This window comes from Idiomarina sp. T82-3 (genome assembly GCF_001577655.1).
In the GTDB taxonomy this organism is placed as follows: Bacteria; Pseudomonadota; Gammaproteobacteria; order Enterobacterales; family Alteromonadaceae; genus Idiomarina; species Idiomarina baltica.
In genome coordinates this window covers 1-57,671 of the sequence record NZ_LSBQ01000007.1, presented here as the reverse complement: position 1 = coordinate 57,671, position 57,671 = coordinate 1, and the positions used below count along the sequence as shown (strand labels likewise).

Sequence of the window (57,671 nt, the reverse complement as noted above, 5' to 3'; positions counted from 1 at the left end):
TTGGCAACATCCTGCTTCTTACCGTTATCGGCCGATCCTATTAATTGTTCAAGGAAAAATTCGAGATGCCCGCCAGGCTGCGCCGGCACTGGCCAGTCGAGCGCACGCTGCGCAAGGGCTTTAATTGCTAATGACGCGGGAGACCGAGGCTGCATTAAGACCAACGGTTTTTGTTTGCGTACCGCCAGACGAATATTGTCATCGAACGGAATTATGGCGGCCAATTCTATCGCGACATCTAAAAACCGATCTGTGACTTTAGTCAACTTATTGAATAGCAGTTGCCCTTCGCGCAAATTACGCACCATATTGGCAACCACTTTAAATTTGAATACGTCCTGCTCTTTACTAAGCACTTTCATCAATGCATACGCATCGGTGATTGAAGTCGGTTCATCACACACCACAAGTAATACATCTTGCGCGGCGCGTGCGAAGCGTACGACCGTGTTACCGATACCGGCGGCGGTATCGACAACCAAGACATCAAAATCACCTTGTAGGTCGCTAAAAGCGCGGATAAGTTCGGCGTGCTGAGTCTCGTTCAGCTCTATCATTGAGCGCGTTCCGGAGGTGGCGGGCACGATTTTGATACCGGCGGGGCCTTCAATCAAAATATCTCTCAGTTCGGCTTGTCCACTGAGCACATGTGAAAGATTTTTTTGCACGCGCAGCCCAAGCATCACGTCGACATTGGCGAGACCTAAATCGGCATCCAATACCAATACGCGTTTGCCTTGTTCGGCCATCGCAATCGCCATGTTTAAAGAGATGTTGGTTTTACCCACACCGCCCTTACCACCGGTTACTGCAATGACTTTGACTTTGCTCTGTTTCATCTTTCTTAAGCCACTTGCTTGATCCATGCGCTCTAACTCTTACTGCTGGTTGATGCTTGATTCGTTAAGGCCCATCACTGGACCGCCTGCCAACTTGATTTTGGCATGTCTGACACATTCGAACAAATGCTTTTATCATACAAGCGCTCAGCCTCGGTCACCATATAATGTTCATCAGCTACACGGATGTCCTCGGGTACTTGTTGACCATGAGTCAAGTAACCGACGGCGAGACCTTGTTCGATAGCAACACTGATACTCTCACCTAAGCTTAAGCACTCATCTAGCTTAGTAAAGATACACCCTGCTAGCGGCAGTGTTTTGAATTGCTTGACGGTATCGTTTAGCACTTGTGTCTGCGCTGTAGCAGATAATACCAAATAAGGACGAATTCTGAGACGTTTATTCTGCAGAATTTGTCCAAGCTGTTCGCTCAAGCGCTTATCGCGTTGGCCCATACCCGCCGTATCGATAAGAATCAGACGCTTATCACGCAGGCTCAGCATGGCATCAGCAAGTTCTTTTGCATCGTTTGCGATCTTGACTGGGCAGCCGATGATACGACCATAAACTTTTAATTGTTCACTGGCGCCGATACGGAACGTGTCAGTAGTGATTAAAGCGACCGAGTCAGATCCATGACGCTGGGCATAACGTGCAGCGAGCTTGGCGATGGTGGTGGTTTTACCAACACCCGTTGGCCCGACTAAAGCGACCGCACCGCCACGAGTCAAAATATCGTCATGGGTGGTATTGAGCTGACCTTCAAGAAGCTGTAGCGCTTGCTCCCAACTATCCTCGATATCATCGCCTTCGGGAATAAAGCATGCGATTTGATCGGCAATACGCTCACTGATCCCCATTGTCATTAGGCGCTTAACGAGTAATGCTCGCATCGGTTCTTCGCGTTCGATTTCCTGCTTCATCAAACCGCTCAACTGATGTTGCAACAGATTTTGAATACCTTTGATTTGCGATTTTAGTTCAGCGATTTCACTTGCACTGCCGCCGCCCACATAATCTGGAATATGATTGTCGAGCTCGGGTTCTTGCCAACTTGGTTCATCATTCGCTGAGGTGGTCATTTGAGGCTCCGGCTCGCTATATGTCTGCTGGGGCTGTGATGGCGCAGCTTGCGACTCCGCCTGGCGCGCTAAAATTTCGGCAAGCGAATTGGCTGGCGTGGACTCTGTCTCAGGTGCAGGCGTCGGTGCAGATTGTGGCGCCGCAGGTGACTCGGCATCACCATCGATTGCCGCGACGATCTCAACGCCGCCGTTGACCTTTTTATTCGACATGATAACGGCATCGGGTCCGAGCGTTTCCTTTACTTGCAATAACGCACGACGCATATCCTCAGCAAAAAAGCGCTTCATTTTCACAGGTCAATCCCCCTATCATTGAGCTGCTGGTTGTTGTTGTCCACCAATCGAGCTCACAATTCGAATCTGTTTATCATCTGGAATTTCTTGGTAACTCAGTACCCGCATTCCGTCTGTTGCGTGTCGCGCAAAACGCGCCATCGTTGAACGAAGGAGCCCAGATGTCAGTAAAACGGATGGCTCGCCGTTCATCTCTTGCTGTTGATGAACATCTTTCAACGACTGCTGCAGGCGTTCTGCTAGGCCAGGTTCAATGCCTGCGCCTTGTTGTTCGGCTTCATTGCCTGCTGCCTGTAAAGACTGATGCAACATTTGTTCCAACTCTGGCGCCAAAGTAATGACAGGGAGTTCTTGTTGGCCTTCGGAGATATCTTGAACGATCAGTCGGCGTAACGAAATACGCACTGCCGCAGTTAACACATCGGTGTCTTGAGTGCGTCCGGCGTACTCGACTAATGTTTGTACAATGGTACGCATATCGCGAATAGCGATGCCCTCATCCAGCAAGTTTTGTAGCACTTTGACAAAATTGCCCAGTGACAATAAATCGGGTACCAGACCTTCGACTAATTTCGGATGACTGCGACCGAGGCGATCGAGTAACTCTTGTGCTTCTTCATGACCGAGTAGCTGGGATGCGTGATTGGTTACGATTTGGCTGAGGTGCGTTGCCACAACGGTTGCCGCATCGACCACGGTGTAGCCCATGGTTTGCGCATTATCGCGTTGTTCAGGTCGGATCCATACCGCTTCGAGCCCAAACGCAGGATCGGTGGTTTTTTCGCCTTCCAGCTCGCCAAAAACTTGACCCGGATTAATCGCGAGTTCGCAATCATGACGGATCTCGGCTTCGCCCATGGTCACCCCCATCAGCGTGATGCGATAACTGTTAGGACCGAGATCGAGGTTGTCGCGAATATGGACGGCAGGCACAAGGAAGCCAAATTCTTGCGACTGCTTTTTACGGACCCCTTTGATGCGCGATAATAATTCGCCACCCTGACTTCGATCGACCAACGGAATTAAGCGATATCCGACTTCTAAACCGAGCGTATCCACGTGACGCACGTCGTCCCAACTGAGTTCCTTTTGCGCCAGCTGCTGTTGTTGCTCTTGCTGCTGTTGCTCAACCTGTTCAGTTTCTTGGCTCTCGGCATGACGCATTTTGTAATAAGCCGCGCCGGCCAATACAGCCGACATGGATAAAAAAGCAAAGTGCGGCATACCTGGAATGACGCCCATCGCAAAGAGCACCGCACTTGAGATGACCAACACTTTAGGGTTGTTGATGAGCTGGAACACCACCGCATCGCCCATATCTTTGGTGTCGTTCTCGCGCGTGATAATGATTGCTGTAGCCACAGAGAGTAAAAGTGCGGGGATCTGTGCCACCAAACCATCACCGATGGTGAGCAAGGTGTAAACCTCAATCGCCTGACCAAACGACAGGTTGTGCTGGATCATGCCAATTAAGAAACCACCCACCACGTTGATGAGCAATATTAAGATACCGGCAATGGCATCGCCCTTAACAAATTTACTGGCACCATCCATGGAGCCATAGAAGTCGGCTTCACGAGTAACATCACTTCGGCGCGCTTTGGCTTCCTCTTGATTGATTAATCCGGCATTGAGGTCAGCATCAATCGCCATTTGCTTGCCGGGCATCGCGTCCAAAGTAAAGCGCGCTGTCACCTCTGAGATACGCCCTGCGCCTTTAGTGATAACGATAAAGTTGATAATGACCAAAATCGCAAACACCACCAAACCGACAGTATAGTTACCACCGATAACCACACTACCGAACGCCTCAATGACACTACCGGCGGCACCGGGGCCTTCGTGACCATTCAGCAACACCACACGGGTGGAGGCGACGTTCAGTGACAAGCGCAATACCGTGGCGATGAGCAGCACCGTAGGAAACGCGGCAAAATCGAGCGGGCGTTGGGTATAAACGGCGACCAACATCACCACGAGGGAGAGCGTGATAGAAAACGAAAACAACACGTCGAGCAAGAATGGTGGAATCGGTAGTACCACCATCGCCAATATTGCCATGACCGCGAGCGGGGTACCGAACCCTTTAATTAAGTGCGAGTTTGCCTGTGCTAACCCTTTAAAATTGTTCAGTTTTGCAGCACCACTTGCCATACTTCGTTTCCTGCGCGTCAAAAAAATGATTCTCTGCCGAACAGATACAAGTTTTATGCCAACACAATCAGCTTATCGCTTACGCTCGTATCGGATGACTCGGCTAGGTATTTCGGGTGTTTAGATTTAGCTTTGTGCGAGGTGTGATGTAAGAGGAACGAAGTGATGCCGAGTAGCTTGCTCGAATGGTCTGTGTGCTCTTTGTTGAGTTTAGTATTAATGGGCGCAGGCGTGCCCGCGATGCAAAATACCACCTCACAACTTGAGGCACGAGCGCTGGCGTTGCGCGGACTCAACTTGTTGCAAGCGTATCAAGCGCGCGCACAAGCGCAAAAACGTCATATTAAAGTGCCCCTGACATTTATTAAGCATGCGTTAGATACACGAGGGTGGCAGTTTTCGAGTAATTATGATGACGAGACGCGGCCGTTGACTTTTTATGCGCCGCAAGGATACGCCCGCGCCGGTCGTTTGAATATGCACAAAGGTGAGCTTCATTTACGCTGGGTGATTAGTGCCTTAGGTCGCGTACGCTATTGCAATGCGGGCACTGCCGAACTTCCGGGGGTTGCGACATGCGTTTAGCCCGATGTGCGGTAACTCACTATTGTCGTGGCGTGGCACTGATAGAGTTAATGGTGGCTTGCCTGCTAATGGCGCTGCTCGCTAGCTCATCGGTGCAAGTTATTCTTTGGCAGTTGACGACGGTAACATCGGCGCTAAAGCAAGCCCATACGCCACTTGAAATACACAGTCTGGCGTTGCAATTGGGCCGCGATATATTCGGCAGCCAGTCGATTACTTTACACTCGGGTTCCAACGGTCAGTCGTGCTATATCATCTTAACCGCAGCCGAAGATCAGGTGGGTTACCGGCTTAACGACGGTGTTTTGCAGTATCACGGTAATGCAGTTAATTGTGATGGGCGTGGTTGGCAGGGACTCTCTGTGGCACAGAGCGTGCCCCTCACTCAGTTTGAGGTTATTTCAATGAATGCCGGTTATATTATCCGTCTCGCCAGTCCCGACTACGCCGTCGAATTACCCTTGAGTCATTTTAATGGGATAGATAGGAGTGCCGCCCATGAGCAGCTTTATGACTCCCCTAGTGTCGTTGATTGGCATACATGCGTTGATCATGCTCTTTGCAACCAACCAGCTGAGTCTGCTTTCACAACGCTTCATTTGGCAATGGCAACAGTATCAAAGCCTACAACAACGCGCCTATGAGCAAACCAAGGCACAGAGGCTCGGCACTTATGGAGGCGATGGTCATGACCTTGATCATGAGTATCGCACTCGCCAGCGGACTCACGACAGTACAACTTACACAGATGGAGCTCGCTCAATTGGCACAGCGTCAGCGCGCGCTTTTAGCGTTGCAACGCGCGCAACAGTCACTGATGAACATCGTCAACAAAGATGATTTAGCACGTTGGCATGCAGAGGCTGCTGAAATTAGGGTAGAGAAAGTATGGCATTCAGCACGGCAAGCCACATGTTGGCTTACCCATACTGAACTCGATGGGGCAATACCCGTGTTTATTGATCTGACTAGCGAAGATCCGGCGGAATACTAAACGTAATGTTTTCCTCGCGCCCTTCGCGCTCACTGACGGTTTTACCGCCCCATGCTTTTAATTGCTCGATCACTTCACGTACTAAGACTTCGGGCGCCGAGGCTCCCGCGGTCACCGCAACACGGTCAATATCGTTAAGCCATTCGCGTTGGATACCATTGGCATCATCAATCAAATAAGCCGGTGTGCTCATTTTTTCTGACAATTCGCGCAGCCGGTTGGAGTTTGAGCTGTTTTTTGCACCCACCACCAACATTAATTGCGCTTCCTCAGCTAATTGACGTACCGCATCCTGACGATTTTGTGTGGCATAGCAGATATCATCTTTGCGCGGTCCGTTAATGTTTGGAAACCGTTGACGCAAAGCATCAATCACATCCGCCGTATCATCCACCGACAGCGTCGTTTGACTCATGTAATGTAAATTATTTGGATCTTTTATCTCGAGCGTACCAACATCCTCGGGTGACTCCACCAAGTAGATGCCGCCCTTCGGGCTCGCGTATTGCCCCATCGTACCTTCGACTTCTGGGTGCCCTGCATGGCCTATCAAAACACACTCATGACCTTTTCGACTCGCTCGAGTGACTTCCATGTGCACTTTGGTCACCAACGGGCACGTCGCATCAAAGACTTTTAGTCCCCGATCCTTGGCATTTTGACGTACCGCTTGTGATACGCCGTGCGCGCTAAAAATGACAATCGCTTCATCGGGAACTTCATCGAGCTCTTCGACAAAGACGGCTCCCGCATCACGTAGCTTATTGACCACATATTTGTTGTGTACGACTTCATGCCGCACATAAATGGGTGGTTCAAATATCTCAAGCGCTCGCTCGACGATGGTAATGGCGCGATCGACGCCGGCACAAAAGCCTCGTGGGTTAGCGAGTAGTATTTGCATAATTCCTCCGTGTGCCCGTTACGGCTCCACGCTAATAATTTCAACTTCAAAAATCACCGTTTGGCCTGCCAAAGGGTGATTAAAATCGATGGTCACGGTGGGTCCTTCGATTTTTCTCACGATACCTGGTAATTCTGTACCGTCCGGCTGGGTAAAAGCGAGAATAGCGCCCACTTCGGGTTTGGTCTCGTCGCTGAATTTAGACGAATCAACATAATAGTAATTGTCGGGATTAGGTTCACCAAACGCATCTTCAGGTGGCAAGGTAAACTCTCGTTCACTGCCTGGACGCAAGCCAATTAAACACGCTTCGAAGTTTTCGGTTAAGCTACCGTCGCCCATCCGAAACTTAGCCGGTTTGCCCGACATCCGCGTACTATCAGCCACTGAGCCATCGCTTAGCTTGATAGTGAAATGCATGACCACTTCGCGGCCATCTTCAATAGGTAAACGTCCCACGACTACTCCTTACCTTGGGTCTCTTCTGGATCTCGGCGATTATCAATAAACGCTTCTAGTAGCATAAGTATGGCGCCTAATGTAATTGCACAATCTGCCACATTGAATGCTGGCCAGTGCCAGCCTTGATAATGGACGTCGAGAAAATCAATAACATAGCCAAATAGAAAGCGATCCGTCACATTGCCAATGGCGCCTGCCAAAATCAACGAGAATGACAAATTTTGACGCCAAAAGCTCACATCATTGCGACGCAACCAGATCAGCAATACCACACTGACGGCGACCGCTATCAGGGTAAAGAACCAACGTTGCCAGCCGCCACCGTCGCTTAAGAAGCTAAATGCCGCACCATAGTTATGCACGTATGTGAGGTTAAAAAGACCATCAATAATAATGCGACTTTCGTATAGCTCGAAATCGCTCGCCACCCACCATTTGGTGAGTTGATCGATGATGAAAATCGCCACCGTGACCCACAGATACTGCAGGCCCGATGCACGTTTGTTAGGCTTTACTGATTGAGCTTTAGGCAAAGTGACGCTCCTCCCCTGCTCCGTCAATATTGCTTACGCAACGCTGACATAGATCGGGGTGCTCGCTGATTTGACCGACTTCTTCACGGTGATGCCAGCAACGCTCACATTTTTTGTGAGCACTTGCAACCACAGCCACGGCGAGCGGTAATTGCTCGGCTTTGACCGCGCTCTCTGGTGCATCCGCAAGGTTCGCGACTGACGCTTCTGAGGTCAGTAGCGCAAAACGTAACTCCGCACCTAAGCGCTTCAGTTTTTCGGCGAGTGCCGTATCCGCATATAAGGTCACTTCAGCTTGCAGCGAGCCACCAATGACATCATCACGACGCGCTTGTTCAAGCGCTTGGTTAACCGCATCACGTACATTCAGTAGCTCAATCCAGAAGGTATTTTCCTCGCTACTCACGCCGGCAAACTGTTCAAAGCCTTCATACCATGCTTGAGTAAATACGTATTGCTCGCGTTCACCCGGCAACAGATCCCAGATTTCTTGCGCGGTAAAGCTACAAATCGGCGCCATCCAACGTACTAGTGCTTCGGCAATATGATGCAATGCGGTCTGACACGAACGGCGCGCCAAGCTATCCGCTTTAGCGGTATACTGGCGGTCTTTAATAATATCCAGATAGAAACTACCCAGTTCAATCGAGCAGAAGTGCATCAATTTTTGCACCACAGACAAGAACTGATAGTTGTCGTAGGCATCCACCAGTTGTTTCTGTAAGTCAGCTGCACGGCCAACAATCCAACGGTCCAACTCGACCATCTCGTCCATCGGCACTTGGTGCTGCTTAGGATCGTAACCGCTCAAGTTCGCTAACAAGAAACGTGAGGTGTTACGAATACGGCGATAGGCATCCGCTGAACGCTTGAGGATCTCATCTGATACCGTCATCTCGCCTGAATAATCTGCCGAAGCGACCCACAAACGTAAGATATCGCCGCCGAGTTTATTCATTACATCCTGCGGCGCAACCACGTTACCGATTGATTTCGACATCTTGCGACCTTGTGCGTCTACGGTAAAGCCGTGCGTCAGCACTTGACGGTATGGCGCTTGCTCATACATCGCGACACCCGTTACCAGTGAACTTTGGAACCAGCCGCGGTGTTGGTCAGAACCTTCAAGGTATAAATCTGCTGGCCAGCTTAACCCTGGGAATTCACGTAATACACAATGGTGAGTTACACCCGAATCGAACCAGACATCCAAGGTGTCGGTCACTTTACGATATTTGTCCGCTTCATCACCCAGTAAGGTCGCCGGATCAAGATCGAACCATGCCTGAACACCGTCTTTCTCGATAAGCTGAGCCACTTGTTCCATCAGCTCAAGGGTGTTGGGATGCAGCTCTTCGGTTTCTCGATTGACGAAAATCGCAATCGGGTTACCCCACGTCCGTTGACGCGAGATACACCAGTCTGGACGGCCTTCGACCATCGATTCGATGCGGCTTTGACCCCACTCGGGTACCCAACGTACTTGCTTGATTTGCTCAAGCGCTTGGCTACGTAAGCCTTTTTGATCCATGCTGATAAACCACTGCGGTGTAGCACGGAAAATAATCGGCGTTTTATGGCGCCAGCAATGCGGATACGAGTGCTTATAACGCTCAGCGTGCATCAAGTTGCCTGCATCACGTAAGGCATCGATGATAGGCTCATTCGCCTTAAATACGTGCTGGCCAGCAAAGCGCGGCGTGTCTTCTTTGTAAACACCGTTGTCGCCCACCGGATTGTAGACTTCTAGATCATATTTTTGACCCACCAAGAAGTCATCCACACCGTGGCCCGGTGCGGTATGCACACAACCTGTACCGCTTTCGGTGGTAACATGGTCGCCCATGATCACCGGCACTTTGATATCAAATAATGGGTGGTCGAGCTGCAACAGCTCAAGCGCTTTACCTTTGCAGAAGCCTAACTTGTGATAGTGATTGATGCCCCAACGGTCCATACAATCATTTACCAAGTCACTCGCAAGAATGACACGCTCAGCCTGTTGGTCGTCAGTTGCTTCGATTTGCACTAACGCGTATTCAAGCCCTTCGGCAAGCGTTACTGCACGGTTAGCCGGCATGGTCCATGGCGTGGTGGTCCAGATCACCATGCTCAGTTTACCTTGACCTTGATGCCCTTCTGGCGTTGTGAACGCCGCCAGTGCTTTGTCGCTATCCGTGAGCGGCATGCGCACATCGATAGCGGGTGATTCTTTATCTTTGTACTCGACTTCTGCTTCGGCGAGTGCTGAACCACAATCTGTACACCAATGCACAGGCTTAAAGCCTTGATGCAAATGACCTTTATCGATGATTTTAGCAAGCGCGCGCACACTATCCGCTTCTTGCTTAAAGTTCATCGTTAAATAAGGATTATCCCAGTCACCCAATACACCCAACCGTTTAAAGTCTTCGCGCTGCTGGTCAATTTGCGTCTGCGCGTAGTCACGACAATGTTTACGGAACTCCGCCAAGTCGAGCTTTTGGCCCGGTTTGCCGTGCTTTTTCTCGACTTGCAGTTCGATAGGCAAGCCGTGACAGTCCCAGCCTGGGGTGTAAGGTGCATCAAAGTCGCTTAGGGTTTTCGACTTAATGATAATGTCTTTGAGAATTTTATTGACCGCATGACCAATGTGGATCTGACCGTTTGCGTACGGAGGTCCATCGTGCAAAATAAAACTTGGCTTGCCCTGTTTGGCTTTACGGATCTCGCCATAGAGATCGTCTTGATACCATTGTTTGAGCATGCCCGGCTCGCGTTTAGCGAGGTTTCCGCGCATTGGGAACGCCGTTTCCGGCAAGTTTAATGTGTGCTTATAATCACTCATGGGTCACTGTTTCCATTTTCCGCATATTTACTGACTATCGTGGCCGTTCAACTTAAAAGTGCTCGGGCACGAGCGGCATCTTTCTCTATTTGCTGTTTTAAATGTTCGAGCGAAGCAAAGCGCTGCTCGGATCTTAATTTGGCGACCGGTGTCACGGTTGCGTGCTGACCGTACAGGTTGCCTGAAAAATCAAATAAATGCACTTCTAATTGGACTTCATCGCCGTTAAGCGTAGGTCGCGTACCTAGGTTGGCGACACCGTGGTATGTGCCTTCGGCGCGGCTGTTTGTCGTCGCGCCCAAGGCGCGACCTACATTGATTTTAACCGCGAATACGCCGTGCAGCGGGCTTTTTAACCGCTTCAATGGAATATTAGCCGTTGGGAAGCCAATGGTACGGCCATTTTTACGACCATGCACGATCTTGCCCATCATTTGATACGGACGCCCCAGCATACTTTCGGCACGCTCAAAGTCGCCTTCGGCAAGTGCCGCGCGAATCGCAGTACTGCTGACCCGCAGTTGTTGCTGACGGTAGCTGCGCGTATCGACGACTTCAAAACCAAGCCGTTTACCCTCGCGTTGTAATAGCGCGAAATCGCCTTCGCGTTTGTAACCAAAGCGAAAATCGTCACCCACCACTAAAAATTTAACACCGAGTTTTTCGACCAATACATTCTCAATAAATTCGATCGGCGGTTGGCTGGCAAATTTACGATTAAACTCAATCACTAAATGGCGGTCAATCTGCTGATCGCGCAGCGCTAAATATTTTTCTCGCCAATTAGTGAGTCGCGCCGGTGCTTTTTCGGGCTGGAAGATTTCTTGCGGCTGCGGTTCGAATGTCATCACCGCGGCTGCCACACCCAGTGCGCGCGCCTGCGCTTTTACTTGCGCCAGCACGGCTTGATGACCAAGATGTACGCCATCAAAGTTACCAATGGTAAGCACGCATCCATGATGTTCTGAGCGCAAGTTGTGTATGCCGCGAATGAGTTCCATAGCCGAACAAAGTACCACTAATTAAATGTATAAAAATAACTCGGGTGAGATTATAACCGATGCTGCGTTCAGAATCAGTATTCTTGCGCACGCAAATGGCGTGGTCTTAATCCACTCAGCATCAACACCAACAAATAGACCCCCGCACCTACGCCAATAATTTGCGCTAATTGCCAAGGCCGCGCAACGAGCGACATTTCACGCCATTGCTGGGTTGATGGGGTCAACCATAATACCACCCCGACCATCACCGCTACAGCAGCCACTACGCGGATGATGAAAGGCCAAGTTCCCGGCTGTGCTACAAGGACACGTTCTCGATAGAGTGTTATGCCAAGCAACAAGGCATTGAGTGCCGCCGATGCTGCCGTTGCCATGGCTAAGCCAACATAGCTAAACGGGATGGCAAAAGCGATATTCAGCCCCATGTTTGCGACCATCGCAATGATGCCAAATTTAACGGGTCGTTTGGTATCTTGACGCGAATAAAACCCAGTCGCTAAGACTTTGACCAACATAAAGCTCAACAGCCCCGCCGAATAAGCCATCAGGCTGTAGGATGCCATCTCGGCATCGTTTGGCGTAAATGCGCCGTGCATAAATAACACCATTAGCATGGGTTCGGCGAGAAAAAAAAGGCCCGCCATCGCCGGTAAACCGAGCAAGAGTACCATCCGGATCCCCCAGTCAAGTGTCGCCGAGAAATTTTGCGTTGATTGGTCGACATGGCGCGAGGACAACGCGGGCAGAATAACGGTGGCAATCGCAATGCCGAATAGTCCGAGCGGAAACTCAAGCAAGCGATCGGAGTAATAAAGCCAACTAATTGAGCCGGTCATTAAAAAGCTGGCGATCAGCGTATCGAGTAACAGGTTAATTTGACTGACGGAAACACCAAATATCGCCGGTAACATTAACTTACGAATGCGCGTGACACCACTATCGTGCCAGCTCCAACGCGGTCGAGTGAGCAGCCCTGCGCGTTTTAGAAAGGGAAGTTGAAATAGAAACTGGATTAAACCACCAAAAAATACCCCCCAGGCTAGACCAAACTCAGGCTGCTCAAGGTTAGGCGCCAGCCAAATCGCGGCTGCAATAATCGCAATATTCAAGAAAACAGGCGTAAATGCGGCCACAGCAAACTTACCCAGCGTATTGAGTATAGCGCCCGCCATCGCGGTGAAGGTGATAAACCATAAATAGGGAAAGGTGATACGGAGTAGATCGCTCGCCAGTACAAACTTCTCACTTTGTGGACCATCGTTCCACCAATCTAAAAACCAACCGGTGCCAAACAGCGCAGTCACAACCGGGGATGCGATCATGCCGACGAGTGTCACGATGGTAACAATGGTTCCGAGTGTTCCCGAAACCCGTGCGATCAGAAGTCGCTGTTGGTCAAGGGGTTGCCCTTGTTTGTACTCGGTCAGCACTGGCACGAAGGCTTGTGCAAAGGCACCTTCGGCAAATAACCGACGTAAAAAATTAGGAATTTTATTGGCGAAAAAAAACACGTCCGCGGCGGCACCTGCACCCATGAGATTCGCAATCACTACATCACGTACGAGGCCAAGCACTCGTGAAATCAGAGTCATTGCGCTGACGATGAATCCTGAACGTAGCAAGGCTTTAGACACGACTTCTCCTGATCGGACGATGAAAAGCGTCAGTGTATCAGATTATTCACCCCAAACTATTTTATTTCGGCCGGTCTTTTTAGCCTCGTACAAGGCTTTATCCGCGTGATCGAGTACCGCTTGTTCCAAATCCTCGTACGCAGCCGTTTCATTGTCGATGAACAAAGCCCCGATACTAATGGTGAAGTTGATCGCATGGTCATCGACACGTACTACTGACTGCTGAATATCTTGCCTAATCTGCTCAAGTATTGCCGCGGCAGCCGCTTGCGTCCCGCCGTTTAAAATCAAGGCAAACTCTTCACCGCCTAAACGAGCAACCATATCGTCCGATCGAATATGACGCATCAGCGTCTCAGCATCCATGCGCGCTTTATCTAGTTGAACCGCATAAAAGAGCGCGCCGCGCGCATCGAGTAGTTCGGCCTCTTTCTTTTCGGTAATGTCCCGATGCGTCCCCGTCAAACGTATTGCCTCACCGGATTCACTTCGCTCAACAACACGGCCATAGGTTTCTATCCATACCCAGTATCCGTTTTTATGACGCATGCGGTAAATAGTCGAAAACGCCGGCGTCTCGCCCGCCATGTGCTGCTGCAGTTCACGCTCAACACTCTTCAAGTCCGCCGGATGAACAAGGCTCTCCCAAAAGTAGAGCGACGGGTCAAAGTTAGCGTAATCGATCCCTAATAATTCACACCAGCGTTGATTGACCTTGTTGGTGTCTGATGGCACATTCCAATCCCAGGTACCGAGTCCTGAGGCCTCCAGGACCAAACGCATCTGCTGATTGGCTTCGTTCAAGCGCTTCTCAAAATAGCGATTAGCCGTGTTATCAATCAGCATGGCATGGATGTTCTCGAGCCGACCCTCGGGATCATAAAAGCTTTTTGATAATAACTTCACCCAGCGCTCCGGACCTTTAGGCGGTAAAATGCGGAATTGCGCTTCACTACTCGCGACCCCTGCTAAATGATTACTGAGCAAGAAGTTAAGTTCTTTGCGACCGCGTTCGTCGAGAAAATCCTCAAAGGCTCTACTTCCCTCACGCAAGGCATCCGTTGGGATGTGGAATAAGGATTGTATATTAGCGGACACGTACTGTAATTCGAGCGCCATGTTGTAACGCCACTTTATGAGTGCAGCAGGCGTGTCATCGATAAATGAGTGTTCCTGCATCAGCTGTTGATGTTTAAGCGACAACGCTAAATATTCACTGACATGTTCACTGACATAGGCAAGGCTTTGAAGTTCGCGCTCGGACAATTGGTGCGGTTCAGTGTCCAAAATACATACGGTGCCGACTGTGACGTCATCCAGTCGTAACGGGACCCCGGCATAAAAACGGATATGTGGCGCATCAACCACATACGGGTTATCCTTAAACAAAGCGTCGGTCAGGGCATCGTTAATCAAGAGGCGTTTATCGTGATTCACTACGTAATTGCAAAAGGACGGTTCTGGGTCAATTTGGTCGCCTTCGAATCCTGTTTTTGCTTTAAAAAATTGCGTTTGATCGTCAACAATGCTGACAAATGCCATGGGAACGTTTAGCCAACTAGCGAGCGCGTTCATCAGCCCGTTAAGTTGCCGGTCTTCTTGGCCTATGTAAAGACCAAACTCTCTGATTTTTCTTTCACGTAACGATTCAGACATAACGTTCCTTATTTAGCTACATCACACACAATACGCAACCAACCAATTTTTTATACCCCAATTTGTGCGCGACATCCACACAATAAGTGTTGACATTTCCGCCAGATTAGGCATAATCCACGACCTTTATAAAGAAGCGTTCTGTTAACGAATTTTAGGAGTTCACCTTGGCTAACATTAAGTCTGCTAAAAAGCGTGCGATTCAAGCCGAGAAAAATCGCCGCCATAATGCAAGCCGCCGTTCAATGATGCGTACTTACCTTAAACGTGTAAACGCAGCCATTGAGAGCAAAGATAAAGAAGCTGCTAGCTCAGCTTTACAAACTGTAACCCCATTATTGGACCGTTACGCAACTAAAGGCTTGATCAGCAAAAACAAAGCGGCACGTCATAAGAGCCGTTTGAACGCTAAGATCCAAGCGCTTTAATCGACACGTTTTCAACGTGTTCAAAAAACCGGCTTTAATGCCGGTTTTTTTGTGTCCAAATTCCTTCCTTAATCTCTACACGATCAAATTTTGTAACAATTAAATGTAATTATTGTCTCACTTTGTTTTCATTTTAATATGATATCACTTATAGTCAATGCGCATATTTTCGACAAAAAGGGGAATTTTATGCGCAGTTTTAACCTTGCAAAAGGCGTGATAGCGGCGGCGGTTGTTTTGGGCAGCACAGCATGTAGCAGCCCCCCACCGGGAGACAATCAGTTCAAGCTACGTAATTACAAAGACACATCAATTCAACGTAGCCATGTCATTTACAACTATTGTTATTATGGTCGTGAAGCAGACTATGTCGCCGCTCGGGACTTTGATGCAGGCGAACATACCATCATCGCGCGGTATGCATTTATCAAAAAATACGTTCCCGGCGGTCCGTTAGAAAACTATTTCAAACTCAACGGTACCTTTGAACCGGGTAAGATCTATGAGTTTAAATACAATCGTGATCAAGAGAACGGCACTGCTGAGGTTTGGATCGTTGATGCCGAGACACAAAAAGCGGTAACGAATAAGGTCACCAAAAAACTCATCACGCAAGAAGTTGTCAATACGCCATCGCGTCAAAAGACACGGTGTGAGGCAAGTACTTTGTAAGCCTTTTCCTCGCTTGGCAAACGAGGACGTCAACCTCGCATGCCAGCGTTGGATAGCAAACTGTGCTCGTTCATTGGCTACTTATTTGATAAGATCAAATTTTTAACAAAATAGATGTATTTATTCATGAATAAAATAATAAAAACGATTATCGCCTCTGCGCTATTGTCGATCTCGACCCCCAGTTTGGCACAGAGTGAAACACTTCCAAGTTCTGCATTCAGTCAACTGAACATCGTTGAACAACCTACCATTTCGCCCAATGGTGAACTCATTGCTGCCGTCTATAATACCGATGGCGCAACTCAACAAGTGGTGATTTCTCCGTTCGGGAAAGTGGATTTAACGACTATCCTTAAGTTACGCAATCAGTCTGAACGTATCGTTAAACTACGCTGGGTGAATAACGAGCGGTTACTTGTCAGCGCCGATTATCCTGAACATATGTACGGTAGTTCTCGTCGCGTTGGACAATTGTTTGCGGTCAACAAAGATGGTAGCGAGTTAAAAGAGATAAAACTACGCAAGCTCACCGATACTAAAGATTGGTCTTGGTTAGTTAGCGGTGACCAAATTGTCTCTATGCTTCCTCACGATCCAGAACATATTTTGTTGCAACAGGTCAGCGAGCGCGATAATTACTTCCCATCGGTTTATAAGATTAATGTCTATAGCGGTTCCTCAGAGAAGTTCGCACCGAGCTTGCAAAAACCGAGTTACTTTATTGGCGACTCGACCGGTCGCTCGGTTGTCGCGGTGGCGATTGAGGACTTAACCCGTACTTTCTATTTGTGGCAGGAAGATGCCGATCAATGGAAAGAAATTGGCTCTTATGAAGCATTTGAAGAGGATGGTTTTACGCCGGTCTTGTATGAGCCTGCCAACAATACTTTAATTGTTAAGACGTATCAGAAGAGTGATAAACAAGAAGTTTGGCGCTATTCGCTCGATACTGACGAATGGGTCGAGCCGTTGTTCCAGAACGAGACTTATGACGTGGCGAGAGTAATGGAGCACAACGGTCAAGTGATTGGCTTTGGTTACACGGCTGATATGCCCGAAGTGGAATTCATTGCTCCGGCATTTAAACAGCGCCAAGCGCTTGTCGAGAATACCTTCAAAGGCATGAATCCTATCGTGGTAGACTTTGACGAAAGCGTCAATAAATTGCTTGTTAAGACCTACTCAGCGTCGGGCCCTTCTCGCTTTTACTTTATTGATCTCGCCAATAAAGCTGGCGGTTTATGGATGGCGCTACAACCAGCACTTGAAAACAAGCAGTTTCCCGCCAAGCAACCTATCGAATTCGAGGCCAGTGACGGCCTGGTGCTGAATGGTTATTTGATCAACGGCGGTGATGCCGATCGCCCGTTAGTTGTGATGCCACACGGCGGACCTTGGCAACGCGATACCCAAGTATTCCATCCGCTAGAGCACATGTTCGTTAATGCAGGCTATGCTGTCTTGCAAGTTAACTTTCGCGGCTCGTCGGGCTTTGGTTCTTCTTACGAAGCGCGTGGTTACGGTGAATGGGGACAGCGTATGCAGCAAGACGTGCTTGATGGCGTCGCTTGGGTAAAAGAACAGCAACTCGCCGATGTTGATGATAGTTGTGTCGTGGGCTGGTCGTACGGCGGCTATGTTTCTCTATTCGCGGCGACCAATACGCCGACACAGTTTAACTGTTATGTATCAATTGCTGGCGTCAGCGATATTAACGCTATTTTAGAGGACACCCGAGCCAGCGAAACGGCTCAAATGGTTGACAATATCATGGTCGGTGATCGTGATAGCGAGAAAGGCAAAGCGCATTTAGAGGCTATTTCACCTATCGCTAGCTTTGGTAAACTCAAACGCCCTACTTTGCTTGTTCATGGCACAGGCGATGTCGTAGTTCCAGACGACCAGTCGGAGGCATTTTACAAGGCAGCTAAGGAGTATAATCTCCCGGTAGAGCTGTTGTTGCTTGAAAATGGTACCCACTCATTAGACAGCAACCCTAATCGCAAACAAGCTTTTGACCGAGTAATTAACTTTGTTAAAGCAAATATTGAATAACAAAAAGCCGCCAGATAATGCATCTGGCGGCTTTTTTATCCACATTTCAATCATTATTTGGTGTAGGCTTTAACGCCCTTTTTGCTTTTTCCTAACCTGCTAATGTCATCCTTCGCTGTATCTTTCGCTTGCTGTAAAGCTTGACGATAAGTGGTCAGGGTCTCTTGTACCCGCAACAGCTCAGTTTTAATCGCATCGTCATTTTGCCATCCATCCGGTAACTGGGTGAAATGCTTTTCAAGTTGTAGAAGCGCCAATTCAGCGGCCGCATAATCCTCCGCGGCTACCGTCTGTTCGAAATGCTGCGTAAGTGTTTGTAGCTGTTTCAATGCCTCTTTCATAGCTTACGCACTGCTCGCAATGCGTTGCACCTCTTGCTCATGTGCAGCGTCTTCTTCAGCATGTAGTTTACTGAGCACTTCATGAGCTTCTTGACGTGCATCCGCTGGAATTTGATCCCAAGCGCCTTTAATTTGCAACATTAAGCCCATCACTTCATCAATGATTTCGACATTACGCTCGACCGATGCCGTCATTAAGCGGTCACTCATGTAGCCATACAAACCGATTAGATTATCGGTTGCGTCTGCGCCTGCTTCTGGGTTTAAGCTCACAATCAGTGACTCAAGAATCGCCTGCGCGCGACCAATATGATGCGCTTTTTTCTCGATGTTGTTATTTTGAATCGCGCCTTTGGCATAGCTACAATTCTCGAGTACACCCTGCATTAACATCTGAATAATGGTATACGGATCCGCGTCTTCTAAACGGTTACGCACATTATCGCGGGTGTAATTCTTGAGCTTATTATTCATAACGAACCTCTATCGTTGTCGATTACTCTTTATTACGCGAGAACCCTGGCAGATTGCTCAGCTGCTGATCCAACCGATTACTGGTGGATTGCAGTTGTCCAAGCAATGAGTCAAGTCCTGCGTATTTCTGCCGTAGCGACGTCTCAAGCCTATCAAGCCGTTGACCTAATTGTTCGCGTTGGTCATCAATACGATCTAAGCGGTTATTTAATGAATCTGTTCGAGTTTGCAGTGACCCACCAAAACTGGTGTACGTGTTTACATAGTCTTCAATGCGCGACGCTAATCCGTTTTCGCCAGCAAACAGCTTTTCAAAATCGCCAAAACGTTCCTTCGCGACTTCACTGACACTGGTTAACGTGTTTTCCTGCTGCAACTTATTTTCGTCATCGATACCAAAGCCGGCGTTGAACATACTCAAGCCACCCGCTTCTTCACTGAGGAAGCGACGCATTTGATTCTCGATGCTACGTACGGTCGCATCACCTTGGAACTGCGCACCTTCGGCACCGGCTTGACCTAGTAATCCCATGACATTGTTATACGCCTTAACAAACCCGTCGATGTTTTTCCGCACCGCACTGTTGTCTTCGGCAATACGCATAGTCGCAGTCTCGCCATTTTGTGACTCTCCCTCAACAGTAATCGTTGAGCCTTGAATCACGTCCTCAAAGGTATTGTCAGCACTGGTCGCGTCGATACCATCGACACGAATTAACGCATCCGTAGCCTGGTCTTCAGCCGCAATACTCATGCCACCCGCGCCGCCAGCGTTGGCGACGGTCGATAATGCATCAAAGTCTGCATTGGTATTGGTAATTTCAATATCGTTGCCCGCGCCCGTTTCTGATGACGTTGCCACCAAACGCGCCTCTGAGCCGGTATTGATAATATTGAAAGTAACACCAAAGTTATCATCCGCGTCATTCACCTGTTTGCGAATGTCATCCAACGTTGCGTCGGCCGCGATATCCACCGTAAAGCTTTTATCGCCGGCACTGAATGTTAAGCTGCCAGATTGCGAACTGATCACTTGTTCGGCATCCGTAAATGCACCTGCCGAAGAGGTCGCACGACTGCCCTTTGCCATATTGACCACTTCAACTTCAAAACTACCCGGTGCCGCATCGCCATCACTCGATACCGAGATGATATCGCCCGACTCGGGTTGCGTTACCGTGGTTTTGTTTTTGTTGTACTGGTCGACATCAGCCAGTTTAGCCGCAGCATCTTTAAAGTCAGACATGACGGATTTCAGCTCCCCAATAAATGAGAGCTCAACCGACAAGTTGCTTTCTTGTCGATTCAGACGATTGACTTTAGGCACGCGCTCCGCTTCAATCGTCGCGTTTACGATGCCTTCTAAGTCTAATCCTGATTGTGCCCCGAGGGATGAAATACCTGCCATGTTAGGCCTCCTTAAATACTGCTGTCGAACAGATAACCGCTACGACTATCTTCGTTATCGACCAGTTCATCAATAGCTTTAGCGATCTTCACCGCCACTTCCGACGGAATTTGTCGAATCACATCGCCGCTGTCTTTATCGACCACCTGTACCACTGGCGGTTCATTATTTTCCTGCATGACAAATTGCAAACTGGTGTTACGAATTGCCTCAGACTTATTAAGCTGTGCAATACGTTCAGCCATTTCGGCCACACTCGCGGGCGTACTGATTGCCGCTTGCTCTTCCTTTACTGCATCGCTTGGCATTGCCGCATTATTTTGTTGCTGCATTGCCTTTACAGCGCCCATCACCTGTTCACGCAGTTGCCCACGGCCTGTTACGGGATCCGCGGCATTACTGCTGTTGGCGCGAGTGATGTCTCTGGAACTGATGGTAAATTCACCCATAACCGTGTCCTCTCTGTAGTATGGTTATGATAGCGTGTCAGCGCAAAAATTACACTGGTACGTGTTGGTTATCGGCAAGGGGTGGATGAACTTTAGTGATTTTTTTGAATGTTTTTTGAGCTTGGATGGCGGCTGCGCCGCCAGGCTGGGATGCGGCTCGCTGCGCTTGCCGCAGGCTGTGCGCATGTGCGCTTCGCGCCATGCGGCTGTGCACAAGCGGGTTGTGCATGGCCACGTGGAGCGTAGCGACACGTGCACAGCCTGTTACGAGCGGAGCGAGTAACATCACAGCCTGCGGGCGTAGCTCGCATCCCGGCTTTGCTCCAGTTTCCCGCGAAGTCGGTGAAGTCCAACATAAATCTGTCGTAGCGCCCGACGCCATTGTTCTCGCTGCTCTGTCTCAATCCACTTTAATCGTAAAGCTATCTGCAATTGTGTATCGAGTTCTGCGCATGAACCGATGGCGTAATAGAGGATTCTTCGCCGGTCAGCGGGTGTGTCTCGTGTCATAGCTTCGGCAATATTGCTGGGTATCGAAATGGCGCTGCGGAATATCTGGTCTTTGAAACTGAAATTTTTGCTGTGCTGGAAGGCTTCCATGATTTCAATGGCGATATCGAGTGAGTATTGCCAAAGCCAGAGTTTTTGATAATTCATTATTTTTGATGGGTGATGAGGGGTTATTGCAGTTTAGGTGATGCTTTTTGAGTTTGTGGATGATTGTGGTGTGAGACTTCTGAGTGTGGATGGCGGCTTTGCCGCCAGGCGAGGATGCGGCTCGCTTCGCTTGCCGCAGGCTGTGTGCATGTGCGCTTCGCGCCATGCGGCTGTGCACAAGCTGCTCGTGCACAGCCTTGCCGTGCGAAGCACAGGCAAGCAAAGCCTGTTACGAGCGGAGCGAGTAACATCACAGCCTGCGGGCGCAGCCCGCATCCAAGCTCAAAACAAAAAACGGCCCCCGAAGGAGCCCTCTGAATTCCAGTAGACTGTTTAAGTCGTCGCGGGTTCTCCAATAAAGGATTAACCCAACAGTGACAATGCAGCCTGTGGACGCTGGTTCGCCTGCGCCAAGATAGTCGTTGACGCCTGCTGAGTGATCTGCGCCTGAGTCAGCTTAGCTGTCTCTGCCGCGAAATCCGCGTCACGAACACGTGAACGTGCCGCCGATACGTTTTCAGAGATATTGCTCAAGTTCGAAATCGTGCTTTGGAAACGGTTTTGAATCGCACCCAAATCCGCGCGTTGACCATCAATATCTGCAATCGCACCGTCGATCACAGCAATTGCCTTCTGTGCGCCTGATACAGACGAAATATTAATATCTTCGACAAAATTCTTTGACGTTGTTTGACTCACATCCCCAGTGGTCTCAGAGCCACCTGTAACATCAAATGAATTCTCAGAACTGAATTTCAACGTTGAAGTTACTGCCGACTGCAAACCATTAGTTGTATTCACAGTTACTGCGCCTGCCGCTTCATCAGCATTATCGAAAGTTAACTCACCACCAGTCAACGCAACTTTAACACCATCGACGCCACTTGCAGAAAGAGACACGGTCGAGCCATCCGATGAGGCATCAAGCCCTGCGGCAGATAGCTTTTCAGCTAGGGTATCTGCTGTATCAGCCGTTCCAATTTTAAATTCTTGCTCGCCAACAAAGATCGAGCCTTGAGCTGACGATAACCCACCAATTTCAACATTTGCAGTAGCATCAGCTCTAACTCCTAGTCCGGCATCGTTAATAGCTTGTGCAGCCTCAGTTACACTACTACCGCTTGCGACCACTACACTGCCAGCAGAACCACCAGAAGTTATAGACAAGGTTTCAGAGGCAGTTGTTTCAGCATAAGATACTGCCGCACCGGGACCTTGCGTCGCTTGACCAAAAACGGAACCCGCCGTTGAACCTTCTGCGAATAACCCTCCGATAGAATCAGACGCTGTACTCGAGAGGCTTAATGAAATAGTTTCGTTGGCGTTAGCTCCAACTTGGAACTGCTTTGACCCAAACGAGCCGTCAATCAGTTTTTGACCACCGAAAGAAGTTGTTTCAGAAATCCGATCCAGCTCTGATTGCAGTGATGATACTTCTTTCTGCAATGCTGCGCGGTCTTCTGAGCTGTTTGAACCGTTAGCTGATTGCAGTGCTAGCTCACGCATGCGCTGAAGGATGTTGGTTGATTCTGACATTGCGCCTTCAGCGGTTTGTGCTACTGATACGCCGTCGTTTGCGTTACGGGTTGCTACGTTTAAGCCGTTAATCTGTGAGGTTAGACGGTTTGAAATTTGTAGACCAGCTGCGTCGTCTGCCGCGCTGTTAATACGGAGGCCTGACGACAAACGTTGGAAAGCTTGGTCAAGCGAGTTGCCTGATTTAGTCAACTGGTTCTGTGCGTTCAACGAGCTGACGTTAGTATTTACGTATAAAGCCATTTTTCATGCTCCCTTAGTTTGATACAAAAGCTTGGTGTTACCAATATTGTGTCGCCAAGCTGGAGGAAGGGTAGGCTTGTTTTTTGCCTGGTTAAAATTTCCTCTCACAAGGGGTATCGGCGGGTAGTTGGGATCCTTTAGAAAAAATTTTAATTTTTTTAGCAGGGGGGTCTTTAGTGGGGATGGCGGCTTCGCCGCCAGGTTTGGATGCGGCTCGCTGCGCTTGCCGCAGGCTTTGTTCGCGTCCGCTTCGCGGCGCGAGGCTGTGTACAAGCGAGGGTCTGCTCTTACACAGCCTTGCCGTGCGAAGCACAGGCAAGCAAGGCCTGGCGCAAGCGCAGCGAGCGCCATCACAGCCTGCGGGCGCAGCCCGCATCCAGGCTCAAAGTTTATTGGACGTAATCAAACAAGCTCAGTTGATTGATACGCGAAAACACTTGTTGTGATGCTTGGTATAGGGTTTCGTTCTTGACTAGTTCGGTGACGGCTTCGTTGTAGTCGACGTCGGCGAGTTCGGCGCGGGCGGTTTGGTTCACGACGTCGGCATCGCGGAGTTGGGTGCGCGCGGACTCCATGACGTTCATGCGGGCGCCGATGTCGGCTTGGGTGCCGACGACGTTGTCCATGGCTTTGTTGAGATCGTCGAGCGCCCAGCTGGCTTCGTCTTCCCATTGGCCGTTGGTGCCTTTACCCTCGAGTGCGGCGGCGAGGTCGCTCACTAGCGTGATGGGGTTACGGCCGATGGGTTCTCCATTACTGATTTGGATGGTATCGCTTGCGCTGGGGCTTGCGTCTTCAGCGAGGGTGATGTCCATGCCGTTAAAGCTGATTTTGCCATCGGTAATGGCGCCACTGGCGAGGTTATTACCGCTGGTGTCGTCGATACTGTAGTTGCCGGCGCCGTCAAAGCTGATGTTAAAGTCGCGTGGGTTACCGTTACTTTGTTGTTGCTCGGTAAAGTCGGTGAATTGCTCGCGGTTGCTTACGCGCAGTTCGCCGACGAGGTTTTGGCCGCTTTCGACGTTGATGTCGACGCGTTGTGATACGTTGGCAAACGGTTTGCTACCGGGTTCGTTGGCGGCGAGTTTGAGGTTGGGGGTGAGCTGTATGTTACGCGCCCCTTGGTCGCTTACGTATTGGTAGCTTTGGGTGCTCGCGTCGTATTGCATGGGCTCTTTGCGGCTTTGAAAGCCGGCGAACATGTATTCGCCTTGTGCATCGCGGGCGTTGGCTTGGTCAACCAATTGCTTTTCGATAGCGCGTAGCTCTTTTGCGACGGCTTTGCGATCGTCGGCGCTATAACTGCCATTCACGACGCCAACGGCGAGTTCGCGCGCGCGTTGCAGGCCACTGTTTACGCCATCGAGGTTGGCCTCTGATTGGCGTAAGTTGGCCTCGAGGCTGGTACTGTTGCGCATGAATTGCTCGTTCTGCGCCAGCGCATTGTTGAGGTTCATGACTTGCGAGTTAGCAATCGGGTCATCTGATGGTGACAGTATTTTGGTCTGACGAGTGAGCTGTTGCTGCACTTTATACAGCGCGCTCTCGGAGCGCTGTAGTGAGTCGAGTCCACGTTGAAACATTAAGTTAGTACTAATACGCATCGTTTATTACCCCACTGCGTTTAACAGGCTGTCAAACGTACGTTGTGCGACGGTGATGATTCGAGCGGCGGCGTTATACGCGCGTTCGAACTGAATCAAGTTGGCGGCTTCTTCTTCTAGATTGACGCCCGACTTTGCTTCGTACATCGCTTGTGTTTGTGCTTCGATGGCTTGCGCTGCATCGCGGCGCGAGCGTGTTTGTTGAACGTAGCTACCAATATCAGATACCACGCGCGAGTAGCCTTCTGCAAAGGTCATGTTGGCATCGTCGCTGTCGGCTGACGAACGCCGTAGCTGCGCGTTTTGTTGTAGCTCGGTAAAGGCTTCGCCATTGCGATTGTCATCAAAGCCATCGGTGTTGTATTCGATTGAATAGCTGTCGCCCGCCGCAGGCTGACCATTGATACTGATATCGTAGTCAAGCGGTGACCCTGCAAAGGGTGCCGGGTTGCCGTTGGCCGCCGCTTGGTCGTTGGCTTGCTGCGCTAGGTTTTTAAGGTCACTTAAACCCGTTAATGTGATGTCACTGCCATTTTTGCGACTCAGCGTTACATCGAACGTGCCATCACTGTTGACCGCATCGACCGCGACGCCGGTTGGGGCACCGTCGGCGAGTGTTTTGCCAGCGGCATCGAAGAAGTTACTGGTGCCATTGATAGACTCCAATTCAATGTTAGCCGAGCCTTGGTTTTCAAGGTCATCGCTGACACGTACCGGCTTTGCAAGTGCTAGGTCTTCTGGACGGCTAATTGCCACGCCAATATCGCCCGCGATGTCTTCGACCGGTTTGGCGAGGAATTTATCGCCGTCGCTTGCGGCGCTAAAATTCGCCGAGGTCAGCTCAACGCCATATTCTTCAACAGCGATGGCGCTGGGGTTGCCGGCGGTACTGATGGTCACTTCAGGTGCATTTTTGATGGCACGCCCTTGGTTATCGGCGGCTTGCACCGTAAAGGTGTCGGCACCGGTTTTTGTGATCAGCAGGTTGTCTGATGTCAGTTTGGCACTGTTACCTTCTAACAGGCCCACATTAATATTGGCATTGCCGGTGTTTTCTTCAAAATCCAGAGCGCGCACGGGGGTGCTACTGAGGTCAAACAGTTTTTGCCCGAGTTGGTTGTCGAGATCCATGCCCTTTTGGTTTTGCGAATTCATGGTGTCGGCGATACGTAACGCCATTTGACCGATGCGACGTTGCGCGGGAAGCAGCTGATTATCGCGGTAATCCATGTAACCACCAAGCGCAGAACCTAGCTGATCTGGCTTGAGATAAAACTTGGTGGGATCGGAGCTATTCGTCGACTCAATTTGAATTTCAACGCGACCGGTATCCGGCTGGCTGTTCGCCGTGATCATGTTATAACGACCATCTTTTAATACCAATGGTACGCCATTCTTTAAGTTGACTTGCACCGCGTCAGAATCGCTTTTGACTACGTCAAACGATACTAACTTAGACAGCTCTTCTAGCTGTTGGTCGCGTTGGTTTCGCAGTGAGTTGGCATCAAAGCCTTTGACGTTAGATGAGCCGAACTTGAGCTCATTATTGAGCTCGGCAATATTCTTCGACAAGGTGTTAATCTGCTGAACAGAGTCACGCACACGCTCGTTCACAATGTTCTCTTGATCATTTAAGTAACGAGAAAAGTCGCTCATGCGTGTCATTAACCCCTCGGCTTCGCTGATCACGACTTGGCGATTGGTCAATGAGCTGGGATCGTTATTGGCATCTTGCACACTGTTAAAGAAGCTGGTCACTGCACTATTGATACTGCTTTCAGTGTTTCCTAACAGTGAATCGAGTGGCTCGGCTTGATCGAGTTTACCGTTTTGAAAGGCGACATCCATATGGGAGCGGTTCAATTGACCAACAATGTATTCGTCGATCATGCGGCGCGATTCGACACCCCGTAAGCCCCCAAAGGGATTACTGACATACTCTGCTCGCTCACGCACGTAGTCCGGGTTATTGATGTTGTTGATGTTCTGCCCGGTGATCGCGAGTGCGCGTTGATGCGCTAAAACCGCAGTTTGTCCTTTGGTCAATAAATCAAATGACGCCATAAATGGTCGCTCCTAATACTTCGTCTATTACGGTTATCGACAAAAACAGCAAAAAGTTAAGTGTAAAATTACGTAAAGCGGCAATGAGTTGCCGCTTATAACCGTTGCATAATGGACTTAACCTTGTTGGCGTAGTTAGGATCCGTTGCATAGCCCGCGCTCTGTAATTGCTCGATATATTGGGCGGGATCCTCGGCCGCTGCGACGGCTTGTTGATAACGCGGATGTTCTGTTATGAAACTAGCATAATCGTGTAAACTTTGCTCAATATTTTGGTAACTACGAAATGCCGCGCGTTGCTTGTTGGCTTGGTGGCCATCAAACTCTAAAGTGTTTACATGCGACTGTTCGCCTTGCCAACGACTATCAGCCTTAATATTAAACAGATTATTACTCGAGCCGCCATGCCGTCCCGGTACCATGCGCTGTCCCCAGCCTGTTTCTAACGCCGCTTGAGCGATCAATGCTTTGGCGGGTAAGCCGGTTTCTTTGGCAACCGCTTCGGCTTGTGGTCTTAAAGCATCGATGAAGTCATTTTGGCTGGAAATGTGTTGTGCTTGATCACCAATATTGAGTGTATTCACCCGGGTGTCTCCGTAAAACAACCCGACAGGACGCCCGCCTTGGTCACTTAAGCGAGTGGAGCGATTATTCACGACCGCGGCTCTTGGGTCATCGAGTTTTGCGCCAACCCGTTGCTGCGTATCAAATCCACCCTGCTTGCTCAGTTGCTGAACCATCAGATCCGCGAGTCCGAGTGACCCCTGATTTGATAACTCTGACGTGAGTTGTTGGTCATACATGTCGCGGTACATCTTTGTGTAGCGGCTATTGAGCATGTTGCCTTCCGCAAACACATCGTTGGCTTTACGCATGCTTCCCATGACCATGTTTAAGAAAATCGCTTCGAACTGTTTCGCCGCCTCGCGCAGGGCTTGTTCTTTGTCGTCACCAAAGGCTTGTTCACGAAGGTTGTCGAGCGCGTGGTTATCAAGCACTGCTCCAGTACCTTGCGCTTTGGGCGCAAGGTCATACAAGCGAGTGGCGTCGGTATTAAATAACGATGAGCTCACCGGAAATAGCTCCTGCTTGCTTTAAGGCTTCCAGTACGGCGATGATATCGCCAGGGGCCGCGCCGACTTGATTTACCGCTCGCACCAAATCATTCAATGTGGTGCCTGGATTAAACACAAACATCCGCGCATCTTCCTGCTGTATATCGACCACACTCTGTGGGGTGACCGCAGTATCACCTTGACCAAACGGATTGGGCTGGTCGACTTGCATGTCCTCGGTGATAGTCACTTGCATGTTGCCATGTGCCACCGCGGCTGGACGTAACTCCACGTTTTGACCCACTACGATTGTGCCCGTGCGGGCGTTGATTATAATTTTCGCCGCCGCCATCGCTTGTTCAACTTGCAAGTTTTCAAGCGTTGACATGTAGCTCACTCGTTGACTTAAATCGCGCGGTGCTTTAACACGAATCGACGTTGCATCAATGGCTTGCGCCATGCCCTCACCCACTAAACCATTGATCGTGTTAGCGACACGTTTGGCCGTGGTAAAATCGGAATCATGCAGATTAAAGGTAAAGTAGTCGCCTTGCGCAAATGCGGTGGGGATCTCACGCTCGACAATAGCGCCGCCTGGAATACGGCCGACGGTAGGCGTATTGATTACAATTTTAGAACCATCGCTGCCCTCTGCACCCAAGCCGCCAACAATGAGGCTACCCTGCGCAACAGCATACACTTCACCGTTGGCGCCTTTCAAAAAGGTTTGCAATAGCGTGCCGCCGGTTAAGCTATCAGCGCTCCCCACGGAGGATACGGTGACGTCGATTTTTTGACCCGGTTTGGCAAATGCGGGAATTTCGGCATGCACAGCCACCGCCGCCACGTTATTAATTTTTGGACGCTGACCTTGGGGTACGTTGATACCAAAGTTGCCGAGCATGGTTCGGAACGTCTGATCGGTAAAAGGTGTTTGCTCACCCGTACCGGGTAGACCCACCACTAAGCCATAGCCGATAAGTTGGTTTGAACGAATGCCTGCGACAGAGGCAATATCTTTGATGCGTGATGCTTGCACCGGCAGCACTAACTGACCCATGATGGCAAGTCCAAGTAACATCACTTTAAGAAAGTTCACAGCGCGTCTCCTTATCCGTTAAAACGGCCAATAACTGCTGTTAAAGAAACGAGTGAGCCAGCCTTGCTCTTGAGTCGAAGCCAGACTACCGGTGCCACTGTATTCGATACGCGCGTTCGCCACGCGAGTAGACGGAATGGTGTTATCAGCGCTGACATCTTGTGGGCGAATAATACCCGTCAACCGAATATACTCGTCACCGGTGTTAATGCGTAACCATTTCTCGCCACGCACAATTAGGTTACCGTTCGCCAGCGTTCGAATCACGGTCACGGTAATCTCGCCCGATAGTCTATTGCTCTGGTCAGCGGTTGCATCACCGGTAAAATCGCGCGTTCCTCCTAAGTTGGCAGAAATGGGGTTGCCATTAATGGTCGCCGCTTGCCCAAGGATCGTAGGTACCGGTAGGTCAACATTACTCTCCTTCGTGGTCTGTGCGTTCGCCGATTTACTCGCCGTCGTACGCTCTTGAAGGGTAACCGTAATAATGTCGCCTAATCGACGCGCTTTGATGTCTGAATACATATTATCGGAGTACTGCGCTTGATACAGTGAACCCGTCGGTACGACCGGTTCTGCACGTTCCTCGGGCAGTACGGGCGCGTAGTATGGGTCATTCGGCATCGGTGCTGGCTGGTTGCTACTGCAAGCAGCCAATGTCACTAAAACCCCGGCCATGATAATCAGGCGCATACTCACCTCCACCGTTATAACTGCTGATTAATGTAGCTCAACATTTGGTCCACCGATGAAATGACTTTTGAATTCATCTCGTAGCCCCGTTGCGCTTCAATAAGATTAACCAGTTCTTCTGTGACGTTCACATTCGATGTTTCTAGCATTCCCTGACGCACATTACCGACACCATCGACACCGGGCACGGACTCTTGTGGTGCGCCGCTGACTGCGGTTTCTTTATAGAGGTTTTGTCCGATGGGCTCGAGGCCCGCGGGATTAATAAAGCTGGCTAGGTTCAACTGACCGATAACAGCGTTTTGCGCATTACCAGGCTGACGTACGGTGACTTCCCCTTCCTGTGAGATACTCAGTGAGATAGCGTCTTCTGGGATCTGAATCTGAGGTTCAATAGGATAACCGTTGCCCGAGGTAACCAGAGTCCCCTCCTCGTTTACTGAGAACTGACCATTACGTGTGTAGGATAAGGTTCCATCGGGCATCAATACTTGGAAGAACCCCTTGCCATTGATCATCACGTCGAGCGAGTTATCGGTCGTCTGGACATTACCTTGCGTATGGGATTTTTGGGTTGCTACGACTTTAGTACCAGCACCGAGCATCAAGCCATTGGGGAGTTCTACGTCCTGCGCTGATTGGCCGCCTGGTTGATTAATATTTTGATAGAGTAGATCTTCGAAAATCGCGCGGCTTTTTTTAAAGCCCACGGTACTGGCGTTTGCTAAGTTATTCGAAATCACCGAAATGTCGCGCTGTTGTGCGTCGAGTCCGGTTTTACTAATCCATAATGCGGGGTTCATAATCTATCTCCTCGACACGCGTTAGCTCATGCGCATCAATGTTGCTGAACGCTGAGCGTTCTCATCAGCGGTTTTCATCATTTTGACGTTCATTTCGTATTGGCGCTGAAGCGCTATCATGCTCGTCATTTCACCAATTGCATTGACGTTGCTTCCCTCTAACGCCCCCACCTCAAGTTTGACGTTAGCGTCCGCCAGCGCTTGCTGACCGTCTTTTAATGCAAAGTATCCATCCGTGGTCTTTTCAACATTGTTAAGCGGCGGGTTAACCAATTTAATTCGATCAACAATTTCGTTCGCGTCTTCCGGTGCACCTTGTGGGCGAATCGAGATATTGCCATTGCGACCAATGGTGAGCGAGTCAATCGGCATTGGAATGAGCACTGGACCGGCGTCGCCCATGACAGGATCACCTGATGAAGTACGCAACATTCCGCCAGCGTCAATTTCTAAACTCCCGTTGCGGGTGTAGCGCTCGTTACCATTGGCATCCTGCACCGCTATCCAGCCTTGGCCGTTGATAGCCACGTCAAGATTACGTCCGGTAGTGCGAATCGGGCCTTCGGCAAAATTTTGCCCCGGGCTTTCTGTCATCGAAAAGACCCGCGTTGGCAGTCCTTCACCAAAGGCCTGCATTGAGCGAGCTTGCTCTAGATCTGCTTTAAATCCAGTGGTGTTGGTGTTAGCCAAATTGTTGGCGCGTACCGAGACGGCTTTCATGTTCTCGTTGGCACCACTCATGGCAATCCACAGCATTTTATCCATCGCTGACCTCCAGCCAAAAATTTGTCATCTGGGTACTAGCTATGCAGAGTTCGTGCCAAAATAGAGGCATTCCCTACAAAATAGGTGGTCAACATAAAAAAAGGCTTGCCGAAGCAAGCCTTACTGTATGCTCTCAAGCCTTCGTCATTGATTAACGAATCTGTAAGATGTTCTGTTGCAAGCTGTTATTGATTTCAAGCGAACGTGAGTTGGCTTGGAAATTACGCTGTGCAGAAATCAGATCAACCAATTCTTTGGTCAAATCAACGTTTGAGTTTTCCAGTGCTGAAGCTTCGATGGTACCAAATACGCCTGAGTTTGCTTCACCCGAGGTTGCGATACCTGACGACTGACTTTCTGACCAAGACGCATCACCGAGCTGGGTCAAACCCTGTTCGTTGGCAAAACGCACTAACGCGACTTTGCCTAAGTATTGGACGTCACCGTTTGAGTAGCTCGCTGAAATCAGGCCGTCTTCCGCAATGTCGATGTTGGTTAAACGACCGACCGTTGTACCATCTTGTTCAAGTAGGTTGACGCTAAAATCTGAAGCGAACTGAGTGGGCGCTGTGTCTCCGCCTTGATCGAGACGATCGCGGTAGAAGATCTGTACGTTTTGCGAGGTATCGGCGCCATTACTTAACACATTGGCTAGCGAGATGCTTGCCGGTGGGAAAGTATCACTGTCGAGGTTATAGCCGCCTGGATTTGGCACGCCCACCGGTGAACCGCTTTGGTCAAATACGATACGCTGGCTCGATACGGTATTATCAACACCGTCGCCCGGTGAAGGCTCATAGCTTGGTGCACCGGTATAACCTTGTGATGGATTGGTGTCGACCATTTGACCATCGACTGTATTGTAAACATCCCACACGTTTTCCTGACCGCCGACATCTGCCGCGTTACGTTTTACATAGTAGGTTGTCATCACATGCGACTCACCTAAGGAGTCATAAATTGTGGTTGAGGTGGACGAGGTGTACGACGTCGGATCCTCTGGATTAAACCCATTGCTAACATCAATACCTGGTGCACGCGCATCAAGGTTAAATGATTGGTATTGGTTTTCGGTCGCTGACGGTGCACCGGCTGAATCGGGAATACGGATCGGTCCGGATGCGGCAAGTGACGTTGATTGAGTTGCACCGCTGGCACTATCGACTGGGAAGCCATGCAAGAACCGGCCTTGGTTGTTAACGATGTAGCTGTCATCGTTAAGTTTAAATGCGCCGGCACGAGTGTAGGTAAAGTCTTGCTGCGCGATACCTGATGTGGTCGCGAAGAAGCCATTACCGCTTATCGCCATATCCAGTGAGTTCTGGGTAAAGTTAAGCGTGCCCTGGCTGAACTGTTGCGCAACAGAGGCGGTCGCAGAGCCGTTACCGGTCTGTTGGTCGGAGCCACTGAAAATATTGTTGGCAAAGACGTCGGCGAACTCTGCGCGCGAACCTTTAAAGCCAGTCGTACGAACGTTCGCCACGTTGTTCGCGGTGACATCCAGATCTTTTTGAGCGGATGAAATCCCGCTAAGTGCTATATTGAATGACATAAGTCACCTCGCTTGTTAGCTTATCTCTGAAACTTGATTAAATTTGATGCCGCCTAGGCCTTTGAGGTTAAGTACAACTCCCTCGCCGTTGCCCATGCTGACGCTTTGAACTTTGGCACGCATTTGTAATGGCACTTCGACCCGCTCACCCCCCATCGTGCTTTGTGCTGTCATGCTATACACGCCTTCGGGGACCGGTTCGCCTGCTGAGTTAGTGCCATCCCAGCTAAAGTCATGAAGCCCTTGCGACATATCGCCGAGGTCAATGACATCAACCACCTGACCCACTTTATCTTTGATGGTGACCTTCGTCCCATAGCCGGATTGCTCAAGCGCAATGGCGCCGGTCGCAGTTCCGCCCGACTCAACAAAGGTTTTGTTGGATGGCACCAGCACATCGCGGCCCACCATGGTCGATGCCTGCAGCGCCTGATTTGAACTCATGTTTTGGGTAAACTGAGTAAACTGACTGGAAAGCTGACTAATGCCTTCGGCCATTGAGAAGCTCGTCATCTGTGAGATCATTTGATCATTGTCGACGGGCTTCGTCGGGTCTTGCATGTTGAGCTGTTCGGTCAGTAGCTTAAAAAAGTCCTCCTGCTCGAGCTTTTGCTGTTCCGACGGGTCCGCGGCTTCTGCCCCTTCTTCTCGTCGCCAGCGCATGCTATCGATATAGGAGTTATTGCTTACACCGTCCATCGGTTATCTCCTGTTAGCCTTGACCTAAGCGCAACAAGCGCTGAGTCATGGTTTTTGCAGTATCCGCAACTTGTACGTTCGTTTGATACGAGCGTGAGGCGGAAATCATGTTTGCCATTTCTTCCATCGTGTTGACGTTGGAGCGATAGATGTACCCGTTTTTATCCGCCATCGGATGGTTAGGGGCGTATTCGATTTGCAGCGGCTTATCGCTTTCCACGACGCCTAAGACCTTGACTCCTGCCGACTGGCCGGCTTGAGTTTGGTTGGTCAGCTCGGTGCCGTGGTATTTGCCGCTTGCATCCGATAGTGCTGCCGCAAAGATCGGGCTTCGCGCGCGGTAGGTTTCGTCGATACTGCTGCTTACCGAGTTAGCATTCGCTAAATTGCTGGCGGTTGTATTTAAGCGCACGGACTGTGCGCTCATTGCCGATCCACTGATGTTAAAAATGTTGAATAGACTCATGGGTTAGTTCCTATGCTTGGCCACTGCCTAACGCTTTTTTGACACCACTGATCTTGCCGTTGAGGAAGTTCATGGTCATTTCGTATTCCAATGCGTTTTTGGCATACAAGTTTTGTTCCACTTGCACATCGACGGTGTTGCCATCACCGGTATCCGGTTGTGAGGGAACGCGGAACTTTTCTTGACCTTGTGGGCTGATTTCAACCGAAAAATGCTTTTCGTGGGTACGCGCGAGTGAGTGGCTCTGAATGCCACGTTGGGCTTGTGCTAGTGCTTGTTGAAAGTCGAGCCCCTTGGCTTTGTAGCCTGGGGTATCGGCGTTGGCAATGTTGTTTGCAATAAGCTCGGCGCGCTGGGTACGAATACCCAGCGTGTATTGCTGAATACCGAGCAACTTATCCATGCTGAGTGCCATAATTTTGTCTCCCACGTATTAGGTGAGAAACATAATGCACGATTCATGCCAAGCTTAATTTTTGCGCTGGTATATAATGCCGGGGTTACAGCGGATCATGTCAAAGTCGTCAGTTAAGCCAGATATCGACTCAGACGCACCAAGAAACAAGTAGCCGTTAGGATTGAGGGATTGCTTAAATTGGGCAATGATTTGCCGTTTAATTGCCGCCGAAAAGTAAATCAATACATTTCGGCAAAAAATAACATCAAACTTGCCAAGCAAGGCATAGCTGTCGAGCAAGTTTAAATGACGAAACTGAACAAACTGCTTCACTTCATTTTTAAGTACGGCAACGCCGGGCTTAGCGCCGTCTTCAAAAAATCGCTTACGTCGTTCGGGAGATAAACCTCGGACGATAGCTAAACTGTCATATTCAGCTTTGGCACATTGTTCAAGTACCTTATTTGATATGTCAGTCGCAGTGATTTTAATCCCGCCTTTTAGCGCACCGGGGTTGCGCGCTTTATATTCGAGGTATGTCATTGCGATAGAATATGGCTCTTGGCCGCTTGAACAAGCGGACGACCAAATTTTTAACGGCTTGGTTTCATTTTTATACACGTCGAAAATGCGATTGGCGAGGATTTCAAATGGGTAACTGTCTCGGAACCAGAGCGTTTCGTTCGTGGTCATTGCATCAATCACGGCTGAGCGTAAAGCACGCTCGCTGATTTTCATTGAGCGTTTGACGAGTTCTGACAGCGAATCGATACTAAAGCGGCTCATCAACGGTGATAGCCGGCTTTTTACTAGATACAGTTTGTTGTCACCTAATACGATCCCGCATTGATGTTCTAAAAACTGTCTAAACTCTTGATACTCTGCTGTGTTGAGTTCTTTATTACTCGTCATTTACTGCATTAATCCATTAATCGACATCAGCGACAATATTCTCTTCATTGAGCCACTTTTTAACTGCCGAGGCGAGTTCATCGGGATGAAATTTAGCGATGAAGTCATCGGCACCGACTTTTTTAACCATCGCTTGGTTAAACACACCACTGAGCGACGTATGTAGAATAACACGAACCGCTGCCAGTTGGGGATCGGCTTTTATTTCTGCAGTTAAGGTGTAGCCATCCATAACGGGCATTTCGACATCGGAAACGATAACAGGAACATGAGGATGCACATCACCCGACACCTCTTGCGCTTTTTCTTTCAACCAATCCAACGCTTCTTTACCGTTCTTTTTAACTTCCAGTGGAATCTCCAATGATTCGAGCGCACGCTTTATTTGTCCACGAGCCACCGCGGAATCATCGGTTATTAAAATCGTCAAGTTATCTTTCGAGACATTAATCGGTTGATTTTTAACTTCGTCGCTAACATCCGTATTGACTGGCGTGATGTCGGCTAGAATCCGTTCGACGTCAATAATCTCGACGAGCTTTTCGTCGATTTCAGTGACTGCCGTCAAATAAGCATCTCGCCCGGTCCCCTTCGGCGGCGGCATGATGTTTTCCCAGTTGATATTGATAATACGATCAACGCCCCCGACCAGGAATCCCTGTACGGTCCGATTGTACTCGGCAATGATAATAAAGCGATTTTCAACATCAGTGATTGCAGGTCCGCCAGTCGCCATACTCAAATCAATGATGGAGATTGCTTGTCCCCGAATGTGCGCGACACCTCGCACGAGTCGATTACGGCGAGGAATCGATGTCAGGCGTGGACAGGGTAACACTTCGCGTACTTTAAATACGTTGATGCCAAACCGTTGATTTCCTGCTAATCGAAATAGCAGCAGTTCAAGGCGGTTTTGACCCACCATTTGTGTACGTTGATTCACCGAGTCGAGGATACTGGCCATGTGTGCTCCTGTTTGCCGCGCCTCATGCGCTGGCATGTTCTTTGCTTGCAATACCGTTAAGCGTCTTTCTCAGGCGGCTGTGTCAATCGATTGACGACTAAAACAACCCATTACGGTTGTTGTCGGCCTGAGTCACCTAAAACTTTAAACGGAGTTGGTATGATAGTACGAACCTTGCAGATAATCAGTTCGATTTTTCTCATATTGACCTCATCGGTCGCCATGGCGGATTCCGACACTTACAACTATAAACAGTTACAAGCCATGGCGGATAATTTTGTAAACCAACAAATTGTCCAACCCGATAGCGGTCGGGTTGAAGTTGTAGCGAATTCGCTTGATCCACGTATGACGCCCAAACTGTGTGCCCACGAACCTCAAGTTGATTTCGCGCGTAACTCTTCTTTGGAACGTTATACCACGGTAGAAATTAAATGCCAGTCGCAACCGGCGTGGCGTACTTATGTGCCCGTTCGTATTTATCGCTATAAGACCGTTTGGGCAGCCGCGACCCCGATGCAACCGGGGCACTTGATTGCCGCCTCCGACTTAACCCAAGTGGAGGTCGATGTTAGTCAAGTGCGAGCTAACCTGTTTGAAGATAATCAATTGCTGATTGGCTCGCGAACTAAGCGCCGAGTTGCGGCGGGTAAGGCCATTGAGGCGCGTGACACATGTCTTGTATGCGAGGGAGAACAGGTTACAATAGTGGCTAAGAGTAAAGCGTTAAAAATTACTGCGACGGGGGAAGCGCTTGCTGATGGCTTGCAAGGTGAGTCGGTTGCCGTGAAAAATGTCCGTTCAAACAAGTCGTTAGAGGCGATAGTGACAGGTTTAAACGAAGTTACCGTCAATTTGTAGGTAAATATACGTAGTTTTTTTATATATTCAGCTAAAGTTATGTGTCGCGACGCCGATAGCAAATTGAGAACGTATAGTTAATGAGGTTTCATCATGGCAATCAATATCAACAATAACGGTGTTAAGAACAATACGATTGACACCAAACAGACACAACGTCAAGTGTCTAGCAACAGTAATGGTCAGACCGACAGCGCAACGCAAAAAAGTGCTGAGTCGGTGTCGTTGACATCGGAAGCGAAAAACATCAATGCTTTACAGGAAAAAGCAATGAACAGTAGCGGCATCGATCAAGCGAAAGTAGACCGCATTAAAGCGGCAATCGAAAACGGCTCCTATAAAGTAGACGTTGAGCGCCTAGCGTCAAAACTGGCACAGTTTGAGGGTGACTTATTCGGCGACTCCATTGATACTGATAAACAATCATAGGGCGCAGTAATACATTTATGTCTACCCCATTAACTGAAGTTCTCGATTTAATGACACAAACGCTCGAACAGTTGCGCGAGTGTCAGCACCATGAATTGACCGCTGTAGTTGAGCGCGAGCATGCGCGCGTAGCCGAATTGACAGACATCAAAGCGACGCTCGTTGAGCAACTACAAGAGTACGACGCATTTATCGCGCAACATCCTGATAAATCATTACTTCAATCTGACGACGAGCTCGCTGCTCAGATGCGTATCATTAATGACTTACTGGCGCGTGTAAAACAGCAAAGCGATGTTAACGAGCAGGTTGTCAACCGCACACTCTCTAATATCGAGCAGCTTAAGCAAACGATTATTCGTCATGCCTCTCAAGCCCGCGGCGATACCGTCACTTACGATTCTAAAGGTCGTATTCGCTAAAGAATTCTACGCTGTTGCCGTTAACCTTTGTAATCATCCTTTATGGGTTCTAACGAGGTTTGTATGAAGCGGTCAGCATCAATTGCGTTCGTATTTTCTACGTTGGTGGCGCTATCCGGTTGTAGTTTAGTGCATGACCAACAATACGTTGAGTGGGAAACTAAAACACCCGATACTTTTCCTGTGTTAACGGCAACGGGGTTTGCCCCCATCGATGCGCAACCTGGCGAAACGCCTCAACATAAAGACCTCGCCGCAATGCGCGCATCCAAGCTCGAAGCCTATCGCGAGCTCGCCGAGCAAGTTTATGGTCAACGTATTTCCGGCAATACCTCAGTACAAAATTGGTCGCTGGGCAACGACCAATTTCAAGCATCGGTTGATGGTGTTATCCGCGGAGCTGAGGTCGTACGAACCTACACAGTAGGCGATTATTATGCCACTGAGCTGCGTCTTGATTTTGCGAAGGTGCATCAGTTGTACGAGAGTACGAGTCGTAAGCAAACCATTAAACGTGTGGTCTACTACTAATTTTGGTCTAATTCTTGCTTGCTTTAATCACACAGCCCTTGAGGGTCATTGATTAAAGGTTTTTCTATGCTGCGTACGTTGATTATTGGCATTATCGTCGGAATTATGACACTCCCTGTGTTTGCCCGTGTCATTGAGGTGGAAGGTAGTGCTCGCATTGTGGGAGGAGATACTCAGGCAGCTCGGGATCAGGCTATTGAGAACGCACTCCAGCAAGCGTTGATGATGACCGGAAGTACGATTCGTTCGAATCAACTGGTTGTTAACGGTGTCATACAAAACCAAGAAACTGAACTCGCGGCTTCCGGAGAGCTTGAACGAGTTGAAGTCTTGCGTGAAGAAACCCGAGATGGTCGCGTATTCGTGCTCGTTCAAACCGAGATTTGGTCTAATCAGGACAGTTGTGCAGGTCAACGCTACAAAGCCGGTGTCACTATTGCTCCGTTCGAATTTTCGAATCGCGAACATGCTGCGTACGGACAGGTGTGGGACTTGGGTGAAGTGGCGGCTCAGCATCTTGCACGGGATATCGCCCGACAAAGCGAGCAACTTTTTGTCACTCATACATTAAAACGTCATGCCGGACTTCAGGCAGCACTGGATGGACTGAACTTAAATGAAGTCGGTCGTATCGGACGTCAGATTGGGTACGCCAATGACAGTCAATTTGTCATTTTAGGTATTTTTGACGACCTTTCGGTGACCGAAAACAACGCATTCTTGGGCGTATTCGATCAGCAACCAACACGGCATTTTTCTCTCACCCTGTATTTGCTCGACGCAATGAGTGGCGAACTCATTACTCGCGCACGCGTCGAGGATGCTGAACCTTGGACGTTCTCGCGTAATGCTCAGGTTGATGTCGCGACTAATACGTTTTGGAACGCACCCTTTGGTGTCTCACTTGCCTCATCCTTAGAAGAGCTGGCGACAGGGATACAGATGCAAGTGCAGTGTAAACCCACCCGTGGTCGAGTTGTTTGGCATGATCGGCAAAAGATCCAGGTCAACCTGGGCTCATCGCATGGGGTGAAGGTCGGTGACACATTAAAGGTGGTTCATCCTAGCAACTATGTCGACGCGCAAGGACATTTTCGTCAGCGCTGGCAGGTTAGTCGTTTTACCGTTACGGTTGAACAGGTGCAGCCTGATAGTGCAGTCGCCTCTCTCGACAATACTGATGTATTAACCAATGTGCAGATCAACGATTGGGTGATCCCCGCCGTGTCGAAAAACACGAGTTCGAGATAGTGGTTGGCTGGAAAGCTTAATCTGAGTCTGGCATACTTTGCCAGCTCACTCGGTTGTCCCCGTAGCTCAGCAGGATAGAGCAGCCGCCTCCTAAGCGGCAGGTCGCAGGTTCGACTCCTGCCGGGGACGCCAGGTTTACTGAATTATTGATGACGTTTTGTTAAAAACTCAATGAGCGGCTCAAACCGCAGCGGTGTTGCTTCAAGATAACCTTGCATAATGTCTGCCTGAAGTTTTTTGACCTCTGCCTTTTCCGATAGTGTTTCCACGCCTTCAGCAACAATTTTAAGCCCTAGCTCATGAGACATACTGGTGATACCTCTCACTATCGCTTGATTTGCTTTATGGGTATCGATATCACGGATAAAACTACGGTCGAGCTTGACGTCCGAAATAGGCATTTGCGTGAGGTATCTCAAGTTTGAGAAGCCTGTACCAAAATCATCCAGCGCGATCGCGATTCCTTTATCGGCTAATTTGTCGAGCGTCGCGACAGCCGTTTGCGCGTTTCGTAACATCATTGACTCGGTGATTTCTAACTTAATATCACTGGGCTTGATGTTTGTCTCCAACATGACGCGCTCAAGTTGTTCCATGAAGTCCGAACGTGAAATATGAACCGTTGAGACATTCACCGATACACGCGCTCCTTCAGCTAAGTAAGGCTTTATTTTGTGCCAATCACTAAAAGCCTGGCGCATGATCCAATAACTGAGCGGGATAATTTGGCCAGAACTCTCGAGGATGGGGATAAACTCGGCGGGCGATAAGCCGTCAATATCGGGATGGCGCCAGCGTACTAGTGCCTCGATGCCACAGACCGTCTCTGCTTCAAGGCAAATTTGAGGTTGATAGACCAAATGAAATTGTTGCTTATCGAGACCTTTTTGCACGGTGTTGCGAATTAATAGTGCTCGGTTCACCTCATCATTGAGCGCTTTATCGAACCACTGGAAGGTGTTTCTGCCGGCGCGCTTAGCTTCAAACATGGCAATGTCGGCCTGCTGAATCATGATTTCTGCGCGTGCCGTGCGATCTTGACAATAGGTCAATCCAGCACTTGCGGTAATGTAGAGATCAGTACTGTCAATTTTGTACGGTCGGGCAAGGTCATCGAGGATACGCTGTGTCACCGTTGCTGCATCTTGGCGCGCTTCTAAACCGGTAAGAATAATGAGAAACTCATCACCGCTTAATCGCGTTAACGTATCGGAGTTACGCAACTGATTCCGAATCCGCCCTGCCACAACTTGTAATAGCTTATCGCCCATTTCGTGACCTAAGCTATCGTTGATCGCTTTGAATCCATCTAAATCAATAAATACAACCGCGGTCAGTGTTTTTTCACAGGCGTCTGATGAGCAGTGCCGCTGAAGACGTTTTATAAACTGATTACGGTTGGGTAAGCCGGTTAATGGGTCATGCTGTGCCAAAAACGGCAAATGCTCTGAACCGCTTAATTTCATATTAAACGGATGCAGATAAATCAAGAAGTGGCGCTCACCGTTATCGGTCACGGCAATAGCGCAATAATAAATAGGCTGTCCGCTTATTTCATTGGGCTGAAAGGATCTTGAAAAAAACTGTTTATCGTCATTTGGGAGGTGCACCGCAAGCTGCTTACCAATATCGACATTATTTGCCAGTAGATCTTGAGCGCCTTGGTTTGCGAACGTGACAATACGGTCGCTGTCGACAATGACGATCGCGATGCGACTATTATCAAAAATCTCATAACGCTCACACGTTTGGTGCATAAACCATTCCTTTAGCTCATTTTTTATACATAATTAAAAAGAGACTTACTACTATTCGTTTAATGTTTCTTAATTAATAGTAGCACTGTTTGTAATAGGCAACGCTAGTCTTAATATCATACTCATGCGTTGTTTTTTTACTTAGAGTATCGTGTGTTTTAAACCTTCCTTGTTTTGCTATGAGTATCATGTTTATTAAAGCTTACGCAAGCGTTGCTATTTTTTGTAAAAGGGGAGCTTTATTAACTCGATATAAGGTGTGTTCTGTTTTTCGTTGCGATACGCTTGTAAGCCAATATCGACGTGATCAGACCCCGCGCTCGCTCGATCGGTGTAACTACCAAATAGCCAGTCCCACCAGACTACACTGAAGCCATAATTACTATTCGTCTCGCGTTTAAGACTACTGTGATGAATACGGTGTAATTCTTGAGTAATAAGAATTTTACGTACAATCGATTCGAGCTTTGGAGGTAGCTGCACATTACCATGATTAAACAACGAGCAAGCGTTTAAAGTTATTTCGAATATCAATACAGCACTCGCCGGTATACCCAGTAAGGTGATCGTAGCGGCTTTAATGGCCAAGCTGAGCAACATCTCAATCGGGTGAAAGCGCACCCCAGTAGTCACATCAAAGTCTGGATCTGCGTGATGTACCCGATGCAAACGCCATAGCCATGGTATACGGTGGAACGCTCGATGTTGCCAATACAGTACAAGATCCAGTGCAATTACACCCAAAACAATGGCGAGCCACAATGGTCGCTCAAATTGATTAAACACGCCCCAGCTGTTGTCAGTGACCCATAAAGCAATCCCTGTTAAGCCAATCGGAGCAACTAAGCGCATGAGCACACTTGATGTGAGGATCAGAGCAAGATGACTGCGCCAACGATGCCAGCGACTCACTCGCGCTACACGTTTAGGCTGTCTTGCTTCCCATAAAAGCATGAGTGCCAGTACACCGAGAAAAATGCTTAATCGAATCCATGTTTCCATCGTTTTACTCGTATGCCTTGAGCGTTTTAAAGCCGGCCCAAATACGTGTTGTCGTCGTTACCCAACACACCCCGCCAAATAACCAAGCGATGATGCCAAAATGCTGCGGCAGTAAACACAACACAATAAAAACTGCGAAGGTTTCAAAACCTTCGGCAAGTCCGCCCATGTAATACATCGACTTGTTCGGATAATGCGGGTTGTCCACCCCCCGTTTAGACGCCTGCACAGCAAAGGCTAAAAAGCTGGTGCCAGTGCCAACGAAAGACAACATTAAGAAGAGTCCAGGTAACAAGTGCTCGTGTGGACTATTTAAAATAAACCCGACCACCACCGCTTGATAGAAAATAAAGTCCAAGACAATATCTAAAAAACCACCTGCATCGGTTGTTTCAGTACACCGAGCAACGGCACCATCAAGCCCATCTGCAATACGATTGAATAAAATCGCGATAAGCGCCAGCTCAAACGCACCCACGGCGAGTAGTGGCAGTGCCAACATACCTATAATAAACCCTATTAGGGTCACTTGATTCGCCGTTATAGAACGCGCAGCGATCCATTGTCCGGGTTTATTGAGCAACCGATGCAATGGCGGAATCAAGTAGCGATCAATCATAGTAGTAATCTTCTAAGTTGACGATGTTGCCGGGGGCATCCTGTACGTCATGCGTCACCAAGATGGCAGGCATGCTGGCTGCTGTCAGCGTTGTCCAAGTAAAATCGCGTATGGTCTTTCTTAGTTTTACGTCGAGCGCTGAAAAGGGTTCATCAAGCAGTATACTCTTAGGCGCCGATGCAAGACTGCGTAACAAGGCAATGCGGGCTGCTTGACCACCGCTGAGCTCCGTTGGGTAGGCCGTGGCGTAGTCCGTGAGTGCAACCGAATCTAGCTCTTGTTTTACCCAGTCGTGCCGCGCTGCATCATCACCCTGCTTAGTAGCGAGTGCAAACAATAGGTTTTGCTCGACGGTCATGTGCGGAAATAAATCCACTTGCTGTGTCACTAACCCTATCTGTCGGCTCTCAATTGGTAACGCTCCTACATCCTCGCCGTTGAGTTTGATCTGACCTTCAATCGTGATGTCAGGTTGCGGTACACCCAGTATCCACTGTAATAAACTTGATTTACCAATACCGCTGGCACCTGTCAGCGTCAGTACTTCACCGGCTGATACAGTCAGCGATGGAATCACTAACTGATGATATTTAAACACCATAGTGAGATGATTAATTTCGAGCACGTGTCCCCCATAAAGCCAACATGAATACGATCCAAACACTCGCCCATTGTGCCAGCGCATAGACACTACCGAGTCGCCAATCCCCGCCCGATGCAATACTGACAGCCTCAGTGGTCAACGTAGGATGGGTCACCGGCGCCAGCCATTGAGTTGGTAAATATTGAGCTACACTGATAGAAAATGCCATCGCCCAAGCTAAAGCTAATGGTCGCTTTAACATGGGGGCTAATACTTTAAACCATGCCGCCCAAGGACCATAGCCCAGACTGCGCGCCTGCCAGAGCCACCGTCTAGGATACGCATGGTAAGCTCCGTGCAATGTTAAGTACGCATAAGGAAAACAAAACACAGTATGAGACCATAACAACCCAATCAACCCGCTATCGGGTCCGATAGTCTGTTGCCAGCCCAAAACCAAAACTAATTGCGGCACCATCAGCATTGCCAGCCAGCCAACGTGCAGTTGATGTTGCTGACGTTGCGCCTGCACTTCCAATAGTGCGACGGCTGACAACCAAGCTAGCGTGGCACTTAGTACGGCGAGTATCCAAGTGTTGTAAAGCAAAGGTGCGATATAGGGCCATTCGGCGAGCCAACGTGACCATTGCCAACCCTGCGGCCACAAGGACGGATAAAACCATGACTGCTGAACTGACTGCAGTAATAAACTCATAAAAATAATGACTGCCAATCCCGCCCAAAACCAAGGGAGACCCGCACGTTTACCTGTGGTTTGAGCGACGGGTGTCCGCTTTCCGCTTGCAGCAAGGGAGCTAAGCCAACGCTGCAGTACCCATTCGACGACACGTAGCACGACTAAGGTGACTATAGCCACAAGCACCAAAAGCAACGAACCCCAATGGACTAATCCTTGCGTATTGCTAGTAAACTGCCAGTTCAGCTCAAACACTGCCTGTGCCAAAAGTGCGGGCGCGTTAGGCCCAACGAGCAATGGAATGTCGACCACAGACACGGTGTAAATGGCAATGATGTAAAGCGGCAAACGGATTCGTCTAAGTAAAGCGGGTACGACTATCAACCACCAAAACCTGCGGCGACTGTAACCTAACGCCTGTGCTTGCTGTTGCCAGCGTAGAACGGGCATTTGTTGAACATTCGCCTGCGTCATTAGTATTAAAAATGGTAGTTCTTTGAGCACTAACACCACCATCAGGGTAAAGGCGCTTTTGCTACTGAGCCAACTGGACTGTAAGGGCCCTTGCCACATGGGTAATAACGCGTCGACGATACGCACTAACCAACCCGACGGACTCACGAGCCATAATAGACCAATGGCGAACGCAACATGGGGGACGGCAATAAAGCTCGCCCACGTCGCACTGAGGCGCTTACCCCGAGCCAAGCCAAGGGCACCAAAAAGTACTATCAGGCTGGTTATCAACGTCACCGCGAATGTCAGCAAGGCACTACCGCTCAACGCCCTGAATGCATCGCTCAACGCCCCTTCAAAAGACGCCGTTGTGCTTTGCCAGAGCACAACGCCCAACGGCAGTATTAACCACAGCAATGCTATTGCTACGCGCACCATACGACTTATCATTAGCGCGGATATCGTTGTTGCCACTGTTGCTCTAAATAGGTTTGCCAACTGACATGAAACTCCGCCGCGACTGGCAGCATCGCCGGCGTATCGGGTAGCGCGATATCCAATACTGTCGGGTCGCCCCAGCCCGATAAGTCAGCTTTTTTGCGTTGTGCGGCCTCTGATAGGAAAAAGGTAATCACCTGCTTCGCGGCCTGGGGATGACCACTGCTCTTTGGAATCGCTAAATAATGACTATTGGTGATAGCCGCGTCGCCTAAGGTGATGCGTTTGGTGCCCGCCGGCACTCGTCCCTGATTGACGAGTGTTTTAACCTCATTCGGATTAAACGACGGCGCGACATCAAGTTGCTTGTTAGCGAACCACTTTAGTTGTTGTGCCGCACTCGACGGGTAATTCTCGCCGCCTTGCCATAATAACGGCTGTAACTCGTCTAAGTAGGTCCACAAAGGTGCTGTCAGTTTTTCGGCGTCGACCGCATCGACAGGCTTGAGAAATGCTTCATCTTGCTCAGAAAGCGACAGCAATAATGATTTTAAAAACGTGGTGCCATGAAACTCCGGCGGTTTAGGATACGTAATACGACCGGGATGTTCAGCAGCATACTCCAGTAATTCCGCGGCACTGATGTGATCACCGGCAACGCATGTGTTACAGGTCAACAGATAGAACTGTCCGACGCCCCACGGTACCTCGAGGTCGGCGACCGGTTCACCAAAGTCGCTTTGCCAACTCAGCTGATCATTCAATCTCTCTTTAATATTCAGCTCGGTGAGTATCGGCATCAGGCGATCAGCCTCTTTCAACGCATGAAAGTTCTCGCCATTAATCCATATTAAATCGGCGTTGCTCTGACCATCGACCAGTTGTTTGACTACCTCGGCGATATCAGCCACCTTCACGTGTTGTAACTGAATACCTTGCGGTCGCAGTTCCTTGGCTGCCCAGCGAATGTAATCATTAATGGTGGGATTACCGCCCCAGGCATAAAAGTACACGGGGGTCGTTTGTTGTTGCGCAGCGCTCGGCGCAACATAGCCCAAGTACATAATAACAGCCAGTAATAGAGTGAGACGTTTCATGATCGTAACCATCGGTGTAGTTTCTCAACCCACTTTAACAGTTTTTCGGGCGCATGCGCGCGCTTCCACTCACCTGCTGCATATTTGTTCGCCTCAGCCAGAGTGGGGTAACTATGAATAGTTCCAAGAATTTTATTAAGTCCGATCCCCTGCTTCATTGCTAAGACAAACTCGGCCAGTAACTCCCCCGCCTGGGGACCGACAATATTAACCCCTAAAATCGTATCTTTACCCGGCTCAGTCAGCACTTTTACACGTCCGTTGGCATTGCCATCGGCTATCGCGCGATCCAGCTCGGCAATGTCATAGCACGTGGTTTCATAATCAACCTGCTGTGCCTTTGCTTGCTGTTCTGTCAAACCCACATTGGCGACTTGCGGTGAGGTATAAGTGACCCAGGGGATCACCGAGTAATCAACACGAAAGCGTTTGAAACGACCAAACAACGCATTCACCGTGGCATACCATGCTTGGTGTGAAGCAACATGAGTAAACTGATACGGGCCGGCAACATCACCACAGGCATAAATATTGGGCAGGCTGGTTTGCATGAACTCATCGACCTGTATGGTTTTACTCTGCTCAATGCCCAGTTCTTCTAAACCAAAACCTTCCAGATTCGCCTGTCTGCCTAGCGCCAAAAGCACCCGATCGGCGTGCAATGACTGTTCTCCTTGCTCACTTTCGACCGTGAGCTCAACGCCCTGCTCGGTTTGGCTAAAGGCTTTCGCCTGGGTGCCCAGATGCAATGTAACGCCGTCACCTTGAAGCGCGCGTGCAACATAAGTCGACGTATCCGGGTCTTCGTTCGTCAACAAACGCTCACTCATCTCGACCAGATGTACCTCACTGCCCAGTCTTTGAAAAGCTTGTGCCATTTCGCAACCAATCGGTCCACCGCCTAAAATCAATAAGCGTTTAGGTAACTCGCGGAGCTGCCACAGGTTATCCGACGTCAGGTAATCTACTTCGTTGATGCCCGGTAAGTTCGGCACGAGCGGCCGCGCGCCCGTCGCCACTACGATATGTTTAGTAGTTAAGCGACGCAACTCGCCGTCTTGCTTGAGTTCCACTTCCCACGGCGATTTGATGGTCGCTTCACCGAGCTCTACGTTGACACCCAAACCTTGGTAGCGCTCGACCGAGTCATGCGGCTCAATACGTTGTATCACTTGCTGCACTCGCGCAAGCACTTGCTGAAAGTCCACAGATACCGAGTCAACTTTAATACCAAGCTGCTCGCTATGACGCATGTGATGCACTTGATTAGCCACATGCAATAATGCTTTTGACGGCACGCACCCGGTATTAAGGCAGTCACCACCCATTTTGTCGCGTTCAATTAAGGTCACTTTGGCTTTCACCGTTGCCGCGATGTAAGCGCTGACTAAGCCCGCTGAGCCTGCACCAATGACGATAAGGTTATTGTCGTAGTGTTGAGGGCGGGTGAAACCTTTAAACGCCCGACGACGCTTGATAGCTGTAAGTAACCATTTGGCGATCAGAGGAAAGATACCCAATAACACAAACGCGCCAATGAGATCGGCCGAGACCACATCGCCCACTTGTTCAATCTCTGCGAGCTGAGTACCGGCGTTGACATAAACAACGGTACCCAACAACATGCCGACTTGACTCACCCAATAGAATGTCCATGTTCGAATCTGTGTAAGACCTAAAGCCAGATTAATCACAAAAAACGGAAAAATGGGTACCAGCCTTAAGCTCAACAGATAAAAGGCGCCGTCACGCTTGACGCCGCGGTTGATCGCTTCGAGCCGCTGACCAAACTTACTTTGCACCCAGTCTTTTAATAAAAAGCGCGCACTTAAAAAGGCCAGCAAAGCACCGACCGAGCTAGCAAAACTGGCTAGTAACAATCCCCAGCCAAGCCCAAAAATGGCACCGGCACCTAAGGTTAGGATCGTGGCACCTGGGATCGATAACGCAGTGACCAAAACATAAGCGATAAAGTAGATAGCAAAAGTCAGTAACGGTTCCGCCTCAAACCAGCCATTAACACGTGTTTGCTGCGCTTTGAGCGTATCAAGATTGAGATACTGCGTAACATCGAACATCACCGCAGCGACAACGGCCGCGATAATCACCAGCGCCAGCAGAATTTTTTTTACAGACACAACGGCTCCTTCTAAAAGCGGTAATCAACAGTCAGCTGCGCATGGCGCGGGAGTGATGGAAAGGCGAGTGTGGAGCCGAAATAGCCGCCCTCAAACACCGGTGACCAATTTTCTTCATCGGTTGCGTTAAACACATCTAAACGCGCACTCAATTGGGCAGTCACTTGATAAGTCGCGTTTAAGTTCAACATATACTGATCACGAATCATCACAGTCTGCAGGTAATCAAGCGGGTAGCTCTGGGTATAACTCAAATCACCACCCACCGACCACTGTGGTGTTAGCTGCCAACCTGCGACAGCAGACGCTTGCACTTCAGGAACGCCTTGCAAACGTTGGCTCGAGGCTGGAAAGGCCGCAAAGTTAGGCGCACCCACACCGGTACCATTGATAATGTCCGGTCGTGAATTATCAAACAAGTCCGCGACTTGACGCGTATCTTGAAACGCAGCCGAATTATCATAGTGCGCATCTAAGTAGCTAGCCGCCAGTGTTGCCCAAAAGCCGTTTTCATTACGATAGTTCCACTGCGCCTCGACACCCTGTGTGGCAATTCCACTATTAGAGCCGTCACGGTTGCGCAGACTACGTGTTTGATCAAATACCACCACATCGGTATACCAGCGACTGTTGACTGGCGCTATTTTGATACCGATCTCATACAATGTATTTTCGGTGGCGAAATTCTGTGAATCGATGACTTGATTCGCATTTAAAACCGTACCGCCCGCCATTGAATTCGAGGTCGAGTCACTTTCGTACGCTGATGCGTAAACCATCACCGCCGTTGAAAGTTGATACTGAGACGACAGGCTAATCGCACTTAACCAGTCATTGTAACTGTCCTCAGCCGCTTCAAACCCAACGGGTGGCAGCGGATCTTTCGCGGTCACATCGTAGTAATCAAGCCGAGCCCCTGCGGTGACTTGCCAACGCTCAGTCAGTGCCAGCTCATGCTGTGCGAACAGACCCCATTGTTGGCTTAGCGAGTCGGTGGTATCCGATAAGATATAATCGCCCACGCCGTCGCCATCGTTGTCATAGTTGGTGCCTGGTGATACAAATAAGCCGGGGCGCAACTCCACTAATTGGGCTTGTTGCGCTGCTGTCAGCGGAATGCGGCGATTTGAAATAGGACCGGTCAGGTCAGTCGGTAAATCGGCTTCCGTACTGAACTGGCTGTAACCCAACACATCATTGATGCGTAAGTTGATGCCTACAATAGAGCGATCGTTAATATGCAATTCAGCCCGGTTTTCGAATGTATGTGCGCCATCAATAATCTCAACAAAGCTGTTTTGGTTAATCCCTTCACGCTCTAAGTATTGATAATAGGTCCGGTTTACAAAAATAAGTGCGTCAGACCATTGCTGCTGAAACGTCGAATGAACCAACGTCGTTTTGGCATTATTGATATCCGCCGGATCGGTCAGTACGCGACTGCGATCAATTTCCACCTCGCCCGTCGGGCTGACGACAGCGTAGGGCCCGGGCACGGTAGAACCATTAGGCTGTACACCTTGTCCGGTAATATAAAGGTTGTCATCGATGAGCGCTTGGGTGGGACGGTTGATACCCGCGTTGTCAGTCCACTCAACATCATAGTATTCAAGCCCGATATCCCACTCCGTGCGGCTGTTCGGCGTAAAGCGATAGGCGACAAATACATCATCGCTACGAGTCGAGGTATAGTCGTAAAAGCTATCATGGTCGACAAACTCAGCACTGACACGTAACCCATGCTTATCACGCTTAAGCACTTCGTTATGGTCGAGTTGCAGACGATATTGACTCCACTGACCCCATTCACCGCGAATCCGTGAGCGCTCTTTATCTGTCAGTGCCTTTTTCGGCAACAAATTAACAAAGCCACCGACGCGCTGGGTCGTACCTAGCATCACCGGTGGTGCTCCTTTCACTACGGCAATCCCTTCGATACTATTAAACGACATTGGCACACCCAAGCCATTGTTACCGGCTTGACGGCGCATACCCGCCTCGAATAGCTCACCGAGTTGCCCACGCATACTCGGGAGTGATGGATTACCAAAACCTGCAGCTGCAAAACTGTTGGGGGCAAACCGAGCAATATCATGTAGATCATTAATTGCCGCTTGGTCCATGAGTGACCGCGATATCATGGTGGCCGAGCGCGGGATCTCCTGCAATGCATTCGATAGCCCAAACAGGCCCTCAATAGGTTCTTCACTCGGCAATACCAGAGTTTCCCCTTCGCCGGTGACCTCGATAATTTCGATAGGTTCTTGTGCCATTACCGACACCGGAAGCAGTGCCAACCACGCGTACTTCATCGGGAAATCCTTTTTATAGCTGACTTAAGAAAGAGCGTATACGTTCTGCATTTTTACCCACATCACTGCGACCCACGCGTGACTTACTGCGAATGTCGAGCAGTGTTTCGTCATTTTGCGCCTGAATGCGGATCACCACGTCGTCTTTAAAACCAAACCATGTTGTTGTTGCTGTTGCCTCAATCCGATGTTGCTCATCCGACGTATCGATAATTTCCCAGCCCATATTCTTAGCCACCGTCAATGCCTGCTGATAGAGCTCGTCCGGTGATTTAGAAGAAACATAGGTGGTAATGTCGGGATACGCTTCTTTTTGTTGCTTTGCTGTTTCCTCACCCGCGTATTCCACTGGATTAGGCGCGTTAGCACGCAAAGGTGCAATAGCCACAAATTCAGGCGGGTTAACTGTATCCGTTGAGATATCATGAATAGGCGGCACCGAGGTTGCCGTTTGGTACTGCGTATAAGGTAAATAAAACGCAATAAATGCAGCAATAATAGCTAAAACGCTAAGCCCTGCGCGAGCGCCCTTAGGTCGGCGCACGAATAACGCAATAATGTTTAATATGCCCGCACCGATGGCAAGGTACACAGCCCAACGCAACAACGTGAAGGCACCACCTAAAGTGAGCCATTCGAGTTGATAAAGCGGGCCGGACAAGCCGATTAAAATAAGAGAAAGTAACCCAAGAAAAATTAAGATGGAGTGCAACGCTTTCATAGTCTGTCCCGAACAAATTATTGTTTTATAAGATATTAGACTACGAAAGCGTGGTTAAGCCAGATCAACGAATAATAGGTTGTCCTTCAGATGAGTTAAGACGTGCCGCATCAACGCGCGGAATATAAATGCTCCCCGTACTAACAACATGTCGACTGTTAATATCGACCAAGCGAGCGTTTGCTAAGATTCCGTCACGATAATAGCTATACGTACCGACAACAACATGGGTGATGGGCATGATTTCATCGACTTCGAGGTAGTCGCGTGTTAAGGCAAAGTCTCCTTTGGGCGTAACACGAATAAAGTCCGTTGTTTTGTAATCAATAATGGGCACTTCTCGGCTCGCGAGCTCACCACGCAACTGCTCAGACATCGCTTGCGCCAGTATCGATGCTTGCTGATAAGATGACTCTACACCGACAAAGTCCGTGACGCCGACGTGTGTCTGCGATAAATCGATTTGACTGTTTGCTACCAATTGCTGCGCCAACTGCGTACTGTAGCTATTGATGGGCGCGGGTATTGCGCTTTTGCCGTTATCATCGTAGCGGACTTTTTGCTCCGGCTTAGGTAAAACTGTACAGGCGCTCAAACTCAATGCCGCCGCTATCAAAAGAGTTAATCGCATACTTTTCTCCTACCGACTTCTTTGCAGATGACCATCGATGATCTGGGCACTTTTATTCGGCCAATATAAATGCTTGGGTACATAATGATTAGCAGCCGCCAGCACCGATTGAGAGCGACGATCGAGCACCCGAATGCTGAGCATTACACCATCATCTTCTCGGCTCATGGTCCCCACTAATACCCAGTCTAAGTTGGGATTAAGATTTAACTGCTGTTTATCATTGGTTAGCATCGTCGCCCCCGCAGATGTCAGCGTCACACCATTCTGAGCGCGAAAGTCGATAAGCTTGACATTTCGCTCTGTCAGATGGCTATACAGTGCTTCACTGACTTCATGGCTGACGGAATACAATGCGTTTTCAGACGTCGGTAATTCAAGCGTGTCGGACATCACCCAACGTGTAATCCCTACTTGGGCATGCGCTTGGCGAGGTGATGATTGATTTAACTGTGTTACCAGTTGTTGCGCTAACCTATCAGCGATCTCGTCATACGGACTAATTGAGTGCGCTTTAGCTGGCAGCACCATTAAGCTGAGTAATATAACCAATACACGCATAAGGTATCTCTGAATTAAGAGTGATGGTGTTGTATCGGCTCGAAATCGAAATAATTTAGTTGGTTAGTGCGCTTAACTAATGCCTAGTCGTTTAAATAGACCTTCGCGGTAGGACTGACCGATACGTATCTCGTCATTATTACTTAACACGAGAAGCGTCAGTCTGCCTAATTCGCTCGTGAGTTCTCTCACATGATTTAAGTTGACGATAACACTGCGGTGCGCTCGGTGAAAACGATTACCGCAAAGCGTATCTGCCACATTTTTCATAGTATCGCGGTGAAGGAGTCGTTCATCGGGAGTGTGAATTTCAACATAATTGGCGGCCCCTTTAATACAGATAATATCGTCGACAGGAATGAAAACGATTTTACCTACCATCCTTACGGGAAATACGTTATCCATACTACGCCAGCATCCATCAGGCTCAGAAAGGTTTAGAACCTGATGGTATGGCACCCAGTTCAAGATGGGATATTTTGTGACTAACACGACATCATTCAACCTAAACGCATCAAATAACATGATTAATAATGCCGTATTTTGTTCTATCTCTCTGTAAGACAAACATAAAAAAAGCCCTCCGAAGAGGGCTTTTTGATTGCGTTTTTTACACTTAGAAACTAAGTGATGCGCGAAGGTATGCGAAACGACCAATGTTGTCGTAGATTGCAGAGCCTGCGCCAGTACCTGTTGTATAACCTGGTAACTCACGGTTGAAGAAGTTATCAACACCTAAAGTAAGACCTAGGCCATTATCGAACTTGTAACCCGCTGTTACGTCAGTAATGACATAAGTGCCATACTGCATTTCGTTACTTGGGTTAGGGTTCGTCTCAAGACTGGTTGGATCGTACAAGTTTACACGGTCAACGTAACGAGTGGTTGTGCCAAACGTCCAGTTGTCGATGCCGTACTGTACAGACAATTGCATTTGCAAGTCTTGGTCACCCAAAACGCCCGCGTAATCAGTGTAGTTATCAGGCTCGTCAGCAAATGGGTAGTCTTTTGCTTCGATTGTGTACGTACCGATTAAGTTAGTGCGGAACTGACCACCTAACGCATCAAAGTCGTACGCGAACTCGAAGTCAACACCTGAGTTCAATGAACGCGCGATGTTCAGTGCGAAACCACGGATCAATGTAATCTCAGACGTATCTGGGTCACGTGTGATCAGGTTACAGAACTGGTTATCGATAGTCTCAGCATCCACACAACGGTTTAGGATAGTTTGGAAACCAATGCCACTAATCGTGTCATCGATGTCGATTTCCCAATAGTCAACTGTTGCAGAGAAACCTTCCAACCATTCTGGTGAATAAACGAAACCAGCAGTGATTGATTCTGATGTTTCTTCGCTCAAGTCTGGGTTACCACCCACTAATGTCTCAAGTGTTGCTGAGTCATAGTTCGAATCGAAGTCCGCAGGTACACCTAACGCCGCACAGTTAGCTTCACGACGCGCACGGCCGTCTGCTGATAGCTGAGCTAAGTTAGACACTTTACACGGATCGTCAACACCTGCGAATGACTGGCTTTGGCCTGAGAACAATTCATCGATGTTTGGCGCACGGATCGCTTCAGAGTATGTGAAACGTGAACGTAATTCATCGCTGATAGTCCAGTCTAAACCAACTTTCCACGCAGTAGCGCCGCCGATGGTTGAGTAGTCTGCGTAACGCACTGCAGCATCAAAGTTCAGGTGTTGTACCATGAACATGTCACGTAACAATGGAACGCTGATCTCACCAAAGATTTCTGAAACGTCGTATTGACCGTCCGTTTCGCCCAGTGCGTTAAAGAAGGTAGCACCCGTTTTTGCAAAGGGGTCTTCGACCGTTACACTTGATTCATCACGGTACTCAACACCACCCGCAAAACCGATGTGACCGGCTGGCAATTCATACAAGAATGAATTTGAGAAGGTTGCGTTAAATACAGTTTGTTCGATTTCAGAGGTACCGACAGAAGTCGTAGTAACGTAGTCTTGCGACGCTTGGCTTGCCATGCCCAAACCGAATGGGTTGAAAGGCACACAACCATCAGCACGTGCTTCTTCGCTACGACATACGATGTTACCGGTTTCGTCTTCAACCGCGTCCAGTGCCCACTCCATGTTCTGGAGGATTACGTTAGCACCATTGACACGTTCGATGTCTGATTTACCCCACACCAATGAAACGTCATAGCTCCAATCTTGGTTGAGCATACCGTCAAAGCCGATAACTGCGCGTTTTGTTTCACGCGTGTTTTCTTCGATACGACGACCTGCATCATCGTACATACGGTTCAAACCAAGGAAAGGTACGCCAAGCTCATCCATTTGTGATGCCAACGCTTCTGGCAAGAATGGGTTGTCACGTTTGAACAAGTAAGGGTAGTTATCCGCTGCGGCACCCGTTGAGAAGAAGCGGAAGAATGGCTGACCGATATTTTGACCTTCACTCTTAACGTACTTCGCGTTCCAGTACATGTTCACGTCTTGCGTAAACTCATAGTTACCTTTGAGGTTATAGTTTACACGTGAGAATTCTGGCTGTACTTCGCTGTAACGACGTAAGTTGATGTAATCACAGTCTTGACAGTACAATCTAGCCGTATCGTTTACATCGCCGATATAGGTATCGCGATAAGAACCGTCTGGGTTAAATGTACCTAAGATACCGCCGGTGAACGGGTCCCATACAGTACCTTGATTAGAAATCGCATAGTAACCTGCATTAGGCACTACGATGTTGTCTGGGTATGCTGGATCGTCGAGTTGATCTTCGGTACGCGGGCCGTACAGCGCTTCATAACGCATGCTAGCCGTTGACGTTGCAGTCCACGGGTTATCCAACGCATTTAATGAGTCTTGTGCGTTGTATTCTGCTGATACCGCGATGTTACCTTTACCACCGGCAAATGCAGTACCGTATGAGAAAGTATACTTCTCGTTTGAATAGTCGCTGTTTTCAGCGTAACCTCGAGTGGCGGTAACGTCTAAGCCTTCGACGTTCTTCTTAAGGATAAAGTTGACAACACCTGTTACAGCGTCGGCACCGTATACCGCAGACGCGCCGCCGGTGATGATCTCAACGCGATCAATCCAAGCACTTGGAATGGTGTTGGTATCAACCGAGCTAGAACCTGGCGCTGAAGCCACGTGACGTTTACCGTTGACCAATACCAACGTACGGTCAGTACCCATGTTACGTAGGTTCAGTGTACTGATACCTGCCGTACCGATGAAACGGCCTGAGTTAGCAAGTGTGAATGTTGTTGCCAATGCAGGTAAGCGACTCAGTACTTCACCGATGTTCATTGCACCGGTTTCAACGAGATCGTCACCGCTGATTACGGTAACAGGACTAGGTGCTTCGGCACCAATACGGCCGATACGCGAACCAGTAACCTGAATACGTTCTTCAACTTGTGCGTTTTCGCTTTGTACAACTTCCTGCCCAGAAGCAGAAACGACCACGTCTTGATCGTCTTGCTGAGCATCTTGTGCTAAAGCAGGTGCTGCGATAAACGCAGAGCTAACACCCGCCATCAAAATCGTTCTGATAGAACGCGCCAATAATGACTGTTCGTTCATGTTCAGTCTCCCCGAAAATTATTATTATGACGATCCTCTACAACTTGTTAATAGAATCGTTATTCAACGCAGTCCTTTACAAGACTGCGCTCAGGAAGAAGAAAAACACATTTTTACAACAAAGGCAACTTTTTTATAACACTTTTAACAGTTTCTGATCATTACTTGATCGCCTGTAAACAGAAGCCGACTTCACCCGTTTCTGGAAACTCGACGTCTTGTACCATAACTCGTTTGAAGCCTGCCTTTTCAGCAGCTTGAGCGAGGTGATCAGCTGACTTCACTTGCTCTACTGCCTGTATCATGTCGTCCATTTGGGCATAATGAAATTTCATGTTATTGAGAAAATCATTGTATACCTGCCGAGCCTCTAGTTTCTTGCCATTTGAAGCAGCTTGTAAAATATGCCGTACAGCCGGGACAAAATTACTGCGCTTAAATGTTGGGTTATTACGATGCGTATGAGCCAGTTGATCGAGCTTACGCTGCGACAACGCCGCTTGCTTGCCTAACGGCTTTCCACGCGCTTCAAGGATAGAGGTATACAAGTTATATACATGTTTCTCTAAGTGGCGAATCAGTGACGGCATTAATTCATACATTGCTTTGTTATTGCGCACTAATGTTGAGTTACTTGAATGCACGAGAGCAACAAGCGCGCCATCCTTCTTGAGTTGCGTATGCAAATGCGTCAGCCCCTCGATTAATGGGCCGTACTCTAAGCCGTAGTGCGAGACCACCGTGCCCAATTTTTTGTTGCCGGTTAATTTAAAGCTTTGATATGGCGTTAGTTCACGAACATCCAGCTCGGGGTTAGTAGGTCTCAATGCCGCGCTATCCACGCCTATTAATTGCCACTTTGATTTGTTCTTTTCATTTTTATATTCGTTCAGCCAGCCAATTAGAATGCCATTCCCGCACCCAATATCGACAATCGGTGACTTCGCTTCAAATTCGCTCATGCGCTCAAACCAAAACTTCCGCATTTGGTAGCGTTGCAACGAGGTATTTTTATTTAAGAAACTCGCTTCCGCTCCTGAACGCCAATAATTATCCCACACGTTATTTACTTGCTTTTTTGTGTTGTTCATATACTGCTCTTGTGGTTATGGTTTTAAACAAACGTCCCTATCATACCCCGATAATCACGCATAAAAAAAGACTCCCGAAGGATAATGCTTGTCAGTTAAGCTAACGACTAGCATTTTTTCTAGGCGACCGCATCGGATAACGTTGCGGTCGCCTTTTTATTGCTCGTGGATAGTGCCGTTC

55 protein-coding genes and 1 tRNA gene (2 of these 56 only partly in view) are annotated in these 57,671 nt (G+C 49.0%); 12 read left to right on the top strand and 44 right to left on the bottom strand.

From position 1 onward, the window contains the following. Position 1, bottom strand: a 1-nt sliver of a protein-coding gene (locus AWU56_RS06270) for an RNA polymerase sigma factor FliA (protein WP_286682035.1). The gene continues 725 nt to the left of window position 1, outside the view; just 1 of its 726 coding nucleotides falls inside the window; only part of the start codon is in view: it crosses the left edge, with 1 base visible at position 1; the stop codon falls past the left edge of the window. Beyond that, a protein-coding gene (locus tag AWU56_RS06265) for a MinD/ParA family protein (protein WP_006954897.1) crosses the window boundary here: on the bottom strand, positions 1–866 show its 5' portion. 7 nt of this gene lie to the left of the window's left edge; 866 of the gene's 873 nt are visible here — the first part of the coding sequence; it begins with the start codon at positions 864–866; the stop codon falls past the left edge of the window. The genes AWU56_RS06270 and AWU56_RS06265 overlap by 8 nt, the downstream gene beginning before the upstream one ends. Positions 867–913: 47 nt before the next feature. Beyond that, the gene (gene flhF / locus AWU56_RS06260; protein WP_483379491.1) at positions 914–2,221 is read right to left on the bottom strand and encodes a flagellar biosynthesis GTPase FlhF; all 1,308 of its coding nucleotides are present in this window, start codon (positions 2,219–2,221) and stop codon (positions 914–916) included. Positions 2,222–2,236: 15 nt separating this feature from the next. Further along, on the bottom strand, positions 2,237–4,375 hold the full coding sequence (gene flhA, locus AWU56_RS06255; protein ID WP_286682034.1) for a flagellar biosynthesis protein FlhA: 2,139 nt from the start codon (positions 4,373–4,375) through the stop codon (positions 2,237–2,239). A gap of 165 nt (positions 4,376–4,540) precedes the next feature. Between flhA and AWU56_RS06250 the strand changes: the two genes are divergently transcribed. From AWU56_RS06250 to AWU56_RS06240, 3 genes are read left to right on the top strand one after another with little or no spacing between them, the layout of a single operon-like run. Then, positions 4,541–4,960: a hypothetical protein gene (locus tag AWU56_RS06250; protein ID WP_286682033.1), complete on the top strand. Its 420-nt coding sequence runs from the start codon at positions 4,541–4,543 to the stop codon at positions 4,958–4,960. Beyond that, positions 4,951–5,604, top strand: a complete 654-nt coding sequence (locus AWU56_RS06245; RefSeq protein ID WP_286682032.1) for a hypothetical protein — start codon at positions 4,951–4,953, stop codon at positions 5,602–5,604. The genes AWU56_RS06250 and AWU56_RS06245 overlap by 10 nt, the downstream gene beginning before the upstream one ends. A 44-nt stretch (positions 5,605–5,648) precedes the next feature. After that, a complete protein-coding gene (locus AWU56_RS06240) occupies positions 5,649–5,954 on the top strand; it encodes a hypothetical protein (RefSeq protein WP_272977892.1) in 306 nt (101 codons plus the stop codon). On the opposite strand, the gene ispH is transcribed toward AWU56_RS06240, so the two are convergent. From ispH to AWU56_RS06205, 7 genes are all read right to left on the bottom strand, one after another. Next, the gene (gene ispH, locus AWU56_RS06235) at positions 5,929–6,858 is read right to left on the bottom strand and encodes a 4-hydroxy-3-methylbut-2-enyl diphosphate reductase (RefSeq protein WP_286682031.1); all 930 of its coding nucleotides are present in this window, start codon (positions 6,856–6,858) and stop codon (positions 5,929–5,931) included. The two genes, AWU56_RS06240 and ispH, sit on opposite strands and share 26 nt — an antisense overlap. Positions 6,859–6,876: 18 nt before the next feature. Continuing rightward, positions 6,877–7,317 (bottom strand): FKBP-type peptidyl-prolyl cis-trans isomerase, encoded by a 441-nt coding sequence (fkpB, locus tag AWU56_RS06230; RefSeq protein WP_006954889.1) that lies wholly within the window; start codon positions 7,315–7,317, stop codon positions 6,877–6,879. Positions 7,318–7,319: 2 nt separating this feature from the next. After that, positions 7,320–7,853, bottom strand: a complete 534-nt coding sequence (gene lspA / locus AWU56_RS06225) for a signal peptidase II (protein WP_006954887.1) — start codon at positions 7,851–7,853, stop codon at positions 7,320–7,322. After that, entirely contained in the window at positions 7,846–10,680 is a 2,835-nt protein-coding gene (ileS, locus tag AWU56_RS06220; RefSeq protein ID WP_286682030.1) for an isoleucine--tRNA ligase, read from the bottom strand. The genes lspA and ileS overlap by 8 nt, the downstream gene beginning before the upstream one ends. Positions 10,681–10,727: 47 nt before the next feature. Next, complete coding sequence (ribF, locus tag AWU56_RS06215; RefSeq protein ID WP_006954884.1) at positions 10,728–11,681, bottom strand: bifunctional riboflavin kinase/FAD synthetase; 954 nt, start codon at positions 11,679–11,681, stop codon at positions 10,728–10,730. 74 nt (positions 11,682–11,755) lie between these two features. After that, the gene (murJ, locus tag AWU56_RS06210; RefSeq protein ID WP_286682029.1) at positions 11,756–13,318 is read right to left on the bottom strand and encodes a murein biosynthesis integral membrane protein MurJ; all 1,563 of its coding nucleotides are present in this window, start codon (positions 13,316–13,318) and stop codon (positions 11,756–11,758) included. Between the two features lie 42 nt (positions 13,319–13,360). After that, positions 13,361–14,974: a PAS domain-containing protein gene (locus AWU56_RS06205; protein ID WP_286682028.1), complete on the bottom strand. Its 1,614-nt coding sequence runs from the start codon at positions 14,972–14,974 to the stop codon at positions 13,361–13,363. A gap of 167 nt (positions 14,975–15,141) precedes the next feature. Between AWU56_RS06205 and rpsT the strand changes: the two genes are divergently transcribed. The 3 genes from rpsT to AWU56_RS06190 all read left to right on the top strand — a co-directional run bounded on the left by rpsT (position 15,142) and on the right by AWU56_RS06190 (position 18,132). After that, a complete protein-coding gene (rpsT, locus tag AWU56_RS06200; protein WP_006954872.1) occupies positions 15,142–15,402 on the top strand; it encodes a 30S ribosomal protein S20 in 261 nt (86 codons plus the stop codon). A 189-nt stretch (positions 15,403–15,591) separates the two neighbouring features. Then, a complete protein-coding gene (locus tag AWU56_RS06195; RefSeq protein WP_272977886.1) occupies positions 15,592–16,074 on the top strand; it encodes a hypothetical protein in 483 nt (160 codons plus the stop codon). Positions 16,075–16,200: 126 nt separating this feature from the next. Then, a complete protein-coding gene (locus AWU56_RS06190) occupies positions 16,201–18,132 on the top strand; it encodes an alpha/beta hydrolase family protein (RefSeq protein WP_286682027.1) in 1,932 nt (643 codons plus the stop codon). A 53-nt stretch (positions 18,133–18,185) separates the two neighbouring features. On the opposite strand, the gene AWU56_RS06185 is transcribed toward AWU56_RS06190, so the two are convergent. The 19 genes from AWU56_RS06185 to AWU56_RS06095 form a co-directional block, all read right to left on the bottom strand. Next, complete coding sequence (locus tag AWU56_RS06185) at positions 18,186–18,473, bottom strand: hypothetical protein (RefSeq protein ID WP_286682026.1); 288 nt, start codon at positions 18,471–18,473, stop codon at positions 18,186–18,188. Positions 18,474–18,476: 3 nt separating this feature from the next. Beyond that, positions 18,477–18,947, bottom strand: coding sequence for a flagellar export chaperone FliS (gene fliS / locus AWU56_RS06180; protein WP_006954866.1), 471 nt, complete (start codon positions 18,945–18,947; stop codon positions 18,477–18,479). Between the two features lie 22 nt (positions 18,948–18,969). Further along, a complete protein-coding gene (gene fliD / locus AWU56_RS06175; protein WP_286682025.1) occupies positions 18,970–20,355 on the bottom strand; it encodes a flagellar filament capping protein FliD in 1,386 nt (461 codons plus the stop codon). Between the two features lie 11 nt (positions 20,356–20,366). Continuing rightward, positions 20,367–20,804 (bottom strand): flagellar protein FlaG, encoded by a 438-nt coding sequence (locus AWU56_RS06170; protein ID WP_006954864.1) that lies wholly within the window; start codon positions 20,802–20,804, stop codon positions 20,367–20,369. Positions 20,805–21,089: 285 nt separating this feature from the next. After that, positions 21,090–21,461 (bottom strand): four helix bundle protein, encoded by a 372-nt coding sequence (locus AWU56_RS06165; RefSeq protein ID WP_286682024.1) that lies wholly within the window; start codon positions 21,459–21,461, stop codon positions 21,090–21,092. A gap of 363 nt (positions 21,462–21,824) precedes the next feature. After that, a complete protein-coding gene (locus AWU56_RS06160) occupies positions 21,825–23,240 on the bottom strand; it encodes a flagellin (RefSeq protein ID WP_286682023.1) in 1,416 nt (471 codons plus the stop codon). Positions 23,241–23,629: 389 nt separating this feature from the next. Continuing rightward, positions 23,630–24,844 (bottom strand): flagellar hook-associated protein FlgL, encoded by a 1,215-nt coding sequence (gene flgL, locus AWU56_RS06155; RefSeq protein WP_286682022.1) that lies wholly within the window; start codon positions 24,842–24,844, stop codon positions 23,630–23,632. A 6-nt stretch (positions 24,845–24,850) separates the two neighbouring features. Beyond that, the gene (gene flgK / locus AWU56_RS06150) at positions 24,851–26,908 is read right to left on the bottom strand and encodes a flagellar hook-associated protein FlgK (protein ID WP_286682021.1); all 2,058 of its coding nucleotides are present in this window, start codon (positions 26,906–26,908) and stop codon (positions 24,851–24,853) included. Positions 26,909–27,003: 95 nt separating this feature from the next. Then, complete coding sequence (gene flgJ, locus AWU56_RS06145; protein ID WP_006954857.1) at positions 27,004–27,981, bottom strand: flagellar assembly peptidoglycan hydrolase FlgJ; 978 nt, start codon at positions 27,979–27,981, stop codon at positions 27,004–27,006. Further along, positions 27,962–29,062, bottom strand: a complete 1,101-nt coding sequence (locus tag AWU56_RS06140) for a flagellar basal body P-ring protein FlgI (RefSeq protein ID WP_006954856.1) — start codon at positions 29,060–29,062, stop codon at positions 27,962–27,964. Before AWU56_RS06140 ends, flgJ begins: the two co-directional genes overlap by 20 nt. Before the next feature lie 18 nt (positions 29,063–29,080). Then, positions 29,081–29,755, bottom strand: coding sequence for a flagellar basal body L-ring protein FlgH (gene flgH, locus AWU56_RS06135; protein WP_006954855.1), 675 nt, complete (start codon positions 29,753–29,755; stop codon positions 29,081–29,083). Between the two features lie 14 nt (positions 29,756–29,769). Beyond that, positions 29,770–30,558: a flagellar basal-body rod protein FlgG gene (gene flgG, locus AWU56_RS06130; RefSeq protein WP_006954854.1), complete on the bottom strand. Its 789-nt coding sequence runs from the start codon at positions 30,556–30,558 to the stop codon at positions 29,770–29,772. Positions 30,559–30,579: 21 nt separating this feature from the next. Further along, positions 30,580–31,323, bottom strand: a complete 744-nt coding sequence (gene flgF / locus AWU56_RS06125) for a flagellar basal-body rod protein FlgF (RefSeq protein ID WP_006954853.1) — start codon at positions 31,321–31,323, stop codon at positions 30,580–30,582. A 151-nt stretch (positions 31,324–31,474) separates the two neighbouring features. Beyond that, on the bottom strand, positions 31,475–32,875 hold the full coding sequence (flgE, locus tag AWU56_RS06120) for a flagellar hook protein FlgE (protein WP_006954852.1): 1,401 nt from the start codon (positions 32,873–32,875) through the stop codon (positions 31,475–31,477). A gap of 15 nt (positions 32,876–32,890) precedes the next feature. Continuing rightward, complete coding sequence (locus AWU56_RS06115; protein WP_006954851.1) at positions 32,891–33,574, bottom strand: flagellar hook assembly protein FlgD; 684 nt, start codon at positions 33,572–33,574, stop codon at positions 32,891–32,893. A 13-nt stretch (positions 33,575–33,587) separates the two neighbouring features. Then, positions 33,588–34,040 carry a flagellar basal body rod protein FlgC gene (gene flgC / locus AWU56_RS06110; RefSeq protein WP_006954850.1) on the bottom strand — a complete coding sequence of 151 codons (453 nt, stop codon included), beginning with the start codon at positions 34,038–34,040 and terminating at the stop codon, positions 33,588–33,590. 10 nt (positions 34,041–34,050) lie between these two features. After that, positions 34,051–34,455, bottom strand: a complete 405-nt coding sequence (gene flgB, locus AWU56_RS06105) for a flagellar basal body rod protein FlgB (protein WP_006954849.1) — start codon at positions 34,453–34,455, stop codon at positions 34,051–34,053. Positions 34,456–34,509: 54 nt separating this feature from the next. After that, the gene (locus tag AWU56_RS06100) at positions 34,510–35,349 is read right to left on the bottom strand and encodes a CheR family methyltransferase (protein ID WP_286682020.1); all 840 of its coding nucleotides are present in this window, start codon (positions 35,347–35,349) and stop codon (positions 34,510–34,512) included. A gap of 16 nt (positions 35,350–35,365) precedes the next feature. Beyond that, the gene (locus AWU56_RS06095; RefSeq protein WP_286682019.1) at positions 35,366–36,313 is read right to left on the bottom strand and encodes a chemotaxis protein; all 948 of its coding nucleotides are present in this window, start codon (positions 36,311–36,313) and stop codon (positions 35,366–35,368) included. A 159-nt stretch (positions 36,314–36,472) separates the two neighbouring features. Between AWU56_RS06095 and flgA the strand changes: the two genes are divergently transcribed. The 6 genes from flgA to AWU56_RS06065 all read left to right on the top strand — a co-directional run bounded on the left by flgA (position 36,473) and on the right by AWU56_RS06065 (position 39,939). Continuing rightward, on the top strand, positions 36,473–37,174 hold the full coding sequence (flgA, locus tag AWU56_RS06090) for a flagellar basal body P-ring formation chaperone FlgA (RefSeq protein WP_006954846.1): 702 nt from the start codon (positions 36,473–36,475) through the stop codon (positions 37,172–37,174). 93 nt (positions 37,175–37,267) lie between these two features. After that, positions 37,268–37,603, top strand: a complete 336-nt coding sequence (gene flgM, locus AWU56_RS06085; protein WP_006954845.1) for a flagellar biosynthesis anti-sigma factor FlgM — start codon at positions 37,268–37,270, stop codon at positions 37,601–37,603. 17 nt (positions 37,604–37,620) lie between these two features. Further along, the gene (gene flgN / locus AWU56_RS06080; protein WP_286682018.1) at positions 37,621–38,025 is read left to right on the top strand and encodes a flagellar export chaperone FlgN; all 405 of its coding nucleotides are present in this window, start codon (positions 37,621–37,623) and stop codon (positions 38,023–38,025) included. 63 nt (positions 38,026–38,088) lie between these two features. Next, positions 38,089–38,556: an LPP20 family lipoprotein gene (locus AWU56_RS06075; protein ID WP_006954843.1), complete on the top strand. Its 468-nt coding sequence runs from the start codon at positions 38,089–38,091 to the stop codon at positions 38,554–38,556. A gap of 66 nt (positions 38,557–38,622) precedes the next feature. Then, positions 38,623–39,807, top strand: coding sequence for a flagella assembly protein FlgT (locus tag AWU56_RS06070; RefSeq protein WP_006954842.1), 1,185 nt, complete (start codon positions 38,623–38,625; stop codon positions 39,805–39,807). 55 nt (positions 39,808–39,862) lie between these two features. Next, positions 39,863–39,939: transfer RNA gene (locus AWU56_RS06065), tRNA-Arg, on the top strand. 11 nt (positions 39,940–39,950) lie between these two features. On the opposite strand, the gene AWU56_RS06060 is transcribed toward AWU56_RS06065, so the two are convergent. The 14 genes from AWU56_RS06060 to AWU56_RS05995 all read right to left on the bottom strand — a co-directional run bounded on the left by AWU56_RS06060 (position 39,951) and on the right by AWU56_RS05995 (position 57,490). After that, on the bottom strand, positions 39,951–41,564 hold the full coding sequence (locus AWU56_RS06060; RefSeq protein ID WP_286682017.1) for an EAL domain-containing protein: 1,614 nt from the start codon (positions 41,562–41,564) through the stop codon (positions 39,951–39,953). Between the two features lie 216 nt (positions 41,565–41,780). Further along, positions 41,781–42,566, bottom strand: a complete 786-nt coding sequence (locus tag AWU56_RS06055) for a sterol desaturase family protein (RefSeq protein WP_286682016.1) — start codon at positions 42,564–42,566, stop codon at positions 41,781–41,783. Between the two features lie 4 nt (positions 42,567–42,570). Continuing rightward, a complete protein-coding gene (locus AWU56_RS06050; RefSeq protein WP_286682015.1) occupies positions 42,571–43,185 on the bottom strand; it encodes a CDP-alcohol phosphatidyltransferase family protein in 615 nt (204 codons plus the stop codon). Beyond that, the gene (locus AWU56_RS06045; protein WP_286682014.1) at positions 43,178–43,810 is read right to left on the bottom strand and encodes an ATP-binding cassette domain-containing protein; all 633 of its coding nucleotides are present in this window, start codon (positions 43,808–43,810) and stop codon (positions 43,178–43,180) included. The genes AWU56_RS06050 and AWU56_RS06045 overlap by 8 nt, the downstream gene beginning before the upstream one ends. Next, positions 43,797–45,371 (bottom strand): ABC transporter permease family protein, encoded by a 1,575-nt coding sequence (locus tag AWU56_RS06040; protein ID WP_286682013.1) that lies wholly within the window; start codon positions 45,369–45,371, stop codon positions 43,797–43,799. Before AWU56_RS06040 ends, AWU56_RS06045 begins: the two co-directional genes overlap by 14 nt. Continuing rightward, positions 45,371–46,456 (bottom strand): ABC transporter substrate-binding protein, encoded by a 1,086-nt coding sequence (locus AWU56_RS06035; RefSeq protein ID WP_286682012.1) that lies wholly within the window; start codon positions 46,454–46,456, stop codon positions 45,371–45,373. The genes AWU56_RS06040 and AWU56_RS06035 overlap by 1 nt, the downstream gene beginning before the upstream one ends. Beyond that, positions 46,453–48,594 (bottom strand): dihydrolipoyl dehydrogenase, encoded by a 2,142-nt coding sequence (lpdA, locus tag AWU56_RS06030; protein WP_286682011.1) that lies wholly within the window; start codon positions 48,592–48,594, stop codon positions 46,453–46,455. Before lpdA ends, AWU56_RS06035 begins: the two co-directional genes overlap by 4 nt. 11 nt (positions 48,595–48,605) lie before the next feature. Next, complete coding sequence (locus AWU56_RS06025) at positions 48,606–50,906, bottom strand: TonB-dependent receptor (RefSeq protein WP_286682010.1); 2,301 nt, start codon at positions 50,904–50,906, stop codon at positions 48,606–48,608. Between the two features lie 13 nt (positions 50,907–50,919). Then, positions 50,920–51,627, bottom strand: coding sequence for a DUF1499 domain-containing protein (locus tag AWU56_RS06020; RefSeq protein WP_006954833.1), 708 nt, complete (start codon positions 51,625–51,627; stop codon positions 50,920–50,922). A 64-nt stretch (positions 51,628–51,691) separates the two neighbouring features. Then, positions 51,692–52,258 carry a FlgO family outer membrane protein gene (locus AWU56_RS06015; protein ID WP_286682009.1) on the bottom strand — a complete coding sequence of 189 codons (567 nt, stop codon included), beginning with the start codon at positions 52,256–52,258 and terminating at the stop codon, positions 51,692–51,694. 9 nt (positions 52,259–52,267) lie between these two features. After that, on the bottom strand, positions 52,268–52,819 hold the full coding sequence (locus AWU56_RS06010; RefSeq protein WP_006954825.1) for a FlgO family outer membrane protein: 552 nt from the start codon (positions 52,817–52,819) through the stop codon (positions 52,268–52,270). A gap of 72 nt (positions 52,820–52,891) precedes the next feature. Next, positions 52,892–53,224: a LytR/AlgR family response regulator transcription factor gene (locus AWU56_RS06005; RefSeq protein ID WP_165477441.1), complete on the bottom strand. Its 333-nt coding sequence runs from the start codon at positions 53,222–53,224 to the stop codon at positions 52,892–52,894. A 211-nt stretch (positions 53,225–53,435) separates the two neighbouring features. Further along, complete coding sequence (locus tag AWU56_RS06000) at positions 53,436–56,399, bottom strand: TonB-dependent receptor plug domain-containing protein (RefSeq protein WP_006954823.1); 2,964 nt, start codon at positions 56,397–56,399, stop codon at positions 53,436–53,438. 161 nt (positions 56,400–56,560) lie between these two features. Then, entirely contained in the window at positions 56,561–57,490 is a 930-nt protein-coding gene (locus AWU56_RS05995; RefSeq protein WP_272977271.1) for a class I SAM-dependent methyltransferase, read from the bottom strand. Between the last annotated feature and the right edge of the window lie 181 nt (positions 57,491–57,671).

Coding starts and splice junctions, on each gene's coding strand:
- AWU56_RS06060 (WP_286682017.1), bottom strand. CDS start 41,564: ATGCACCAAACGTGTGAGCGTTATGAGATTTTTGATAATAGTCGCATC.
- AWU56_RS06055 (WP_286682016.1), bottom strand. CDS start 42,566: ATGGAAACATGGATTCGATTAAGCATTTTTCTCGGTGTACTGGCACTC.
- AWU56_RS06010 (WP_006954825.1), bottom strand. CDS start 52,819: ATGCGTGTATTGGTTATATTACTCAGCTTAATGGTGCTGCCAGCTAAA.
- AWU56_RS06015 (WP_286682009.1), bottom strand. CDS start 52,258: ATGCGATTAACTCTTTTGATAGCGGCGGCATTGAGTTTGAGCGCCTGT.
- AWU56_RS06040 (WP_286682013.1), bottom strand. CDS start 45,371: ATGATAAGTCGTATGGTGCGCGTAGCAATAGCATTGCTGTGGTTAATA.
- flgL (WP_286682022.1), bottom strand. CDS start 24,844: ATGCGTATTAGTACTAACTTAATGTTTCAACGTGGACTCGACTCACTA.
- AWU56_RS06075 (WP_006954843.1), top strand. CDS start 38,089: ATGAAGCGGTCAGCATCAATTGCGTTCGTATTTTCTACGTTGGTGGCG.
- AWU56_RS06100 (WP_286682020.1), bottom strand. CDS start 35,349: ATGACGAGTAATAAAGAACTCAACACAGCAGAGTATCAAGAGTTTAGA.
- flgC (WP_006954850.1), bottom strand. CDS start 34,040: ATGAGTCTATTCAACATTTTTAACATCAGTGGATCGGCAATGAGCGCA.
- ileS (WP_286682030.1), bottom strand. CDS start 10,680: ATGAGTGATTATAAGCACACATTAAACTTGCCGGAAACGGCGTTCCCA.
- AWU56_RS06160 (WP_286682023.1), bottom strand. CDS start 23,240: ATGGCTTTATACGTAAATACTAACGTCAGCTCGTTGAACGCACAGAAC.
- AWU56_RS06245 (WP_286682032.1), top strand. CDS start 4,951: ATGCGTTTAGCCCGATGTGCGGTAACTCACTATTGTCGTGGCGTGGCA.
- AWU56_RS06205 (WP_286682028.1), bottom strand. CDS start 14,974: ATGTCTGAATCGTTACGTGAAAGAAAAATCAGAGAGTTTGGTCTTTAC.
- ribF (WP_006954884.1), bottom strand. CDS start 11,681: ATGGAACTCATTCGCGGCATACACAACTTGCGCTCAGAACATCATGGA.
- AWU56_RS06195 (WP_272977886.1), top strand. CDS start 15,592: ATGCGCAGTTTTAACCTTGCAAAAGGCGTGATAGCGGCGGCGGTTGTT.
- flgB (WP_006954849.1), bottom strand. CDS start 34,455: ATGGCACTCAGCATGGATAAGTTGCTCGGTATTCAGCAATACACGCTG.
- flgN (WP_286682018.1), top strand. CDS start 37,621: ATGTCTACCCCATTAACTGAAGTTCTCGATTTAATGACACAAACGCTC.
- AWU56_RS06165 (WP_286682024.1), bottom strand. CDS start 21,461: ATGAATTATCAAAAACTCTGGCTTTGGCAATACTCACTCGATATCGCC.
- fliD (WP_286682025.1), bottom strand. CDS start 20,355: ATGGCAGGTATTTCATCCCTCGGGGCACAATCAGGATTAGACTTAGAA.
- flgF (WP_006954853.1), bottom strand. CDS start 31,323: ATGGATAAAATGCTGTGGATTGCCATGAGTGGTGCCAACGAGAACATG.
- AWU56_RS06025 (WP_286682010.1), bottom strand. CDS start 50,906: ATGAAGTACGCGTGGTTGGCACTGCTTCCGGTGTCGGTAATGGCACAA.
- AWU56_RS06250 (WP_286682033.1), top strand. CDS start 4,541: ATGCCGAGTAGCTTGCTCGAATGGTCTGTGTGCTCTTTGTTGAGTTTA.
- fliS (WP_006954866.1), bottom strand. CDS start 18,947: ATGAATAATAAGCTCAAGAATTACACCCGCGATAATGTGCGTAACCGT.
- flgE (WP_006954852.1), bottom strand. CDS start 32,875: ATGTCATTCAATATAGCACTTAGCGGGATTTCATCCGCTCAAAAAGAT.
- flgG (WP_006954854.1), bottom strand. CDS start 30,558: ATGAACCCCGCATTATGGATTAGTAAAACCGGACTCGACGCACAACAG.
- AWU56_RS06035 (WP_286682012.1), bottom strand. CDS start 46,456: ATGAAACGTCTCACTCTATTACTGGCTGTTATTATGTACTTGGGCTAT.
- AWU56_RS06185 (WP_286682026.1), bottom strand. CDS start 18,473: ATGAAAGAGGCATTGAAACAGCTACAAACACTTACGCAGCATTTCGAA.
- flgH (WP_006954855.1), bottom strand. CDS start 29,755: ATGCGCCTGATTATCATGGCCGGGGTTTTAGTGACATTGGCTGCTTGC.
- flhA (WP_286682034.1), bottom strand. CDS start 4,375: ATGGCAAGTGGTGCTGCAAAACTGAACAATTTTAAAGGGTTAGCACAG.
- AWU56_RS06240 (WP_272977892.1), top strand. CDS start 5,649: ATGACCTTGATCATGAGTATCGCACTCGCCAGCGGACTCACGACAGTA.
- AWU56_RS06095 (WP_286682019.1), bottom strand. CDS start 36,313: ATGGCCAGTATCCTCGACTCGGTGAATCAACGTACACAAATGGTGGGT.
- flgA (WP_006954846.1), top strand. CDS start 36,473: ATGATAGTACGAACCTTGCAGATAATCAGTTCGATTTTTCTCATATTG.
- AWU56_RS06170 (WP_006954864.1), bottom strand. CDS start 20,804: ATGGGTGAATTTACCATCAGTTCCAGAGACATCACTCGCGCCAACAGC.
- flgM (WP_006954845.1), top strand. CDS start 37,268: ATGGCAATCAATATCAACAATAACGGTGTTAAGAACAATACGATTGAC.
- AWU56_RS06190 (WP_286682027.1), top strand. CDS start 16,201: ATGAATAAAATAATAAAAACGATTATCGCCTCTGCGCTATTGTCGATC.
- AWU56_RS06020 (WP_006954833.1), bottom strand. CDS start 51,627: ATGAAAGCGTTGCACTCCATCTTAATTTTTCTTGGGTTACTTTCTCTT.
- AWU56_RS06070 (WP_006954842.1), top strand. CDS start 38,623: ATGCTGCGTACGTTGATTATTGGCATTATCGTCGGAATTATGACACTC.
- AWU56_RS06115 (WP_006954851.1), bottom strand. CDS start 33,574: ATGGACGGTGTAAGCAATAACTCCTATATCGATAGCATGCGCTGGCGA.
- AWU56_RS06050 (WP_286682015.1), bottom strand. CDS start 43,185: ATGATTGATCGCTACTTGATTCCGCCATTGCATCGGTTGCTCAATAAA.
- AWU56_RS05995 (WP_272977271.1), bottom strand. CDS start 57,490: ATGAACAACACAAAAAAGCAAGTAAATAACGTGTGGGATAATTATTGG.
- AWU56_RS06005 (WP_165477441.1), bottom strand. CDS start 53,224: ATGGATAACGTATTTCCCGTAAGGATGGTAGGTAAAATCGTTTTCATT.
- flgK (WP_286682021.1), bottom strand. CDS start 26,908: ATGGCGTCATTTGATTTATTGACCAAAGGACAAACTGCGGTTTTAGCG.
- AWU56_RS06000 (WP_006954823.1), bottom strand. CDS start 56,399: ATGAACGAACAGTCATTATTGGCGCGTTCTATCAGAACGATTTTGATG.
- ispH (WP_286682031.1), bottom strand. CDS start 6,858: ATGCAAATACTACTCGCTAACCCACGAGGCTTTTGTGCCGGCGTCGAT.